Below are 55,678 nucleotides of genomic sequence, written 5' to 3' on the forward strand. Positions count from 1 at the left end.
CTCCGAGTTCGTCCACCACGCCTGGCGCAAGGACCACCCGGACCTGACCGACCTGCCGTTCCCGATGATGGCGGACTCCAAGCACGAGCTGATGCGCGAGCTCGGCATCGAGGGCGAAGACGGCTTCGCGCAGCGCGCCGTCTTCGTCGTCGACCCGAACCACGAGATCCAGTTCACGATGGTCACCGCCGGCTCCGTGGGCCGCAACCCCAAGGAGGTCCTGCGGGTGCTGGACGCCCTGCAGACCGACGAGCTGTGCCCGTGCAACTGGACCAAGGGCGAGCAGACCCTCGACCCGGTCGCGCTGCTGGCTGGTGAGTGACCCGTGTCCCTCGACTCCCTGAAGTCCCGCATCCCGGACTACGCCAAGGACCTGAAGCTCAACCTGGGCTCGGTCATCGGCAACTCCGACCTGCCGGCGCAGCAGCTGTGGGGCACGGTGCTGGCGACCGCCATCGCCTCCCGCTCCCCGATCGTGCTGCGTGAGCTGGAGCCGGAGGCGAAGGCGAACCTGTCGCCGGAGGCGTACCAGGCCGCCAAGTCGGCCGCCGCCATCATGGCGATGAACAACGTCTTCTACCGCACCCGGCACCTGCTGTCCGACCACGAGTACGGCACCCTGCGCGCGGGCCTGCGGATGAACGTCATCGGCAACCCGGGCGTGGACAAGGTCGACTTCGAGCTGTGGTCGTTCGCGGTCTCCGCGATCAACGGCTGTGGCATGTGCCTGGACTCGCACGAGCAGGTGCTGCGCAAGGCCGGCGTGGAGCGCGACACCATCCAGGAGGCGTTCAAGATCGCCTCCGTGGTGCAGGCGATCGGCGTCACCGTGGACGCCGAGGCCGTCCTGGCCGAGTAGAGCCGGACCCGGCCGAGAGCGGCCGGACCCCGAGGACCCCGCTCACCCCTGGTGGGCGGGGTCTTCCGCGTGCGGCTCCGGAGGCTGCGGCGCCGCACCGGCCGCGGCCGGCTCGGCGGACGGAGCGGGGCCGGCGGGCTCGGCCGACTGGGCGGGTACGGCCGGCTCGCCCGGCTCGCCGCCCGGCGCCGCGGGACCGGCGGCATCGGCCGGGCCGTCCGCCTGGGCCTCCTCGGCCTCCTCGGCCCCCTGCGAATACTGCCGCAGATACCCGACCACCGTGTTCGTCACCGCCACCAGCGGTACGGCCACCACCGCGCCGCCGATGCCGGCCACCATGCCGCCGGCGGCCACGGTCAGGACGACCGCCAGCGGATGCACCCGCACCGCGCGGCCGAGGATGAACGGCTGCAGGACGTGTCCCTCGATCTGCTGCACCGCGAGGACCACCAGCAGGGTCATCAGGGCCGCGAACACACCCTGGGTGACCAGCGCGACGATCACCGCGAGCGCGCCGGAGGCGACCGCGCCGACCAGCGGGATGAACGAGAACAGGAAGATGAACACGGCCAGCGGGACGGCCATCGGCACGTCCAGGAAGTAGATGCCGATGCCGATGAAGATCGCGTCGATCAGGGCGACGAGCACCGTGCCGCGGACGTAGGCGGTCAGGGTGCGCCAGGCGCGCGGACCGGCGCCGGCCACGCCCGGCCGGGCGGCGGCGGGGACCAGCCGCAGGAACCACTGCCAGATGCGCTTGCCGTCGTAGAGCAGGAACAGCGTCGAGAAGAACACCAGCAGGATGCCGGTCAGCGCCTCCACGATGACCTGCACGCCCTCCAGGCCCGCGGAGGTGATCTGGTCGGCGTTGGCGCCGATCGCCTCGCGGAGGTTCTGCGCGATCTGGTTGATCTGCTTGTCGGTGACGTGGAAGGGGCTCTTCAGCAGCCAGTTGCGCAGGTCGTCGATGCCGGACTGGATCTGGGTGGAGAGCGTGTCGATGTTCTCCATGACCTGCCAGGTCACGAACCAGCCCATCAGGCCGATGACCACGAACCCGCTGATGGCGGTGAGCGCGGTGGCCGGGCCGCGCGGCACCCCGCGGCGGGTGAGCCGGGCGACCGTCGGCTGGAGCAGGGCGGTGACCAGGAGCGCTATCACGAAGGCGAAGACCACCAGCTGGATGGCGCTGATCATCCGCATCAGCACCCAGAGGGTGCCGGCCAGCACCAGCAGCCGCCAGCCCGCCTCGGCGGCGACCCGGACACCCCAGGGCACGGCCTCGGCCGGGTCGGGACGGCGGACGGCCGGGGGCGCGGTCCGGCGGACGGACGGCACGGCCTCGCGGCCGGACCCGGCCGCGCCGGCGCGGGGAGCGCCGGCCGGTTCGGCACCGGCGGGCTCGTCGTGGTCCTTCTCCACCTCGGCGCGGCGCTCGTCCAGGCGCTCGCTCATCTCGGTGAGCCGGGCTCCGACCCGGCCCAGCCACCCTGGCACTCGCGACATGGTCCGTCCTCTTCCCCCGCGTCCCCGGGTGCTCGCCACCACTCCCCCCTGGAGTCTTCCGGATACGACCGTACAGGGCGAAAGCCCCTCCCCGGAGGACGGGGAGGGGCTTTCGTGTGGCTCGGTGACGGCCGGACGGGCCGGGCGGAGGCCTAATACCAGTGGTTGGCCGACCAGAACGACCAGGCCTGGCAGGGGCTGCCGTACCGCTCGTTCATGTAGTTGAGGCCCCACTTGATCTGGGTCGCCGGGTTGGTCCGCCAGTCCGCGCCGGCGGAGGCGTACTTGCCGGCGGGCAGGGCCTGGAAGAGACCGTAGGCACCGGAGGAGGCGTTGACCGCCTGGTAGTTCCAGCTCGACTCGTGGTCGACGATGTTGCTGAAGCACTGGAACTGACCGCCGGCCACCATCTGGCGTGCCATGGCCTGGATCTGCGCCACGCTGTAGCTGCCCTGGGCCGGGAAGCTGGAGGGGTCGCGGACGTCGTCGCGGCTGGCCGCGGCGGCCTTGGCCTCGGCGCGCTCCTTGGCCTCCTGCTTCGCCTTGGCGGCTGCCTGCTCGGCGGCCTCCTTCTTGGCGATCGCGGTGTCGGCGGCGGCCTTGCGGGCCGCTTCTTCGGCGTCCTTCTTGGCGCTCGCGTCCGCGGCGATGGCCTGGGCGTCGGCCTGCTGCGTCAGGGACGCGGTCTGCACCTGCGCCTGCTGACCCGCGGGGATCTCGGCCAGGAATGTGGTGTCGGCTGCTGTCGCCTCGGCGTCGTTCGTCTGCGCGGTGCTGCCCGAGGCAACTCCGACGACGCTTCCGACAGCGGTGACCGCGGTGGCCGAGGCCACTGCGAATCCCCGGACCGAAATCCGGCTCACACGGTTTCCTTCCAGCATCGCCCGCTTCGGTGACCCTGGCGGACGCAATCGTGCCCCTGAACACTGGCCTCCCAACTGCGGGGTCACGGGAGGCACGGGCCCGGTGGGCAACTCCCCGAGGGGGAGCGCCGCGTGGTGCTCGGGCGGCATACGACGGACTCTATGGAGTTGGGTGACTTCAGTGGAGCCGTACGGCTGGGGGTACAAGTGTGTCGTATGCGGGGCCTGACAGGAGTGAGACTCTGCCGTAACCGGACGCCGCGTGGCAATTCTGTGTTGCGTGTGAAAGCTCACATCCCGTTTGGCCCTGGGTATTTCAGGAAAGCCCCACACATGACGGCGCCGCCCGGCTAGGCTCTTGGCCTTTGCCGGACGGCGCCAACTGCGTTGTTTCAGCTCAGATGTGACCGTCTTCGAGCATTTCGGTCACCAGTGCCGCGATCTGGGATCTCTCCGACCGGTTCAGCGTGACATGGGCGAAAAGCGGATGACCCTTCAGTTTCTCCACCACGGCGACCACTCCGTCGTAGCGGCCCACGCGCAGATTGTCCCGCTGTGCCACGTCATGGGTGAGGACCACCCGTGAGTTGGCGCCGATCCGGGACAGCACGGTCAGCAGGACGTTGCGCTCCAGCGACTGCGCCTCGTCGACGATGACGAACGCGTCGTGCAGCGAGCGCCCGCGGATGTGGGTCAGCGGGAGCACCTCCAGCATCCCGCGCGCGGTGACCTCCTCGATGACCTCGCGGCTGGTGACCGCCGAGAGGGTGTCGAAGACGGCCTGCGCCCAGGGGCTCATCTTCTCCGCCTCGGTGCCCGGCAGATAGCCCAGTTCCTGGCCGCCGACCGCGTACAGCGGACGGAAGACCATCACCTTCTGGTGCTGGCGGCGCTCCAGGACCGCCTCCAGGCCCGCGCACAGCGCCAGCGCCGACTTGCCGGTGCCGGCCCGGCCGCCCATGGAGACGATCCCGATGTCCGGGTCCAGCAGCAGGTCGAGCGCGATGCGCTGCTCGGCGCTGCGGCCCTTGATGCCGAACACCTCCCGGTCGCCGCGCACCAGGCGGACGCCGCCCTCGGCGGTGACCCGGCCGAGCGCCTTGCCGCGCTCGGACTGGATGGTCAGGCCGGTGTGCACGGGGAGGCCGGCCGCCTCCGGGACAGAGACGTGTCCTTCCTCGTAGAGGATGTCGACCTGCTCGCCCGGCAGGGTGAGTTCCGACATGCCCGTCCAGCCGGAGTTCTCCGTGATGGCGAGTTCGGCCCGGTACTCCTCGGCGAGGAGGCCGACCGAGGACGCCTTGATCCTCAGCGGCAGGTCCTTCGACACGACGGTGACGTCGAACCCCTCGGCCTGCAGATTGCGGGCCACCGCGAGGATGCGGGAGTCGTTGTCCCCCAGGCGGTAGCCCGAGGGCAGCACGCTGGGGTCCGAGTGGTTCAGTTCCACCCGGAGCGTCCCGCCGAGTTCGCCGGTCGGGACGGGCGCGTCGAGGCGGCCGTACCGCACCCGGTAGTCGTCCAGCAGGCGCAGCGCCTGGCGGGCGAAGTAGCCGAGTTCGGGATGGTGCCGCTTGGCCTCCAGCTCCGTGACCACCACGACGGGCAGCACGACCTCGTGCTCGTCGAAGCGGGTCAGGGCGTTCGGGTCGGCCAGCAGGACGCTGGTGTCGAGAACATACGTGCGCCGGTCGGGCTTGGAGCGCTTTGTGCTGGTCACCACGGAAGGACGTACCCCCTCGGATGAGGTCGGGGAGCGACGAAGAGATGCTGGACCGGTGTCGGGCCCCCGCGGACGGCGAGCCGTGAACCGGCCCTCCGCGGCTGCTTCCGTGCCGTGACCGCATGGTCGGGCTGGTGCAAAGGGCCTCCCGGGCGGACGGCCCCGAGCCGCCCGCTGAGAACCGACGCCCGTGGTTCGGGTGTCGACCTGTTGGGGTTATGCCCTCGAACACGCGCGGCCATGCGAATGCGGCCATCGGCGCGCCGGTGAACTCCTCGTGACATCCCCGCCGGCCGGGCGGCACGACGACGCCCCGTCACCGGGCGGTGACGGGGCGGGGACGGGCGGTCAGCCGCCGAAGCGGCGGTGACGTGCGGCGTAGTCGCGCAGGGCGCGCAGGAAGTCGACCTTGCGGAAGGCCGGCCAGAAGACGTCGCAGAAGTGGTACTCGGAGTGAGCGGTCTGCCAGAGCATGAATCCGGACAGCCGCTGTTCCCCGCTGGTGCGGATCACCAGGTCCGGGTCGGGCTGGTCGCCGGTGTAGAGGTGACGGCCGATCATGTCGATGTCCACGGACTCGGCGAGGTCCTCCAGCGACACGCCCTTGCCGTGCGCGTCGTGCAGCATGGAGCGCACGGCGTCGGCGATCTCCTGCCGGCCGCCGTAGCCGATGGCCACGTTGACCACTATGCCGTCGACGTGGGCGGTGGCCTCCTCGGCCTCCTTCAGCGTGTGCTGCATGCCGGTGGGCAGCAGGTCCATCGTGCCGACGTGGTGCACCCGCCAGCGGCCGTCGGCGGCGAGGGTGCGCACGACGCCCTCGATGATGCCGAGCAGCGGGACGAGTTCCTCCTGCGGCCGGTCGAAGTTGTCGGTGGACAGCAGCCACAGCGTGACGACCTCGACATCGGTCTCGGTGCACCAGCCGAGGAACTCCTCGATCTTGTCGGCACCGGCCCGGTGCCCGTGGACGGCGCTGGAGCCGGACGCCTTCGCCCAGCGGCGGTTGCCGTCCATGATGACGCCGATGTGCTTGGGCACCTGAGCGTGGTCCAGGTGGCCTTCCACCCGGCGTGCGTAGAGCCTGACGAGCAGACCGCGCAGCTTGTCGCGCAGGTTCACGTGACCCTCCGGGGGTTGGGCGCGGGGTACGGGATGCCGGAGCCGTTGAGCCTACCGCTGTTCGGGGCCTGGTCCCGGCCGGGGGCTTGCCCGGGGCCGGGGCGCTCCGGGCGCTGCCGGCGGGGCGGCCCGGCGCCCGGACAAAAAACGGGCCGGTCCGTGGGGGGGAGACGGACCGGCCCGAGGGGGGGGTTTCCACCATAACCCTTCGTAAGGGATGGTGGGTGCATCGGCGTGCCACAACTACTCTCCGGAATCGCCCGGCGACGCCCCGCTGGCCGGAGCGGGCAGGATTCCATGGCCTCTCCCGCCCGATTCACCGTGGAATCACAGGAAATTCCCGGCGAGTGGACAGGGAATCACAAGGATTAGGCCGTCTTGCGTCACTTCGGCGAGTCGTCCCCGGGTCCCCCCGACGGGCTACGCCACCGGTGTACGGCGGACTTGACCCCTCCGCTACGGCGCGGGGAGCACCGGCGTGCTCCGCACGGCCGACGCCCCGGGGGAAAAAGCGCGGGGCTCCCGGCTCATTTCCGTCACCTGGCCGGTTTGCGCACGTCGAACAGGTGCCGCGCGCTGTGCGCGACGAACGGTCCCTCCCGCTCGATCCGCTCGTGCAGCGCGCGCAGTCGCCCCTCGTACGCCTCCACCGTGAACCCCGGGACCATCCAGACGACCTTGCGCAGGAAGTGCACGACGGCGGCGATGTCGTGGAACTCCATCCGCAGCCGCTCCGCCCGCAGCCCGGCCACCTCCAGGCCCGCCGCCTCGGCCTCGGCCCGCTCCCGCCGCGGGTCACGGGCCCGGCGCACCTGCGGCGGCTGCGGTCCGAGGAAGTACTCGACCAGCTCGAAGACGCTGGCGGGCCCCACGTGCTGGGCGAAGTAGGTGCCGCCGGGCCGCAGCACCCGGGCGATCTCGGTCCAGTGCGGGCGCACCGGGTGCCGGCTGAGCACGAGGTCGAACGCCTCGTCCGCGAACGGCAGCGGCGCCTCGTCCGGTGCGGCGACCACGACGGCGCCGCGGGGCCGCAGCAGGGCGGTGGCCTTCGCCACGTTCGGCGGCCAGCCCTCGGTCGCCGCCACCAGCAGCGGCCGGGCCGGCTCCGCCCGCCCCAGCGCGAAGTCCAGCACCTCCCCGCCGCCGGTCTGGATGTCGAGCACGGCCCCGGCCCCGGCCAGCCGCTCCCCCGCCGACCGGGCGTACCCCCACGAGGGCCGCGCCTCACTGGCCCGGCCCTCGAACCACGAGAAGTCCCAGCCCTCGGTGGGCACGGCGGCGCCCTCGGCCACGAGGTCCTCGAAGGAACGGTGCGTCGTCATCTGTCCATGCTCCCAGGCGGGCGGGGCCCGGCCCCCGCGGGCTGCAGTGCGGCCGCCCGGTACGGCAGTCCGGTCCGGCTGCCGGTACGGCAGCCGGTGGCGGGCCGGCCGCGTCTCCGTCCCGGGCGGGTGGGCGGCGCCGCTGTCGGTCTCACGGGACCAGGGGGCGGACCTCCTGCGCGGCGAAGCGTACGAAGCCCTCCGGGTCGGGTTCGTCCGCGGTCGGCTGGAGGACGACGGTGTCCGCGCCGGCCTCGGCCAGCCGCCGTACCGCCGCCGCCACCGCGCCCGCGTCCCCGGCGACCCCCACGCCCGGCACCGACTCCAGTTTCTCCGCGGCGAGCTCGGCGCGCAGCCGGGCCCCGGCGCCGGGGCCCGTGGCGGTCAGGAGGTAGACGACGATCCGGTGCGGGCCGCCGCGTCCGGCCGCCCGCCGCCCCTCCTCGGCGAGCTGCCGGGCCCGCCGTACGCCGTCCGCCGGTGTGGCGCAGGTCAGGAGCGTGCCGTCGGCCTTCTCGCCGGCGAGGCGGAGCGTCCGGGGTCCGGTGGCGCCCGCGAGGACCTCGACCGGGCGCTGCGGCGGCCAGTCCAGGGCGACGTCGTCCAGCCGGACGTACCGCCCCTGCACGCTGAGCCGTTCCCCGCGCAGCAGGGCGCGCAGGGCGTCGAGGTGCTCGCCGAGCAGACCGAGCGGCGAGGCGGCGCGGGCGCCGACCTGGCCCATCCAGTCCTGCACGCCGTGGCCCACGGTCAGGATGGCCCGGCCGGGGAACATGCGGTCCAGCGAGGCGGCCTCCATCGCGGTGACGGCGACGTTCCGGAGCGGCACGGGCAGCAGCCCGATGCCGACCCGTACCCGCTCGGTCCAGGCGAGCGCGGCGGCGGCCGTGGAGATCCCGCCTTCCAGGAAGCAGTCCTCCCACAGCCACAGTTCGTCCAGGCCGGTGTCGTCCGCGAGGCGGGCGACGGACCGGAGCCGTTCGGGCGGGAGCTGGGGGCGGAATACGGCGCCGAGTTGGGTCATAGCGCTCCTTCCTAGTGGGGAGGACGGGAAAGGACAACGCATTTACGGGCGCGGGCGCGGGCGGGGCGGGGTGCCGGCCGCGGAAGGGGAGGGCGGGGCATGGGGCGCTGGCGGGACGGACGCGGGCGGCTGACGGTGCGGACGGCCACCGGGGAGGCGCTCACCGCGCCGGTCCCGCTGGAGATCGCGGCCTCCTACCGGGCCCGGACCAAGGGGCTGCTGGGCCGGGACTCGGTCGACGGGGCGCTGCTGCTGTCGCCGGCGAGCGGGGTGCACACGTTCGGGATGCGGATGCCGATCGACGTGGCCTACCTGGACCGCCGGCTGCGGGTCGTCGCCGTCCGCACGATGCCGCCGGGCCGGCTGGGGCGGCCCCGCCTGCGGGCGCGGCACGTGCTGGAGGCGGCGGCCGGGGCGATGGCGGGGTGGGGGGTGCGGGCGGGAGCGCGGGTGGAGGTCGCGGAGATGACGGAGGGCGCGGCGGGCTGACGTCCGGCGGGCGGCCCGGTCGCCCGCGCGGTCACGGCCGGGTGCGCGGGAAGGAGACCTCCACCCGGCGGTTCTTGCGCCGGCCCTCTTCGGTGGCGTTGTCGGCGATCGGGTACTGCTCGCCGTAGCCGCGGACGTCGAAGGTGACGGACGGGCTGTTCAGGTCCTGGTCCAGGACCGCCTGTACGGCGTTGGCGCGCTGCCGGGAGAGGGTGTCGCCGTGGGCGGAGGAGCCGAGGTCGTCGGTGAAGCCGAAGACGCGGACGCGGGCCGCCCGCTGCTTCGCGATCTCCTCGGCGATGGTCGCGATACGGGTCTTCGCGTCGGCGCCGACGCGGGCGCTGTCCTTGCCGAACAGCACCTCGGCCTGGAGGGCGAAGGTCACATCGGCGTTGGTGTCCTCGCGCCGCTCGTCCCCGCTCTGGTCCTCCACGACCGACTTGATGTCCAGCACCTTGGCCTGGGCGAGCGTGGCGCCTTCCGGCAGCTTGAGGTCGGGGTCGGCGGGGTCGACCGCCACGGGCGCGGTGGCGGAGGGCTCGGTGCCGGGCGGTTCACTGGGCCCGGCGCCGCCGGCGACGGCGGTGGCGGGCATCGACGTGACGATCAGAAGCACGGCTCCGAAGAGAGCGAGACGGGGCACGGTGGTCACTGGGCCCTCACCCGGAGATCTCGATGCCGGCGGAGGAGAACGTCGGCAGTTGGAAGTCCACCTCGGTCACGCTCGCCGGAGGTGCCGGGAACTGCATGAAGACGGCCAGGGTGGCGCCGGATCTGAGGGTCGAGAAGCCGGTGGTCGTCAGCGGCCGTCCCTCGGTGTCCCGCAGTACGTAGTACCGCTTCTTGCCCTGTGTGTCGACCAGCGTGGCCCCGCCCAGGGATCTGCCGTTCTTGATGATCTCGGTCTCGTTCCCGCTCAGCGCGGAGGGGATGACGGCGGTCCGTGCCCCGTCGTTCTTCAGCGTGCCGTCGACCGTGACGAAGCCGCCCGTGTCGCGTCGCGCGGAGGTGATCTGGAGCAGCAGGCCGTCCGATCCCCGCAACTCCGCCAGCGGTCGGTCCGACTGCCCTTCCTGCGCGCTGGGGCCGGAGTCGTCCGTCCCGGTGGCGGACGCGGAGGTGTCCGGCTTCCCGTCGTCGCCGCCGCCTCCGCAACCGGCCGCACCGACGGCCAGTCCGGCCGCAACGCCGAAGGCGACCATCCCCCTGCGGACCTTCGCAGTGAACCGCATGCTCATCGCTCCGCTTCCTTCGTCATCGGTCGTTCGCTGGTGAGTCGGCCAGGTGGACGTCGAAGAGGTCCTCGGGACCCGGCAGCCCGGTGGTGTCGCCCGGCTTCGGATGCCAGACCTTGTCCGCGCAGGTGAGCTGGGGCAGCGCGTCCCCTTCGCCCTTCCCGTCCTTGTCGTCCTTGTCGCCCTTGTCGTCCTTGTCGTCCGCCCGGGTCCGCGCGTCGGACGGCGGGAGGCAGAGGGGTTCGATGACGGCGGTCGCGTGCGCCGTGGCGTGCACGTTCTCCGTGCCCGGCATGACGGAGTCACCCACGGACTTGTTCGTCCGGGCGTCGACCGCGTAGCGCAGCGGCGGCTGGAACGAGCACCGCACCGTCGCGTCGTTCTGGGCGGCGAGCTGGTCGGCACGCCAGCAGAAGTCGTCGGCTCCCGCGCCCTCGAAGATGGCCTGCCACTTGGCCGGGTCGCGTAAGTCCTCCAGCCACAGGGCCGCGAGCTGGTCACGGGTCTGCTGGGCTGCCGCCAGCGCCGCCGCGTCCGCCGCCGTCTGGGCGCCGCTCCGGTTCACCGCCGCCTGGCCCACGGCCAGGTAGGCCAATGCGAGAAAGAGCAGGCCCGCCACCACCGTGAGGTAGATGGGGAAGGCCTGCCCTGTGTCCCGGTGGGGAGGAATCAGCCGCCGGTGACCTCGGCGATCTTGTTCGTGATCGCGTCGTAGATCGACTGGCCGATGCTCGTGCCGGTGATCGCCAGGACGATCGCCACGACCACCGCGATGATGCCGAGGTACTCCACCGCGGTCTGCCCCTTGTCGCCGCGAGCGGCACGGGATTGCAGGTACGCGACGGTGGTGTTGAACCATTTGCTCACGGTCTTCCCCTCCAGCTTCGCCTCCGGTCCGGGCACCGTACGGCCCGACCCTCCCGCCCCCTGAGGGCCCCAGGGCCCAACCCCGGGCCCATTCGGTGTTCCGGGACGGCATGTCAGGCCACCCCCAGCCACTTCGCCGTCGCCTGGGACCGGGTGGTGGTGTGCAGCTTGGCGAAGATGCGGTTGATGTGGTTCTTGACCGTCTTCTCGCTGATGAAGCAGGCGGCGGCGATCTGCTGGTTGCTCATGCCGGACGCGATGAGGTCCATGATCTCCGCCTCCCTGGTACTCAGCCGGAACCGCGACCGGAACGACTGTCCCATAGGAGATTGCAATTGCGAAAGAGGCGAGGGGGTTGAATTTCCCGCCGAGTCAAGGGCGTTCGGGGTTTCGTGTGCAGGTGCATCGGACCGTAACGTGGTCAGCAACGCCTTCGCCGCACCCGGTGTGACATGCGGCCGGCCCTCCCGCACGTCCCGTACCGCCCGCACCAGCTGCTCCGTCGTGAACTCGCCGTGCACCAGATATCCCCCCGCCCCCAGTCGCAGCGCCTCCCGCACGGTCTCCGTCTCGTGGCTGTAGGTGAGCATCATGACGGGAGCCAGCCGCACCAGGTGGGGCAACGCCGAGATTCCGTCGACCCCGGGCATGCGGACGTCGAGCAGGATGACGTCCGGCCGGTGCCGCAGCGCCGCCTCGTACGCCTCGCGGCCGTCCCCGGCCTCCGCCACCACCGTGGTGCCGGGACAGGCCGTGAGCAGCGCCGTCAGACCGGCGCGGACCACGGGGTTGTCGTCGGCGACCAGCAGCCGCAGCGGCGGGTCCGCCGGGGCCGGCGGCGGGAAGTCCGGCCGGGAAGAGCCGGGTGAGGGCCGCATGGTGCCTCCTCTCGTGAGTGGGTCGGACGTCAGGGCCGGGGAGCGGGGCGGGGCAGCGGGAGGTCCAGGCGCACTTCCGTGCCCCGCTCCCGCGTCCCCTTGCCGACGCGTATCCGGGCGCCCGCCTGCGCGGCCCGCTCCACCATGCCGAGCAGGCCGAAGTGGCCCGAATCGCGCAGGTTCTCCAGAATGGTGCCGGGCGGCAGGCCGGTGCCGTCGTCGCGGATCGTGAGGCACAGCAGCCGGCCCTCGACCGCCGCCCCTACGTCGACGCGGGTCGCGGAGGCGTGCCGGTGGGCGTTCTCCAGCGCCTCCGTGGCGATGGCGAGCACATGCCGGGCGACGGGTGCCGGCAGGGCCGGGAGCACGGCGGGGCCGTCCGCCGGCCAGTGGCAGGTGACCGGCAGGCCCGTGCGGCGGGTGAAGTCCCGCGCCTGTTCGGCGAGTTCCTGCCAGAGCGGGGGCCGCTCCGGCTCCTCCGGGCGGTCCCGGCGCAGGTCCGTCAGCAGTTCCCGGGACTCCGCCGCCGCGGTGCGCGCCGAGCGGGACACCAGTTCCGCCTGCTGCCGGATCCGGGCGGGATCCGGGGCGTCGGCCGAGGCGGTCAGCGCCAGGCCGTCCGCCGCCAGGGCCACGCCGTACAGGGTCTTGGCCAGCGAGTCGTGCATCTCCCGGGCCAGCCGGGCGCGTTCCGCGCTCACCGCCTCCGCCGCCGCGAGGCGTGCCTCGGTCGCCGTCAGCGCCTGGGTCGCGGCGCCGAAGCGGAGCATCAGGTTGCGCAGGGTGGAGCCCAGGGCCCCGGCGACGACGCACAGGCCGGGCAGGAGCAGCGCCTCGGCGACGGACGCCTGCCGGCCGGCCTTCAGGGTGGTGTGCACCAGGAGCAGGATCAGGGCCTGGAGGGAGGCGAAGCAGGCCGCGCCGCGCCAGCTGTAGACCAGGCCGGCCAGGAGCGGGGTGCAGACGCTGACGTAGGCGAGGGTGGTGTCCGGGCCGGCCGAGACGAGGAGGAACGAGCCGAAGAGGGTGTCGGCGGCCAGCAGGCTGGGGTGGCGCAGGAGGAGGGGGCCGAAGCGTTCCCAGTCGCGGAAGAGGACGTAGGACACCATGACGGTGACGACCACGGCCGCGCCGATCAGGCGGACACCCAGGCCGGGAGCCGCGTTGAGGAGGGCGGCGGGGGCCGAGACGACGATCATCGCCAGCCGGAAGCCGAGGACCTGGCGGCACATCGCTTGCAAGGCGCGGACCTGGAGCTTCTCGGAAGGCCCGGCCGGCAGGACGACCCGTCCCACCGCCCGCACCACGGCCGACGGCCGCAGCGCGGCCAGCCGCACGGCCCCCCGGAGCGCGCCCACCAGCCGAACGGCCACCCGGCGCACGGCCGACAAGCCCACGGCCCGCCAAGGCGCGGCCACCAGCCGACGTACGGCCCACCCGGGCGCGGCCACCAGCCGACACACGGCCGGCAGACCCGCGGTCCGCCGAAGCAACGCCGGCAGACGCGCGGCCGGCAGACGTGCCGCCCACCGGTGCCCGCCCATCAGCCCTACCACCGCCCCGCACACCGCCGTCAGCCGTAAGGCGACCCGGCGTGCAACCGCCCGTCCCGTCGCCGCGAGGCCACTGGCGGCAGCGGGGCCCGTGGTCGGCCGGCCGGGCGTTTCGCGGACTCGCTGTGCCGGGTGGCCGCTCGGTGTCGGGTGCCGTCTCCGGCGGGCTTTTCCCTCCCCTCGGCCCGTCAGCCCCGTCGTCGTCACCTCGTCCTCACTTCCCCGTCAGGGAGCCGAAGTCCACGCCCGAGCCGAGGAGCAGGCCCGCGCCCAGCAGGAGCATCGTCGCCGGGACCATGAACGTGGTGATCATCAGCGTGGCCTTGGGCACCGCCCGCGCGGCCTTGCGGCGGGCGTTCTGGGCGTCGGTGCGGCGCATGTCCTTGGCCAGGGAGACCAGCGTGTCCACGATGGGCGCGCCCAGTTCCTCGCCCTGCTGCAAGGCCGTCACGAACATGGCGACCTGCTCGGAGTCGTTGCGCCGGCGCAGTTCGGCGAAGGCCTGGCGGCGGCTCATGCCGAGGTCCATCTGGCGCAGGGTGATGCGCAGTTCGTCGGCCCACGGGCCCTCGTAGCGGGACGCGACGCGGTCCAGGGCCTGCCGGAAGCCGAGGCCCGCGCTGACCACCACGGCCAGCACGTCCAGGAAGTCGGGCAGGGTGCGCTCGATGACGTCCTTGCGGACCCGGATCGCCGACCAGAGGCCGACCTCCGTCCAGAACGCGCCGAACAGGAGCAGCAGCAGGGCGACGAACCACTGGCCGCGCAGCAGGAAGACCAGGAAGCCGACGCCGCCGAGGGCGCCGTAGACGGCGCGGCGGGCCGCGTAGCGGTCGAGGGTCAGGCCGCCGGGGTTGCCGGCGAGGTCGATCCGGCGGCGGCAGCGGGCCACGAGCCGGGGGCCCATCAGGCGCAGGACCAGCGGCGCGTAGCGCATGCCCAGGCGGTCCACGACCGAACCGACCGCGCCGGTGCGGGTGGCGCCGACCTCCAGGGCGACGGCGAGGTCGCCGGGGAGTTTCGCGTCCGCGCGGTACAGGCGGAGGCCGGCGAAGACGCCCCAGACGCCGGCGCCCGTCAGCAGGGCGAGCAGGAATGCCACCGGGTCACCTCCCTCAGACGTCGATCCGGCTGAGCCGGCGGATGAGGACGAACCCGACGGCGTACAGGGCGAACGCGACGACCACGCTGGCCTGGCCGGCCGGTGAGCCGGTCATGCGGTCGAGCGCGCCGTCCTTCACCCCGTTCATCAGGAACAACGCGCCGACCCCGAGAACGGGCACGGCGTACGAGGTCATGGTCACCTGGGAGAGCTGGGTGCGGATCTCGCGCCGGGTCTCCTTGCGTTCCTCCAGCGTCTCGGTGAGGTTGCGCAGCGCGGAGACCACCTGGCCGCCCGCCCGGTTGGACAGGACCAGGGTGGTGACCAGGACGACGAGTTCGCGGGAGGGCAGGCGGTCGGCCAGCTCGCCGAGCGCGTCGTCCAGGGAGTGGCCGACGGCCAGTTGGTCGGCGACCTTGGACAGTTCCTCGCCGGCCGGGGCCTCCAGCTCCTCCGCCGCCATGCCGATCGCGGTGCGCAGGGCGAGGCCGGCCTGGGTGGCGTTGGCCAGGATGCGGGCGAGTTCGGGGAGCTGGCCGATGAAGCGTTCGATGCGTTTGTGCCGCTGCCAGTTGAGGAACTGCACGGCCGCCCAGACGCCGAGGAGTCCGGCGAGCGGGCCGAAGAACGGGGCCAGGGTGGCCTGGCCGATCAGCCAGAGCGCGGCGACCGTGGCGAGCAGGGCGGCGAAGAACTCGCCCGGTGTGACGTCCAGGCCGGTCGCCGCGAGGCGCAGCTCCAGCCGGCGGCCGAGGCGGGTGCGGCGCAGCCGCCGGTCCAGGCCGGGGAAGCGGCGTCTGCGGCCGGCGGCCGGCGGCGGTCCGGCGAGCGCGAGCCGGTCCACGAGGGCGGCGCGCCGGGCCCGGCCCGAGGCGTAGGCGTGTACGCCGGCCACCGCCAGGACGCAGGCCAGCAGGGTGGCGCCGGTGGTGAGCTGGACGAGGGTGCGGAGTTCCATGGGCCTGGGTCCTACCTGGCTTCTCGGGTGGCGAGCTGGTCGGCGGTGCGGGCGACGCCGAACGCCTGTGGGACGGGCTGGCTCGCCATGTAGAGGCGGTCGGCACTGCGGCGGGGCAGCGGGAAGTAGCGGAAGGCGCCGTGGACGCGGCCGTCCGGGGTCATCGGCCGGGCCTCGAAGCGGGCGGCGGTGGCCAGCCGGTAGGGCTCGCCGCCGTGGCTGTCGAGCAGGGCGATCTCGGTGATGCGGCGGGCGCCGTCGGCGAACCGGGTGAGCTGGACGAGGACGTCGACGGCGCTGTTGATCTGGTCGTGCAGGGCGACGAAGGGCACCTCGACGTCGGACATCGAGGCGAGGGTCTGGAGCCGGGTGAGGGCGTCCTCGGCGCTGTTGGCGTGCACGGTGGCGAGGGAGCCGTCGTGGCCGGTGGACATCGCCTGGAGCATGTCCAGGGACTCGCCGCCGCGCACCTCGCCGACGACGATCCGGTCGGGGCGCATGCGCAGCGAGTTGCGGACCAGGTCGCGGATGGTGACCTGGCCCTTGCCCTCCACGTTCGGCGGGCGGGACTCCAGGCGGACCACATGGGTCTGCTGGAGCTGGAGTTCGGCGGAGTCCTCGATGGTGATGATGCGCTCGTGCGGCGGGATCAGCCCGGACAGGGCGTTCAGCAGGGTCGTCTTGCCGGTGCCGGTGGCGCCCGAGACGATGATGTTGAACTTGGCCTGCACCAGGCCGGCCAGCAGGTACACCATGTGCTCGTCCAGCGAGCCGAAGCCGACCAGCTCCTGGAGGGTGAAGGAGCGCGGGAAGCGGCGGATGGTGAGGACCGGGCCGGTCAGGGACAGCGGCGGGATGATGACGTTGACCCGCTCGCCGGAGGGCAGGCGGGCGTCCACCATCGGGTTGGACTCGTCCACGCGGCGGTTGACCGTCGACACGATCCGTTCGATGGTCTGCATGAGCTGGTCCGCGGAGACGAACCGCAGGGGGAGCTGTTCGACCCGGCCGCCGCGTTCCACGAAGATCGCGTCGGGGCCGTTGACCATGATCTCGGTGATGGAGGCGTCCTCCAGCAGCGGTTCCAGGATGCCGAGACCGAGGGCCTCGTCCACCACGCGGCGGATCAGCCGGGAGCGCTCGGCGGTGGACAGCACCGGGCCCTCGCGGCTGATGATGTGCCCGAGGACCCGCTCCAGGCGTGCCCGGCGCTCGGCGGCGGCCAGCGCGCTCATCTCCGCGAGGTCGATCTCCTGGAGCAGCTTGGCCCGGTAGGAGGCGACCAGGTGCCCCTCCTCGCCCCGGGCGCCGTTCTCCTCCGGAGTGCTGATGCGTGCCCGCAGGCTCATGGGTTCGCTTCTCCTCGGTCAGTGGTCGAGGGGCATGGTGGCGGACTTGGTGGCGTCGCCGAGGTCCCAGACGATGGTGGGGATGGGGACGGTGGCGGTGACGGTCACCGAGTCGCCGTTCTCCGCGGACGCGCAGGTCACGGTGAGTCCGCCGCCGACGGCGCCGGCGCAGGCCTGGGCGGGGGACTGCCGCAGGGACGCCGCCCGCGCCCCGGCCCGGGCCGCCGTGCCGGCCTGCTCGGCGGCGTAGGCGACGGCCCCGAGCTGGATGCCGGCCAGGCCGACGATCAGCAGGACGGGGACGAAGCCCAGGTATTCGATGGCGACCTGGCCGCGGTCGCGGGTCCGGCGGTACGGCATCTCAGCGTTTCGCCTCCTCGACGGCACCGGCGTGGCCGGGCACGGTGACCGGGAAATCGACGAAGCCGGGGAAGAGGACCGGGACCCGCAGCCGGACGTCCGCCGTCACATAGCCGGATCCGCCGCACGGCGGCACCTCGGCGCCGGACCGCCAGGCGTCCGGCAGGTGTGCCAGCGCGGCCTCCCGGCAGGCCGCGGCCCGCTGTCCCGGACGGGCCGCCGTGCCGGCCCGCACCGCCTCGTCGGCGGCGTTCCCGGCGAGCGTGAAGGTGTATCCGACGAGCACGGCCTGCCACATCAGCACCAGCGTCAGGACGATCAGCGGTGTCATGCCGAGCAGTTCGACGCTGACCTGGCCCCGGTCCCCGTCCGGTCCGCTCATCGTCGCGCTCACTCCTTCCGCCGCCGGAAGCCGGCCGGGCCGCGCCCGGCGCCCCGGTGGGAGGCGCCCTCGTCCGCCGGTTTCGCCAGGCCCAGTTCGGTCGCGAGGGCCCACAGCGCCTGGCGCACCGTGCTCCTGGCGTCGAGTTCGTGGACCCGTCCGGCGTCGACGACGGCGTGCAGTTCCCTGAAGTTGGCGGGTACGGCGGTCCGGGCGAGCGCCGTGCCGGTGATGCGTCCCACCAGCGCGGGCTGGATCTCGGCGGTGCGGGTGTGCCGGTTGACGACCACCGTCGTCTCCTCGGCCTTGCGGATCTGGAGCCGGTCCCACATCCGTACGGTCCGTTTGGCGGCGCGTACGGCGATCACGTCCGGGGTGGTGACGAGCAGGGCCGTGTCGGCCATCTCCACGGCGGCGGCGCCCGCGCCGCTCAACTGGGCGCCGCAGTCGACGACGACGGTCTCGTAGCGGGTGCGCAGGGCGCTGACGAGCTGGCGGGCGGCCCGGTCGGTGACCTCCTCGCCGCGTTCGCCCTCGGCGGGCGCGAGGAGCAGGGCGAGGCCGGTGTCGTGGCGGAAGACGGCGTCGGCGAGGACGCGGGGCGAGATGTCGGTGATGGCGGCGAGGTCGGCGACGGACCGGCGGAACTGGACGTCCAGGTAGGAGGCGATGTCGCCGGTCTGGAGGTCGAGGTCGACCAGGGCGGTGGCGCGTCCGGAGGCCTGGGCGGCCAGGGCGAGCTGGACGGCGGTCAGGGTGGCGCCCACGCCTCCCTTGGCGCCGCTGACCGTGACGACGGTGCCGCCGGCCCCGGCGGGCGCCTCCGCGCCGTGCCCGAGGTGCCGTCGTACGCCCGTGGACCACTGGGCGACGGCCTGGACGCGGCCGGCGAGTTCCTCGTACGACAGCGGGAGCCCGACCAGGCCCCGCGCCCCGGAGTCCATGGCGGCGGCGAACAGGCCGGGGCTCGCGTCGGTGGTGACGAGGACGACGCCGACGGCCGGGAAGCGCAGGGCGACCTCGCGGATCAGCTCCAGGGCCGGGACGGGGCCGATGCGTTCGTGGACGACGACCACTTCCGGGAGTTCGTCGACCGATTCGGCGGCGAGCCGGGCGAGGGTGTCGACCAACTGGGTGGAGTCGGTGACCGGGGGCTGCGGCTCGGCGTCGGGGAGCTGGCTGAGCAGGGTGGTGAGGGAGCGGACGGCGTCCGGGTCCGTGCCGGCCGGGAGGATCCTGGTGGGCATGCGGGCCGCCTCTCACTTGTCCGTCGCGAGTTCGTAGGTGCGGTCCTCGTCGGGGACGCCGGTGGCGCTGCCGGGGGCCACGAGCGCGAGCCGGACGCGCTGGGCGAAGGACTCGGCGTAGGTGACGCGCTGGGCGTCGAGGGTGGACAGCGCGAAGGTGATGGGGACGGCTTCGGCGGGCTGCCGGCGGCTGTCGTCGTCGGGTTCCAGGGCGGTGATCCGGCCGACGTCGAGGACCCGGGCGTTGGTCACGATGATCTTCGACTGGTCGGGGTCGCTCTCCTTGCGGCCCTCGAAGGTGGCGTAGACGTTGACGCGCGAGCCGGGCGTGATCTTGCCGGCGACGCCGGTGGCCGCGTCGATCATGATGGCGACCTCCTGCTCGCCGGGCCGGAGGGCGGGCCGGTCGACGATCATGTCGGTCTGGAGCAGGGAGCCCGTGCGCAGGGTGGTCACGGCGATCTTGCCGCGGATCTGCCGCAGGTCGGTGACCGCGTTGCCGGACAGCCACCGCTCGGGCATCTCTATCTTCTCGAACTGGTCCGCGCCGAGCGTGGTGTACGGCTTCACCTCGGACCTGACCCGGTAGGCGGTGACCTCGGGCCCGACCTTGGAGTTCGCGTCGTGGACGACGGAGAGCACGCCGGCGAACGCGCCCAGGGCGCACAGGGCCGACAGGATCAGGAGCAGCACGCCGCGGCGCTGACGGGAGTTCATGGACCGTGCTACCTCGTGGGGATCGGGCGGGCGGGCTTCGGGGCCGGGTCCGTGCGGGCCGGTCAGGCGGGTGCGCGCTGCTCCGGCGCGTGCGGCGCGGGCGGTTCGGGGGCGGGCGGGGCGGCCGAGCAGAAGACGCAGCGGTCGCCGATGACGTCGATGCCGCACCAGTGGCAGGTGGTCTGCCGTACGGAGGTGACCAGTTGGTAGAGGACCGAGAGGTCGGCGAGGTAGCCGCAGAACTCGACCAGGCGGTGGGTGCCCCACCACACCGGGGACTCGGCGGGCAGCGGGACCTCGCGCAGCCCGTGCACGCCCCACCGGGTGCCGAGCCCGGTGACCCACTCGCCCGGCGTCTGCCCCTTGGCGACCAGCATCCAGGTGCTGAACTCGGGGCCCTTGAGGGTGGCGTCGGGCGCGACCCTGACGAGCTGGGGTTCGGGGTGGGCGAGGACCGCGAACTGGCTGCCGGGCACCCAGGACCTGGCGTGCGCCTTCAGTCCGACCGGTACCCGGTCGAGCCGGGCGACGGAGCCGAGGACGGCGCCGGCGTGCAGGTAGTGGGTGAGCAGCCGGCCGGCGCAGGCGAGCACGCCCGGGCCGAGGTCGCAGGAGGCGAGCTGGCGTAACTGCCGGGCGAGGACGGCGACGCCGAGCGGCGGCAGGGCGGGCCGGAACACGGCGACGCGGTCGCTCTCCAGCAGCGCGCGCAGGGTGTAAAGCCGCCGGACGACCGGTTCCGGGGTGGCCGGTGAACAGACGACGACGACATGGCCGTACTGCTCGGTGAGGGTGTGGAGCCCGGTGAGCGCCTCGTCGAGGGTCCCGCCGTCGAGGCCGGTCAGCACGACGGCGGGCATGGTCCGTTCGTCCTGCGCCGGCAGCGCCATGTCGGCGCTGGTCACGGCAATGGCAGTTGGCACGCGCAGCTCCCCGCTCCTCACACCCGCCCCGGCCCGCCGGTGTCACTCCCGTGCGCCAGGGCGACTTCATTGCGTGACTACCCGAGCACTGTATCCACGGCCGTATGGCCGGAGAACAGCGTTGGTGAAGCCGGTGTGGAACTCTCCCGTGGCAAGTCCCGTCAAACCTGGACAGGTTGAGCGGCCCGTCGGGAACGGCTTTGGTCTGGACCTCTTGACACACCGATTGGTCTGGACCAACTTGGAGGCGAGCGGTGGCCACCGTCCCCAGCTCCCCTCCCCGCCCACTCCCCCTCCGGAGGCTCCAGTGGACCGCGCAGCAGGCATACCCAGACCCCGCGGACGACGACTGGCGACATGGTCCGCCGCCACCGCCCTGGCCCTCTCGGTCGCCGGCCTCGCCACGGCCGGCCCCGCGTCCGCCGCGGACGTCAACAACGTGCGCAACGCGGGCTTCGAGTCCGGCCTGACCGACTGGACCTGTTCGGCCGGCAGCGGCGCGGCGGTCTCCTCCCCGGTGCACGGCGGCACCAGCGCGCTGAAGGCCACCCCGGCCGGCCAGGACAACGCCACGTGCACCCAGAAGGTGGCGGTCAAGCCCAACTCCACCTACACGCTGAGCGCATGGGTGCAGGGCGGCTACACCTACCTCGGCGTGACGGGCACCGGCACCACCGACGTCTCCACCTGGTCGCCCGACGCACCGTCGTGGAAGCAGCTCACGACGACGTTCACCACCGGCTCCGCCACCACCTCGGTCTCGGTCTACACCCACGGCTGGTACGGCCAGGCGGCCTACTACGCCGACGACGTCTCCCTCTACGGCCCCGACGGCGGCGGTTCGGGCGGCGGCAATCCGGCCCCGACGGTCCCGGCCGCCCCCGCCGGCCTCTCCGTCGCCGGCACGACGTCCTCGTCCGTCTCCCTGTCCTGGTCGGCGGTGTCCGGCGCGACGGGCTACAACGTCTACCGCGACGGCAGCAAGGTCACCGCGGTCACCGGCACCTCGGCCACGGTGAGCGGCCTCACGGCGTCCACGGCGTACTCCTTCCAGGTGACGGCGACCAACGCGGCGGGCGAGTCGGCGAAGTCGGCGACCGTGACCGGCACGACGACCTCCGGCACGGGCGGTGGCGGCGGGGGCAACGGCTCCCTGCCCAAGCACGCGGTGACCGGCTACTGGCAGAACTTCAACAACGGCGCCACGGTCCAGAAGCTGTCCGACGTGCCCGCGTCCTACGACATCATCGCGGTGGCCTTCGCGGACGCCACGTCCACCCCGGGCGCCGTCTCCTTCACCCTGGACTCCGCCGGCCTGGGCGGCTACACCGCCGACCAGTTCAAGGCCGACATCAAGGCCAAGCAGGCGGCGGGCAAGAAGGTCATCATCTCCGTCGGCGGCGAGAAGGGCTCGGTGTCGGTCAGCGACGCCACGTCGGCCGCGAACTTCGCGAACTCCGTCTACTCGCTGATGCAGACGTACGGCTTCGACGGCGTCGACATCGACCTGGAGAACGGCCTGAACGCGACCTACATGACGCAGGCGCTGCGTGCCCTGTCCGCCAAGGCCGGCCCGTCGCTGATCATCACGATGGCCCCGCAGACGATCGACATGCAGTCCACGTCGGGCGCCTACTTCCAGACGGCCCTGAACGTCAAGGACATCCTCACGGTCGTCAACATGCAGTACTACAACAGCGGTTCCATGCTGGGCTGCGACGGCAAGGTCTACAGCCAGGGCACGGTCGACTTCCTCACCGCGCTGGCCTGCATCCAGCTGGAGGGCGGGCTGGCCCCGTCCCAGGTCGGCCTCGGCCTGCCGGCGTCCACCAGGGCGGCGGGCGGCGGCTACGTCTCCCCCACGGTCGTGAACAACGCCCTGGACTGCCTGACGAAGGCCGTGAACTGCGGCACCTTCAAGCCGTCCAAGACCTACCCCGACCTGCGCGGCGCGATGACCTGGTCCACGAACTGGGACGCGGCCTCGGGCAACGCGTGGTCGAACGCGGTCGGCGCGCACGTGCACGCCCTGCCGTAACACCCGTCCGTACGGCAATTCCCGGCGCCCGGAGCCTCGTGCTCCGGGCGCCGTCGTGCGCGCGGCCGGACTCGATCGGTCGGCCGGGTACCGCGTTGCCCCGCCGACAGCCGGATGTGATGATCCGGCGCATGGCCGAACACGGGGGAGACGCCGGCGCGCAGAAGCGCGCCCGCAGGTCACGCCTGTACGACTACGCGGACCCGGCCGGGTCCGGCGGGCCGGAGGCGTCCGCCGGTGACATCCGCGGGCGCCGCGGGTTCGCCGCCGTGCTGGGCGAGTTCCGGCGTACGCCGGTGCTGGTGCCGGTGGACGGGGACGGCGCCCCGCTGACCGCCGACTTCGGCGGCGTGCGCTGGTTCTACGCCTTCTCGGACGAAGGGGCCCTGGCCCGTTTTGCGCTCGCGCGCGGCGAGGGCGGCCGGGAGTGGCCGTACCAAAGGTGGCTGGGCGCCCGCCTGCTGGACGCGGCGGTGCCCGCGACGGGGGTGCCGAGCGGAGTGGCGCTGGACTGCGCGGACGACGGGCGGGGCGTGGTCTTCCCGCCGGTGCGCGGGATCGTGCCGGACGCGGTGGCCGCGGACGGCGGGACGGGCGCGCGCGGTGGCCCGGGGCAGGACGGGGAGCGAGCGGTGACCGACGGCAGGACGGGGGACGAGCGGTGAGCGGGAACGGCGAGGATCTGCGGACCGAGGGCCTGGAACTCATCGCGAAGGGGCTGACCGACGCGCTCGGCGAGCTGAAGGAGCTGGGCATGATCGGCGCGGCCGGTGCCGGGCGCGGCTTCTCCGAGATCGCGCTGTCGGGGCTGGAGCTGGGTCACGAGGGTCTGACGGAAGAATTCACGTCGTTCTGCGAGCGCTGGGAGTGGGGCGTGCGCGCGCTGGTCGACGAGGGCAACGGGTTCGCCTCGAAGACGGGTCTGGCGGCCGGCACCTACTACGAGACCGACCAGTACATCGGGGGCACCTTCAAGATCGTGACGAACGCGGTGATCGGCAATCCGTACGCCTCCGAGGAGGAGGTGCAGAAGGAGAGCTGGGGACGGATCGCCGGCTCCGGGGCGTTCGGCGGTGACGTGGACTACAGCGGCGAGTCCTTCGAGCAGGCGTGGGCCACGGGCAAGGAGGGCTGGGAGACCGCCGGGCACGATGTGATGACGTCGGACACGATCGGGCCGATGCCGGGGGTGGGCGTGGCCGAGCTGCGCGAGACGGCCGAGGGGCCGGACGAACGGCCGGACGAGCGGCAGCCGGGCGGTGCGGGCTGATGGGTCTGGGGGACATCACCAACGCGGTGCTCAGCGGGGGCGAGCACGCTCTCGACCGCGGCAAGAAGCTCCTCGGCGAGGGGGTCGACTACACCACCGGCAAGATCGGTGACGGCCTGGACCACCTCGGGGCGCACCGGTGGGCCGACGTGGTCGAGGGCTGGGGCGACGGGGTCGCCTCCGACCTGGGGGCGACCCCGGGCGAGCAGCGGCTCGGCCGGACGGAGCAGGGGGACGAACTCGTCCACGGCAGCCCGGCGCGGATCCGGGCGAGCGCCCAGCACCTGCGGGACTTCCACGGGGCGTTCGACAAGGTCGGCCAGGGGCTGAAGAAGGTCGACTCCTCGGGGTGGCGGGGCGAGGGCGGTGACGCCTTCCGGGAGAAGTTCGGGGTGCACCCGGCCAAGTGGGCCGCGGCGGCCGCGGCGTGCGAGACGGCGGCGGAGGCCCTGGAGGCGTACGCCGACACGGTGACGTGGGCGCAGGGGCAGGCGAAGGAAGCCGTCGAGCTGTACCGGAAGGGCGTGCAGGCGTCCAAGGACGCGCTGGCGGCCCACACCCGGAAGGCCGAGTCGTACCACGCGAAGGTGAAGGCGGGCGAGGACCCCGGTCCGGAGCCGGGAACCTTCCACGATCCGGGCAAGGCGGCGGTCCAGGCCGCGCAGCACACACTCGCCGAGGCCCGCAGACAGCGCAACACCGCGGCCTCCGCGGCACAGGGCAAGGTGCGGGAAGCCCTGGCCCACGCCCCGGCCGAGCCGCCGCCCCTGGACCGCGTCCGCGACGACCTCCGCGACAACGCCCAGGCGACGGCCACCGAACTCACCCACGTGGTCGGCGGCGCCCTCAAGGGCACCGCCGGCCTGGTCACCTTCGTCCGCGGTCTCGACCCCGCCGACCCCTACAACCTCACCCACCCGGCCGCGTACCTGCAGAACGTCAGCCTGACGCTGTCGGGTCTGGTCTCCACCGCCGCCCACCCCGAGCGGAACGCGAAGACCCTGTGGGAGGACTTCCGCAGGGACCCGTCCGAGTTCGGCGGGCGGTCGCTGCCCGAGGCGTTCGGCACCAAGGGCCTCGGCGCGGAGGCGGCCCTGGCCAGGGAGGCCGCGGAGGCGGGACTCGCCCGGCGGGCCGCCGGGACCGCGGCGGGCCGGGAAGCGCGGGCGGGAGCCGAGGGCGCGGCCGGGAAGACGGCCCGGGACACCGTCGACCGGGAACCGCCGCGGTACTCGCACGACGAGGACAGCATCACGAAGTGCGGCGACCCGGTCGACGTGGCCACCGGCGCGATGTACCTGCCGCAGACGGACGTCGCCCTCCCGGGCGTCCTGCCGCTGCTGCTGACCCGCCGGGTGGAGTCCGGCTACCGCCTGGGCCGCTGGTTCGGCCCGTCCTGGTCCTCGACGCTGGACCAGCGCCTGGAGATCGACGCGGAGGGAGTCGTCCACGTCACGGAGGACGGCCGGCTCCTGTCGTACCCGCACCCGGCCCCCGGCCTGCCCACCCTGGCGAGCCACGGCCCCCGCCTCCCGCTGGACCGGGTCGACGGCGGCTACACCCTCACCGACCCGCGGACCCGCGTCACCCGGCACTTCGCCGACCGGGGCCCCGGACTGGCCGTCCTGGAACAGATCGACGACCGCAACGGCAACTGGATCACCTTCGAGTACGACGCCGACGGCACCCCGCTGGGCGTGCACACGAGCGCCGGGCAGGGCGTCCGCGTCCGCACCGAGGCGGGCCGCGTCACGGCGTACCACCTGGCGGCGACCGGCGAGGAACTGAAGCGCTTCGCCTACACGGACGGCGACCTGACCGAGGTCGTCGGCTCCTCGGGCCTGCCGCTGCGCTTCACCTACGACGAGGCGGGCCGCGTCACCTCCTGGACGGACACGAACGACCGCGGCTACACCTACGCGTACGACGACCGCGACCGGTGCGTCGCGCAGGGCGGCACGGCCGGCCACATGACCCTCCGTCTGACCTACGAGGACCCCGACCCGGCCACGGGCCTGCGGACGACGACGGCCACGACGGCCGAGGGCCACACCCGCCGCTACCTGGTCAACGACACCTTCCAGGTCGTCGCGGAGACGGACCCGCTGGGCGCGACGACCCGTCACGTCCGCGACCGCCACCACCAGCTCCTGGCCACGACGGACCCGCTGGGCCACACGACGACGTTCGCCTACGACGAGGCGGGCAACCTCGTGCGGGTGGTCCGCCCGGACGGCCGCGCGTCGACGGCCGAGTACGACGCCCTCGGGCTCCCGGTGAAGGTCGTCGGCCCGGACGGCACGGTGATCCGCCAGACCTACGACGACCGGGGCAACCGCACGTCGGTCACGGACCCGGCGGGCCTGACCACCCGCTTCACCTACACCGACGCCGGCCACCCGGCGTCGGTGACGGACCCGCTGGGCCACACCACGCGGGTGGTCTGCGACCGCGCGGGCCTCCCCGTGGAGATCACCGACCCGCTCGGCGCCGTCACCCGCTGCGAACGGGACGCCCTCGGCCGTCCGACGGCCGTCACGGACCCCACCGGCGCCACCACCCGCCTGGAGTGGTCGGTCGAAGGGCGGCTGACCCGCCGTACGGCCCCCGACGGCACGACGGAGACGTGGACGTACGACGGCGAGGGCAACTGCACGAGCCACACGGACCCGCTCGGCGGTGTGTCCCGCTTCGCGTACACGGACTTCGACCTGCTGACCGCCCGCACCGGCCCGGACGGCGTCCGCTACGAGTTCGGCCACGACAGCGAACTGCGCCTGACGAAGGTCACGAACCCGCAGGGCCTGACGTGGACGTACGAGTACGACGCGGCGGGCCGCCTGGTGCGGGAGAAGGACTTCGACGACCGCGCGCTCACCTACGCCTACGACGCGGCGGGCCGGCTCACCGCCCGGCGGAACGCCCGCGGCGAGGTGACGGCCTTCGAACGCGACGCCCTCGGCCGGGTGCTCCGCAAGACCACGGCGGACGGGACCACGGCCTACGCCTACGACCTGACCGGCCGGCTCGCCCGGGCGACGACCCCGGACGGCACGACCCTGACCCTCCTCCGCGACCGGCACGGCCGCCTGCGTGCGGAGACGGTGGACGGCCGCACGGTGACGTACGCGTACGACGCCCTGGGCCGCCGCGTGGGCCGCGTGACGCCGGCCGGGGCGGTGACGACGTGGTCGTACGACGCGGCGGGCCGCCGCACGGGCATGGTGGCGTCGGGCCGGACGATCGACTTCACGTACGACGACGCGGGCCGCGAGCTGACCCGCCGCGTCGGCGGGACGGTGGCCCTGGAACACGCCTTCGACCCCGTGGGCCGGCTGACCCTCCAGTCGGTGACCGGCGCCGGGGGCCGCAGGATCCGGCACCGGGCGTACACCTACCGCGCCGACGGCAACCTGACCGGCATCGAGGACCACCTGTCCGGCTCCCGCCGCTTCGACCTGGACGCGACGGGCCGGGTGACGGCGGTCCACGCGGCCGGCTGGACGGAGCGGTACGCCTACGACGAGGCGGGCAACCAGACCGAGGCGTCCTGGCCGCCGGACCACCCGGGCGGCGAGGCCACGGGGTCCCGGGCCTACGCCGGCACCCGCATCACCCGGGCGGGCGGCGTCCGTTACGAGCACGACGCCCTGGGCCGTGTCACGCTCCGCCGGAAGACCCGCCTGTCCCGCGGGCCGGACGTCTGGCGCTACACCTGGGACGCCGAGGACCGCCTGACCGCGGTGACCACCCCGGACGGCACCCGCTGGCGCTACACGTACGACGCCCTGGGCCGCCGCACGGCGAAGCTCCGGCTGGCGGAGGACGGCGAGACGGTGGCGGAGCGGGTGGAGTTCACCTGGGACGGCACGACACTGTGCGAGCAGACCACGACGTCCCCGGACCTCCCCCGCCCGGTCACCCTCACCTGGGACCACCAGGGCCTGCGGCCCCTCGCCCAGACGGAACGCCTCACCACGGCCCACGACCCCCGCCAGGAGATCGACTCCCGTTTCTTCGCGATCGTCACGGACCTGGTGGGCACCCCGAGCGAACTGGTCGACGAACAAGGAGACATCGCCTGGCACACCCGCAGCACCCTGTGGGGCACGACGGCATGGTCGACGACGAGCACGACGTACACCCCGCTGCGCTTCCCAGGCCAGTACTACGACCCGGAAACGGGCCTGCACTACAACTACTACCGCCACTACGACCCACAAACAGCCCGCTACCTCACCCCAGACCCCCTGGGTCTTGCGCCAGCCTTCAATCCGTCTGCCTACGTCCTCAATCCGCATGGCTGGACCGACGTCCTCGGTCTGGCTCCCGATGGCTGCCCTGACGAGGAACACCTGTTCCGGGGCACCACCAGGGGATTCAACGCGAGCGAGGGAACGCAAGGCTCAGGCTTCACTCCCACATCGACAGATCCAGGCGTGGCGACGGCGTTCGCCAGGCATTCGGAACAATTCGGGGACGCGGTAGTCCACGTTATCCCTCGAAGCGCTCTCGAAGGAGTCGAGACCCTTCCGGGGTACATCCGCGCCGAGGCGGAAGTCGCCGTGAACCTTCCCGCACACGAACTCACCAAGAGAGCCGCCGTCGAACTACCGGCGAATACCGCACACCAGATCCTCAAGGACATGGGAATTCATGTACCGAAAATCACGGCATATGAAGGAATCACCGATGCCCTAGAATGGGACATTCCAAAACTGTCGACCAGTCAGATCAGGCAATTCGTAGCAGAGGCTTACAGACATGGATGAGGACTTCACCGCACGGCTACAGATCTACTCGGTGGAAGAGAAGGGTACGACGACTGCCGTATGCATCGTACGGTGCGTAGGAGGCGTCGCGCGTACCGGCCAACACTTCGCATATCCGGAGGACGTCGGCGGAAGCGGGAGCCGCTCACCCATGACGCTTGACTGGATCCTGCGCTACGAGGAACCCGCCGACTGTCTGGAACCGCCGCACAACGCGAAAGTCCAGCTATCGGGTGACGGTATCGACGAGTTGAGAAGGGGAGTCATCATCACGGCCTGAAAAAGGTGTGGGTGACTGGGCCGGCTCCTTCGGGGGGGTGACTCACGGGTTGTCGGCAGTCTCTGGCTTGCCACCCGTTCCGGTGAGTGGAGGGGGCGTCGGGTGTGGGGCGTCCAGCCGGATTCGGTCGGTTTCTCTGGGGGCTGTTGACCTGATCATGTCAGGCGCGCAGCATGAGGCCCGACCCGCACAGCCGGCTCACAGGGAGCCCCACCGACGGCCCCCGGTGGGTCCGTGTCCAGCACGTCGCAACGGGAATGATCCCGTCTCCACCCACCCCCACGAGGAGAGTTCATGCGACTTCGCATCCGCGGCAGACGTACCGCCGCTCTCGGCGCCCTCCTGGCCCTCGCCCTCGCCGCCCCCGTCTCGGCCGGTGCCGGCCAGGCCGGTGCCGACAGCGTGCGCAGGGCGGCGCCCTCGGCCGAGGACGTCCGGCAGTACGAGATCCAGCAGCGGACGACCCCCGTGTCCCGTACGGCCATCCAGGCCGCCGGGGTGAGCGTGGACGAGGCCGACGAGGAGAGCGTCGTCGTCTCGGGACGGGCGGAGCAGATCGGCGAGCTGCGCCGGATGGGGTACGACGTGCGGCCGTTGGGCGCGGCGCCGCAGCGCTCGGAGATCCGGCTGCACGACTTCCCCAGCGCCGACGCGAAGTACCACAACTACGCCGAGGCCAACGCCGAGATCGACCAGCGGCTCGCCGCCTACCCGGGCATCATGAGCAAGCGGGTGATCGGAAAGTCGTACCAGGGCCGGGACATCATCGCCGTCAAGGTCAGCGACAACGTGGGCACCGACGAGAACGAGCCCGAGGTGCTGTTCACCGCCCACCAGCACGCGCGCGAGCACCTGACCGTGGAGATGGCGCTGTATCTGCTGCGCGAACTCGGCGCCGGCTACGGCACCGACCCCCGGATCACGGACATCGTCAACAGCCGGGAGATCTGGATCGTGCCCGATCTGAACCCGGACGGGGGCGAGTACGACATCGCCAGCGGGTCGTACCGGTCGTGGCGGAAGAACCGGCAGCCCAACTCCGGCTCCTCCTACGTCGGGACCGACCTGAACCGGAACTGGAACTACAAGTGGGGCTGCTGCGGCGGGTCCTCCGGATCGGCGTCCTCCGAGACCTACCGCGGGTCCGCCGCCGAGTCCGCGCCCGAGGTGAAGGTCGTCGCCGACTTCGTGCGCGGCCGGGTCGTCGGCGGCAGGCAGCAGATCAAGGCCGGGATCGACTTCCACACCTACAGCGAGCTGGTGCTGTGGCCGTTCGGGTACACGTCCGCGGACACGGCCACCGGGATGACCGCGGACGACGCCGCCGCCTTCCAGGCCGTGGGGCGGAAGATGGCCGCCAGCAACGGCTACACGCCCGAGCAGTCCAGCGACCTGTACATCACCGACGGCTCGATCGACGACTATCTGTGGGGTACGCAGAAGATCTTCGACTACACCTTCGAGATGTACCCGACCTCGTCCTCCGGCGGCGGCTTCTACCCGCCCGACGAAGTCATCGAGCGGGAGACCTCCCGGAACAAGGACGCCGTGCTGCAGCTCCTGGAGAACGCCGACTGCATGTACCGGTCGATCGGCAAGGCCGCCCAGTACTGCGGCTGACGGCTACGCCTCCTCGAAGTAGGCGTCGAGCACCGCGTCCAGCCGCTCGTCCCACTCCTTGAAGCGCGCCCGGGCCGTCGCCTCGATCTCGATCGGGAACCAGCGGCGGTCCGGGGTGTGCACGGTGATCGTGAAGCGCTTGCCGAACCGGGACGCCTCCGTCTCCACCGCGGCGATCTCGTCCCAGCGGAAGTCGCAGGCCTCCTCGTCCAGGCTGAGGCGGACGCCCCGGCGGTCGGCCACGATCCGGGCCCGCCGGTCGGCCGCCTCGAAGACCGGACCGTCCTCGGCGGCCTCGTCGGCGTCCACGGGATCCTCGGCCGCTTCCCCGGGCTCCGGTTCCCCGGCCGTCTCCTGCCGCCCGGGTTCCGCCGGCTCCTCCGCCGCGGTGTCGTCCGCCGGCCCCGCGGTCACCGCCGCGGCCGGCGCCGGACTCGTGATGCCCGGGATGAACGCCGGGTCCAAGACGGCGCCCGGCACGGGCTCGGCCTTCACCAGGTCGACCTTCAACGGCGCGGCCTTCGACGGCGCGGCCTTCGACGGCTGGGCCTTCGAGGGTCCGGCCTTCGGCGTTTCGGCCTCGGGCGTTTCGGCCTCGGACGGCTCGGCCTCGGACGGCTTGCTGCTCGCTCCTATGCGCTGCTCCACGGCGGCAGTATGGACGACTTCCCTGTGCCGGAACCAGTCAGCTCACGAACACGCCGGTCACCGCGGCCACCGCGAACCCCGCCAGTGACAGCACCGATTCCAGGACCGTCCAGGTCCGCAGCGTGTCCCGCTCGCCGATGCCGAAGTACTTGGCCACCATCCAGAAGCCGCCGTCGTTGACGTGCGAGGCGAAGATGGAGCCCGCCGAGATGGCCATGATGACCAGCGCGCCGTACGCCTGCGAGTGGTGACCTTCCGTCAGCAGCGGGGCCACGATGCCCGCCGTCGTCACGATCGCCACCGTCGCCGACCCCTGGGCGACCCGCAGCACGAGCGCGATCAGATAGGCGAGGACGATCACCGGCAGGCCGACGCCGTGGAAGGTGTCCGACAGCGCCTGCGCGACCCCGCAGGCCTTCAGCACGGCACCGAAGACACCGCCCGCGCCGACCACCAGCAGGATGTTGCCGACCGGCTTGAGGGAGGAGGTCGACACCTTCTCCAGGGAGGCGCGGGACCAGCCGCGGCGGATGCCGAGGAGGTAGTAGGCGAGGAACAGGGCCAGGGTCAGGGCGACGAACGGGTTGCCGAGGAATTCCAGCACCGAGCGGCCCCCGGACGGGTCCAGGGCGATCGAGGAGAAGGTGGCGGCGAGGATCAGCAGCAGCGGCGTACCGATGATGGCGAGGACCGTGCCGAGCGGCACCGGCCGCTCCTCCGGCGCCACGCCCTGGGCGCGCTGCTCCGCCAGCACCGCGCGCCTGGCCTCCTGGGCCGCCTCGGCCATGTCCTGCGGTACGGCGACGAAGATCCGCCGGCCGATCCAGGCGGCGTAGGCCCAGGCGGCCAGTACGGCGGGCAGCCCGCAGACGGCGCCCATGAGGATGACCCAGCCGAGCTGGACGTGCAGCAGTCCGGCGGCGGCGACCGGGCCGGGGTGCGGCGGCAGGAAGGCGTGGGTCATGGACAGGCCGGCGAGGAGCGGGAGGCAGTAGAGCAGCACCGACTTGCCGGATCGTTTCGCCGCCGCGTAGACGAGCGGGGCCAGGACGAAGATGCCCACGTCGAAGAAGACCGGGATACCGAACAGCAGTCCGGTCAGGCCCATGGCGAGCGGGGCGCGGCGCTCGCCGAACAGGGCCAGCAGGCGCGCGGCCAGCACCTCGGCGCCGCCGCTGACCTCCAGGATCGCGCCGAGCATCGTACCGAGGCCGATGATGATCGCGACGTGCCCGAGGATGCCGCCCATGCCGGACTCGATGGTGGAGACGGCGTCGGAGCGCTGGACGGTGCCGAAGAGTTCGGTCACCGACAGCCCGGCCAGCAGGCCGACGGCCACCGAGACGGCGAGCAGGGCGACGAACGGCTGGAGCCGGACCTTGATGATCAGGAAGAGCAGCAGGGCTATGCCGAGGCCGGCGACCGTGAGCAGGCCGGGCGTGCCGTCGAGCAGGAGGAGCAGGCCCCCGGTGTGCGGTGGGGCCGCGGGGGCGGGGGCGGAGAGCGGGAGGGACATGACGGGGTCCTCTTCGGGGCTCGCATACTGCTTTCGGGCAGGGCGGATCGCGGCACGGCGCCCCGGAGGGTGCCGTGCCGTGCGGGAGGCGCGGGTGCGGTGCGGACGCCGGCCGGCAGGAGCGGCCGGGGTGCGGCGCGGACGTCAGCCGAGGACGGCGAGCGCGTCGATCTCGATGAGGAGGCCGGCCGGCAGGCCGACGTAGACCGTGGTGCGGGCGGCGGGGGGCTGGGTGAGGCCCTGCTCCTCGAAGTAGGCGTTGTAGATCTGGTTCAGCTCGGCGAAGTGGTCCACGTCCGTGAGGTAGACGCGGATCATCATCACGTCGTCCCAGGTGGCGCCGCCCTCCTCCAGGATCGCCTGGACGTTGGCGAGGGTCTGGAGGGTCTGCTCGCGCAGGCCCGGGCCGGCGGGCGTCGGGGGCTTGCCCTCCTCGGCGGGCAGGAAGCCGACCTGGCCGGCGACCTGGAGGATGTTGCCCTTCTTCACGCCGTGCGAGAACTGCGCGGGCGGGGTGGTGTGGGTCTTCGGGGTGAGCGCGGTCTTCTCGGTCATGCGGGGGTGCCCTTCACTGGCGTTCTTCCGGAGTACTCGCCGCTGATGGCGTCCGCGGTGCGGCGGACCAGCGGGAGCAGGGTGAGGAGTTCCTCGGCGGTGACGACCACGTTCGGCGCGGAGACCGACATCGCGGCGACCACCCGGCCGTCGGCGCCGCGGACGGGGGCCGCGACGCAGTTGATGGACTCCTCGTGGCCGCCGAGGTCGGTGGCCCAGCCCTGTTCGCGCACCGTGGCCAGCTCCTTCAGGAACGCTTCGGCGTGGGGTGTCGAACGGGACGTGTACAGGGGGTAGTCGAGCCGCTCGGCGAGGGCGCGGCGCTCGGGCGCGGGCAGGTCGGCCAGGAGCAGCTTGGCGACGGCCGCGACCGTGATGGCCACCGGCTTGCCGATCCGGGAGTACATGCGGACCGGGTAGCGGCTCTCCACCTTGTCGATGTAGAGCACCTCGTTCTCCTCGTAGACGGCGAGGTGGACGGTGTGTCCGCAGCTCTCGTTGAGGCGTACGAGGTGGGGGTGGGCGATCTCGCGGATGTCGAGGTTCTCCATCGCCTCCTGGGCGAGGGCGAAGAGGCGGGCGCCGAGGCGGTAGCGCTGGTCGGACTGGCGGTAGACCAGGCCGTGTTCGTGCAGGGTGCGCAGGAGGCGCAGGGCCGTGGACTTGTGCACGCCGAGCCGGTCGGCGACCTGTCCGAGGTCGGCTGGGCCCTCGGCGAGCAGCGGCAGGATGCTCAGGGCGCGGTCGACGGTCTGACTCATGGGATGTTCGCCTCCTTGGGGGCCCGCTCGGCCTGCGTCCAGCCGGGGCCGAGTCGAAGTCTCTCCCATGCGCCGTCGTCCAGGTCGGCGAGCCGGTCGGCGTGGTCGCGGGCGGGGGGCGGCGCGAGGTCGCCGGGCGCGGTGAGGGCGGCGGCGGCGAAGAGGTGGCCGTGCCGCAGCCGGGCCGCGAGGGGCAGGCCGCGGAGGGTGGCGGAGAGGAAGCCGGCGGCGAAGGCGTCCCCGGCGCCGGTGGCGGCCACCACGGCGGTGTCCAGGGCGGGCCGGAAGACGCCGCCGGGGTGTCCGGGCGCGAAGGCCGTGGCGCCGCGCGCTCCCTGTTTCACCACCAGCAGGCGGGGCTGGGGCAGCAGCCGCCGGACGGCGGCGGGGCCGCCGGTGACCCCCCAGGCCTGCGCGGCCTCGTCCGCGCCCACGAACACGATGTCGGCGCGCCGGGCCAGTTCCAGCAGGATCGCGCCGCCGTCGGTGTCCCGCCACAGGCCGGGGCGGTGGTTGACGTCGAAGGAGACCAGGGGGCGCCCGGCGCGGGGTGCGGTCAGCGCGCGCGCCAGCTCCCGGCACGGCTCGGACAGCGCGGCCGTGATCCCGGTCAGGTGCAGCACCCGGGCCGCGTCCGCCGCCGCCAGGTCCACGGTGTCCGCCGACATCGCGGACGCCGCCGATCCGGCCCGGTAGTACGCCACCTCGTGGGCGCCGGTGCCGCGTTCGCCGGCCGTGCGGAAGTAGACGCCGGTCGGGCGGCGCGGGTCGCGGCCGACCGCGGACACGTCGACCCCGTGTCCGGCGATCCGTTCCACCAGGTGGTCGCCGAAGCCGTCCGCGCCGACCCGGCTGATCCAGCGGACCGGGTGCCCGAAGGCGGCCAGGGCGCAGACCACGTTGGACTCGGCGCCGCCGATGGCCCGGTCGAAGGAGGGCACGTCGGCGAGGCGGCCGGGGCGGCCGGGCAGGAAGGTGACCATGGACTCGCCGAGCGCGGCCACGTCCACGACGTCCGGTGGGCGCGCGGCGGGCGAGGCGTGAGCAGCGTCGTCGATGATGACTCCTGTCGATGTCCGGGAGGACGGCCGCCGGGGTCCGGGGGTGGCGGCCCGTGCGGGTGATGGCGCCGAGGTCCGGTTGACGGTCGTCGTTGACCCGGTGTTCGGCGAGATGCTAGACACCACTCAGCACCACATGCAATGGCCGTTGCACATCGCGCAACAGTCCAGAGAGGGGCTCCATGAGCACCGAAGCGCTCGCCCAGCAGGCCGCGGACCGCCTCGCCCGTCTGGCCGGGGAACGGGTCGACCACCGCTTCAAGGGCCTCCCGCCGGACGCCGACGGGCTGACCGTCGCCGAACTGGCCGCCCAGCGCCGCAACCTCTTCCGGGAGTCCGACGGCTTCACCACGCCGCTCCTCGCCCTGTCCGCCGAGCGCCTGGAGCACAACCTCGCGCTGATGGAGACGTACACCGCCCGGCACGGCCTGGCCTTCGCCCCGCACGGCAAGACCTCCATGGCCCCGCAGCTCTTCCACCGCCAGCTCCGGCGCGGCGCCTGGGGCATCACGCTGGCGGTGCCCCACCAGGTGCGGGTGGCACGGGCGTTCGGCGTCCGGCGGATCTTCCTCGCCAACGAGCTGGTGGACGCCGCCGCGCTGCGCTGGATCGCCGCCGAACTGGCCGCCGACCCCGAGTTCCGCTTCGTCTGCTACGTCGACTCCGTGTCCGGGGTGGAGCGGATGGACGCGGCCCTGCGCGGCGCCGTCCGCCCGGTGGACGTGGTGGTGGAGCTGGGCGCGGGCGAGGGCGCGCGGACCGGGGTGCGCGACGAGGCGGAGGGCGCGGCCGTCGCGGCGGCGGTGGCGGGCGCGGCGACGCTGCGGCTGGCCGGGGTGGCGGGCTACGAGGGCGAGGTGCCGGGGGCCGATCCGGAGCGCGTACGGGCCTATCTGCGGCGGCTGGTGGCGCTGGCCGCCGCCCTGGACGGCGCCGGACGGTTCGCCGGGGCCGAGGAGATCGTGGTGAGCGCGGGCGGCAGCGCCTGGTTCGACGCGGTGGCCGAGGTCTTCGCCGAGCTGCCCGCGCTGTCCCGGCCGGTGCTGAGGCTGCTGCGCTCGGGCGCGTACGTCTCGCACGACGACGGGCACTACCGCAGGCTCACGCCGTTCACCCGGGTCCCGGAGGAGGGCGCCCTGGAACCCGCCTTCCGGCTGTGGGCGCAGGTCGTCTCCCGGCCCACCCGCGAGCAGGCGTTCGCCAACGCGGGCAAGCGGGACGCCGCCCACGACCTGGACCTGCCGGCCGCCCAGGTGGTACGCCGGGACGGTGTCGAACGCCCGGCCGCCGGCGTCACCGTCACCGGCCTGTCCGACCAGCACACCTGGCTGCGCACGGACCCGGAGGCGGACGTCGAGGTCGGCGACTGGATCGGGTTCGGCCTGTCCCATCCATGCACGTCTTTCGACAAATGGCAGCTCATCCCGGTCGCCGAGGCCGACGGCACGGTGGTCGACTACATCCGTACGTTCTTCTAGGAGGCCCGCGTGGAGGACCTGGTCATCCGGGACGCCGAGGTCGTCGACGGCAGCGGGGCGGACTCCTACCGCGCCGACGTGGTCCTCGACGGTGGCCGGATCGTCTCGATCGTCAAGGAGGCCGCCGCCGCGGGCTGCCAGCGGCCCGGCGCGACACGGGAGCTGGACGCGGAGGGCCTGGTCCTCTCCCCGGGCTTCATCGACATGCACGCCCACTCCGACCTGGCCCTGCTGCGCGACCCCGACCACAGTGCGAAGGCCGCGCAGGGGGTCACGCTGGAGGTGCTCGGGCAGGACGGGCTGTCGTACGCGCCGGTGGACGACCGCACGCTCCAGGAGGTGCGGCGGGCGATCACCGGCTGGAACGGGTACGGCGACGACGTCGACTTCGACTGGCGGGACGTCGGCGGGTACCTGGACCGGCTGGACCGCGGGATCGCCGTGAACGCGGCCTACCTCGTCCCGCAGGGCACGGTCCGGGCGCTGGTGGTCGGCTGGGAGGACCGCGAAGCCACCCCGGCGGAGCTGGACCGGATGCGGCGGCTGGTCGCCCAGGGGCTGGAGCAGGGCGCGGTGGGCATGTCGTCGGGGCTGACGTACACGCCCGGCATGTACGCCGAGGAGTCCGAACTGACCGAGCTGTGCCGGGTGGTGGCGTCCTACGGCGGCTACTACTGCCCGCACCACCGCTCCTACGGCGCCGGCGCGCTGGAGGCGTACGCCGAGATGGTCGCCCTCGCCCGGGAGGCGGACTGCCCGCTGCACCTCGCGCACGCGACGATGAACTTCGGCGTGAACGAGGGCCGGGCGCCCGACCTGCTGGCGCTGCTCGACGGGGCCCTGGCGGCGGGCGCGGACATCACGCTGGACACCTATCCGTACACGCCCGGCTGCACCACCCTGGCGGCGCTGCTGCCGAGCTGGGCGAGCGAGGGCGGCCCGGAGGAGGTTTTGGCCCGGCTCGCCGACCCGGCGACGGCCGCGCGCATCCGGCACGACCTGGAGGTCACCGGCTCCGACGGCTGCCACGGCGTGCCCGTGGACTGGGACACCGTCGAGATCTCCGGGGTGGCCGATCCGGCGCTCGGCGACTTCGTGGGCCGCACCGTGCGGGAGGCGGCCGGCCTGCGCGGCGAGTCCTGCTGGGCCACGGCCCGGCACCTGCTGGTGCGGGACCGGCTCGGCACGACGGTCCTCCAGCACGTCGGGCACGAGGAGAACGTCCGCGCCATCATGCGCCACCGCGCGCACACCGGCGGCTCCGACGGCATCCTGCGCGGCAGCAAGCCGCACCCGCGGGCCTACGGCACCTTCCCGCGCTACCTCGGGCACTACGTACGGGAGCTGGGGGTGCTGACGCTGGAGGAGTGCGTCGCCCACCTCACCTCCCGGCCCGCGGCGCGGCTGCGGCTGCCGGACCGCGGGCTGGTGCGCGAGGGGTACCGGGCCGACCTGGTCCTGTTCGACCCGGAGACGGTCGCGCCCGGTGCCACCTTCGCGGAGCCCCGGGCGCTGCCGTCCGGCATCCCGTACGTGCTGGTCGACGGCCGGTTCGTCATCGAGGACGGCCGGCGCACGGACGTCCTGGCCGGGCGGGCGGTCCGCCGTACCCCGGTGTGACCGCCCGCCGGCGGCGGTTACGGCTTGGGCAGGGTGCAGCCGGCCGCGCTCAGGTTGAGCTTGTTGCCGGTGGTGAAGCAGGCCGGGATGTTGTATATCTCCTGGGCGTAGTTGATGCCCTGGCGGACGGTGACGTTGCCGCTCGCGTCGACCTCGCACGGGTTGTTCACCGTGCAGCGCTCGCCGTCCTCGTTGCCGGTGTTGTTGACGGCGACGACCTTGCCGGTGGCGGTGTCGATCACCGGCGAGCCCGAGGTGCCGCCGATGGTGTCGCAGGCGGAGGTGTAGCGGACCGAGTCCTTGAAGGTCCAGTCGCCTTCCTTCAGCCGGTACACGAACCCGTCTATGTTGCAGCTGTAGATCCGCTTCCAGTAGCCGGACACCACCTTGATGCCGGTGCCGGCCACCGGGTGGGTGTTCTGCACGGTGAGCGGGCTGATGCCGTAGGAGCTCTTGATGGCCGCGTACGTCGTGGTGGTGCGGTAGATCGTGACGTCCGTGTCCGTCATGGTCGAGTAGACGACCTGGTTGGCGCGGAGAGTGGCGATCTTGGTGCCGGCGGAGTTCAGCAGGCCGAAGGTCCGGCTGGAGGACTGACCGGTGATCACCTGGCCGGCGCCCGGCATGCCCGTCTCCAGGCAGTGGCCGTTGGTCAGCACGAGGGCCGGGTCGGTGTCGGCGGAGTTGGGAAAGCGGATGACCGAGCCGGAACAGTTGCTGAGCGAGACGGTGCCGGCGAAGTCGACGGTGACGGCGGCGGCCTTGGCGGCGTGCGGGGCGGCGGCCTGGACGGCGGTGGCCTGGGCGGCGCTGTGCGGGGCTGCGCTGTGCGGCGCGGCGAGCGCCGGCGTGGCGCCCAGTCCGGCTGTCGCCAGGACGGTGAGGACGGCAAGGAGAGGCTTCTTCACGTGGGGGTCCCCTTACGACGGGGGCGACCGGAGGTCTTCCGGCCGCCCCACTCGGTTGTCATGCGCATTCTCAGCAGCACGAGGGGGCGGGGACAAGAAGCAGCGTCAGGTCATAGGGGTTTCCCTGTGCGGCGCGGCAGCCGGGCGGCGGCTCCGGCGGGACGCGGTGTCTCACGTGGCGGGAAACACCGTCCATGACGGGTAACCGGGCCGTAAGCTCGCGGACATGCAGGTGATCCAGTCGACCAAGCTCGCCAACGTCTGTTACGAGATCCGGGGCCCGGTTCTCGAAGAGGCCATGCGGCTTGAGGCGGCGGGCCACCGCATCCTCAAGCTGAACACCGGCAACCCGGCCGCCTTCGGTTTCGAGTGCCCCCCGGAGATCCTGGAGGACATCCTCCGCAACGTCTCCACCGCGCACGGCTACGGTGACGCCAAGGGCCTGCTGGCCGCCCGCCGCGCGGTCGTGATGCACAACCAGACCCTCGGCATCGAGACGGACGTCGAGCACGTCTTCATCGGCAACGGCGTCTCCGAGCTGATCGTGATGGCGATGCAGGGCCTGCTGGACGACGGCGACGAGGTGCTGGTCCCGGCCCCGGACTACCCGCTGTGGACGGCGGCTGTCTCGCTGTCCGGCGGCACCGCCGTGCACTACCGCTGCGACGAGCAGTCCGACTGGATGCCCGACCTCGCCGACGTCGAGCGCAAGGTCACCGACCGCACCAAGGCGATCGTCGTCATCAACCCGAACAACCCCACGGGCGCGGTATACGACGAGACGGTGCTGCGCGGGCTGACGGACATCGCCCGCCGGCACAACCTGCTGGTTTGCTCCGACGAGATCTACGACAAGATCCTCTACGACGGCGCCACGCACACCCCGACCGCGAAGGTCGCGCCCGATCTGCTGACCCTCACCTTCAACGGCATGTCGAAGGCGTACCGGGTGGCCGGCTACCGCGTCGGCTGGATGGCGGTCTCCGGCCCGCGCGCCCACGCCGACTCCTACATCGAGGGCCTGACGATCCTGGCGAACATGCGGCTGTGCGCCAACATGCCGGGCCAGCACGGCGTGGTCGCCGCGCTCGGCGGACGCCAGTCGATCAACGACCTGGTGCTGCCGGGCGGCCGGCTGAAGGAGCAACTGGACGTCGCCTACGACCTGCTCACCCAGATCCCGGGCGTCACCTGCGTACGGCCCAAGGGGGCGCTGTACCTCTTCCCGCGGCTGGATCCGGGCGTCTACAAGGTCAAGGACGACCGGCAGCTCGTACTGGACCTGCTGCGCCAGGAGAAGATCATGGTCGTCCAGGGCACGGGCTTCAACTGGCCGGAACCGGATCACTTCCGGGTGGTGACCCTGCCCACGGTCGGCGACCTGAAGGACGCGATCACCCGGATCGGCGCGTTCCTGGACCGGTACGGCCGGGCGTAACCGCCGGACCGCCTTCCATGACCCGACTCAACTTTAGACGAAATCTAAGCTAAGATGGTTTCCTGTCAGCGCACAGGAGGCCATCCCCATGTACGAACCGATCCGCACCAAGTCGGTGCACAGCACGATGGCCGGCACCTCCTCGGACTTCCCCCACCGGTCGCGCGAGGAGGAGCTGGACATCCAGCTCGCCGGGCACCTCGCCGCGCTGCTCACGGTCACCGACGAGCTGCGCGCCCTGACCCCGTCCGCCGACCTGGACACGGCCGCGGAGCGGCTGGCGGCCCAGGTGGCCCGGCTGCGCGCGGGACGTGCACCGCTGCGCGCGGCGCCGGCCGCGGCGGGCGATCCGGACGCGCTGCACCGGCGGGCGCACGCGCTCGCGGGCCGGGCGCTCGTGGTCGCCGCCTCGCGTGCGGACACGGCGGCGGCCATCCTCGCGGCCGAGCGGATGGACGCCCACGACGCCGCCCTGACCCCGGCCGGACCCGCCGCCCCGACGGCACTCACGCCGACCGGCCCCGCCGCCCCAAAGACGCTCAGCCCGGCCGGTCCCGCCGGCCCGAAGACCCTCACCCCGGCCGGCTGACCCCGCCCGAAGGCGCCTGGTCAGCCCCGGCCCGCCGACCCCTCCCGGGGTCCCCCGACGGCCCCGGTCCGCGTGCACCCGCAGCGACGCGCGGACCGGGCGCCACACATCAAGAACCCGGGGCCCCGCACGCCGTTGTGCGGGGCCCCGGGCGGGTGTTCACCGCGGCCGGCCGTGACGATCGCTGGTCAGGGCACATCCGGGCCGGCCGCGGAGTCTCGCGGGCGCGGGCTCAGCCCAGGCGCTCCACCAGCGCGTGGTACTGGTCCCACAGCTCCTTCGGGGTGTGGTCGCCGAAGGTGTTCAGGTGCCCGGGGATCAGGGCGGCCTCCTCGCGCCAGACCTCCTTGTCGACGGTGAGCAGGAAGTCCAGGTCGGACGCGGACAGTTCGAGCCCGTCGGTGTCCAGCGCCTCCTTGGCCGGCAGGATGCCGATCGGGGTCTCGACGCCTTCGGCCCGGCCCTCCAGCCGCTCCACGATCCACTTCAGGACGCGGGAGTTCTCGCCGAAGCCCGGCCAGACGAACGCGCCCTCGTCGTTCTTCCGGAACCAGTTGACGTAGTAGATCTTCGGCAGCTTCGACCGGTCACGGTCCTTGGCCACCTCGATCCAGTGGGCCATGTAGTCGCCCATGTTGTAGCCGCAGAACGGCAGCATCGCGAACGGGTCGCGGCGCAGCTCGCCGACCTTGCCCTCGGCCGCGGCGGTCTTCTCGGAGGCCACGTTGGCGCCGAGGAAGACGCCGTGGTTCCAGTCGAAGGACTCCGTCACCAGCGGCACCGCCGTGGCCCGCCGGCCGCCGAAGAGGATCGCCGAGATCGGCACGCCCCTGGGGTCCTCCCACTCGGGCGCGATGGTCGGGCACTGCGCGGCCGGCACGGTGAAGCGGGCGTTGGGGTGGGCGGCCGGGGTCACGGAGGCCGGCGTCCAGTCGTTGCCCTTCCAGTCGGTCAGCCGGGCCGGGGGCTCCTCGGTCATGCCCTCCCACCACACGTCGCCGTCGTCGGTGAGCGCGACGTTGGTGAAGACCGCGTTGCCCCACAGGGTCTTCATCGCGTTGGCGTTGGTGTGCTCGCCGGTGCCGGGCGCGACGCCGAAGAAGCCGGCCTCGGGGTTGATGGCGTAGAGCCGGCCGTCCTCGCCGAAGCGCATCCAGGCGATGTCGTCACCGACGGTCTCCACGGTCCAGCCGGAGATCGTGGGCTCCAGCATGGCGAGGTTGGTCTTGCCGCAGGCGGAGGGGAAGGCGGCGGCCACGTACTTGGCCTCGCCCTGCGGCGGGGTGAGCTTCAGGATGAGCATGTGCTCGGCCAGCCAGCCCTCGTCGCGGGCCATGACGGAGGCGATGCGCAGGGCGTAGCACTTCTTGCCGAGCAGGGCGTTGCCGCCGTAGCCGGAGCCGAAGGACCAGATCTCACGGGCCTCCGGGAAGTGCGAGATGTACTTGGTCCGGTTGCAGGGCCAGGGCACGTCCTCCTGGCCGGGCTCCAGCGGGGCGCCGAGGGTGTGCACGGCCTTGACGAACTCGCCGTCCTCGCCCAGCTCTTCGAGCACGGCGCTGCCCATGCGGGTCATGGTGCGCATGGAGACGGCCACGTACGCGGAGTCGGTGATCTCCACGCCGAGCGCGGACAGCGGGGAGCCGAGCGGGCCCATGCAGAACGGCACGACGTACATCGTGCGGCCCCGCATCGAGCCCCGGAACAGGCCGTTGTCGCCGGTGAAGATCTCCCGCATCTCGGCGGGCGCCTTCCAGTGGTTGGTCGGGCCCGCGTCCTCCTCCCGCTCGGAGCAGATGAAGGTGCGGTCCTCGACGCGCGCGACGTCGGTCGGGTCGGAGGCGGCGTAGTAGGAGTGCGGGCGCTTGACCGGGTCCAGCTTCTTGAACGTTCCCCTGGCGACCAGTTCCTCGCACAGCCGCTCGTACTCGGCCTCGGAGCCGTCGCACCAGACCACGCTGTCCGGCTGCGTCAGTTCGGCGATCTCGTTGACCCACGAGACCAGTTCCCGGTGGTGGGTGGGGACGACGGTGGGAGCCGCGTTGTCGCGCGCCACGATTGCTCCTAAGTGAGGGTTTTTTGTTGGTTCGCCCCGTGGGGGCCGCGACCCGGATGCTTCGTAGCCGCTCATCCGGTGCCGACCGCACTCATTTGATCATCCGAGGTTAGCGCCCATATGTCCAGAGGGCATCACAGGTGAGCGGAGTGACGAATCCCACGATGTCCACGGGCTTTTACGACCACTTCCACGGTTCTTTGCGTTCTCGTGGAGTACATCTGAAGGATTTTTTGCCCGACGGGGCACGGTGGCCCGGATGCCGGTGCACTGACGGTCGCTTCACGACGGCCTCGGTACGATGCGGCACATGACTGCGTCCGTTCCCGACGTGCCCACGGACCCGCCGGCCGCCGGCCGCGGTCCCGTCCCGCTCTCGTTGCCGCACCCGGTGAAGCCCCGTCTGCGCGGCTGGCTCCATCTCGGCATGTTCCCGGCCGTACTCATCGCGGGCCTCGTGCTCACCGCCCTCGCCGACTCCCCCAGAGGCCGCATCGCCTGCGGTGTCTACGCCCTGACGGCCTGTCTCCTCTTCGGCGTCAGCGCGCTCTACCACCGGGGCGACTGGAGCCCCCGGATGGACGGCGTGCTGCGCCGCCTGGATCACGCCAACATCTTCCTGATCATCGCGGGCACCTACACCCCGCTGACCCTGCTCCTCCTGCCCGGCTCGAAGGGCCGCTGGCTGCTGTGGAGCATCTGGGCCGCCGCGGTGGCCGGCATAGTCTTCCGCGTCTTCTGGGTCGGCGCCCCGCGCTGGCTCTACACGCCCTGCTACATCGCGATGGGCTGGGCGGCCGTCTTCTTCCTGCCGGACTTCCTGCACACCGGCGGCGTCGCCGTCCTGCTCCTGGTGGTCGTCGGCGGCCTGCTGTACAGCGCCGGCGGGGTGATCTACGGCATCAAGCGCCCGAACCCGTCACCGCGCTGGTTCGGCTTCCACGAGGTCTTCCACTCCTTCACCCTCGCCGCGTTCGTCGTCCACTACGTCGGCATCTCGCTGGTGGCGTACCAGCACGCGTAGTCCCGGTCCGCCCGCACGCACGGCCACGGCTCCCCGCGAGCCGTGGCCGTTCGCCGTCCGCCCGGCGCACGGCTCGGGAGAGGGGTTCCGGCCGTGACCGCCGGCACGGCGGACGGCGGATGCCGGACAATGACCGGCATGACGGCCGTACACTCCCCCACCTCCTCCGCCACCCCCGCCGCCCCCGCCGCTCCGCCCGGCGGGCCCCGTCCCGGCCTGCGGGAACGCAAGAAGGCCAAGACCCGGGAGGCGATCCGCGCGGCGATGTACGCGCTGGTCGAGGAGCAGGGCTACGACGCCACGACGATCGACCGGATCGCCGAGCGGGCCGAGGTGTCGCCGTCGACCGTCTTCCGGTACTTCCCCACCAAGGAGGACATCGTCCTCACCCACGAGTACGACCCGCTGATCCTGGAGGAGATCCGGCGGCGGCCCGCGGACGAGCCCTGGCCGCGGACCCTGCGGTACGCGCTGCGGCGGGCCGTCCGGCTGAGCATGGCACAGGACACCCGGACCGTCCGGCTGCGCACCCGCCTCATGGTGCGGGTGCCCGCGGTGCGCTCGCGGATGACCGAGAGCATGTCGGTCACCGGCCGGACGCTCTGCCAGGCCGTCGCCGAGCGCACCGGCCGCGACCCGGACGGCCTGGAGGTGCGGGTCTACGCCATGTCGCTGATCGGAGGTCTGCTGGAGACCTTCCTGTACTGGGCCGAGCGGGACCACCAGGACGATCTGCCGGCCCTCGTCGACCGCACCCTGGACGTCCTGGAGCACGGGCTGCCCCGGGAGAACCGCTGAGGCCCGCGCCGCGCGCCGTGCGATCCTGACGGAGTGAACGGTCCCGAGATCCACGTCGAAGTCGCCCCCGAACTGAGTCTGTTCGTGCCGGCCGCCCGCCGCGGCGCGGCCACCGCGCTGGCCACCGACGGGGTCTCGACCCTCGGCCACGTCGTCGAGTCCCTCGGCGTCCCGCTCACCGAGGTCGGCGCCCTCGTCGTGAACGGCCGTACCGTCCCGCCCTCGCACGTGCCCGGACCGGCCGAGCGGGTCGCCGTCCGGCCGGTGGAACGGCCCCAGCGGGTGCCCGGCGCGCCGCTGCGCTTCCTCCTCGACGTCCACCTCGGCACGCTGGCCCGCCGGCTGCGGCTGCTCGGCGTGGACACGGCGTACGAGTCGACGGACATCGGCGACCCGGCGCTCGCCGCCCGCTCCGCCGCCGAGAAGCGGGTCATGCTCAGCCGGGACCGCGGTCTGCTGCGCCGCCGGGAGCTGTGGGCCGGCGCGTTCGTCTACAGCACCCGGCCCGACGACCAGCTCCAGGACGTCCTGGACCGCTTCGCTCCCGAGCTGCGCCCCTGGTCGCGCTGCACCGCCTGCAACGGTCCGCTGAGGGACGCCACCAAGGAGGAGGTGGCCGACCGCATCGAGGGCGGCACCCTGCGCTCCTACGACGTCTTCGCCCAGTGCGCGGACTGCGGGCGCGCGTACTGGAAGGGCGCGCACCACGATCAGCTCCAGGCCATCGTGGAACGCGCCCTCAAAAAGCGCTGAGCCGCCCGGCCCGCCCGGCGGGCCGGGACCGGTCAGGGCGCCGTCAGTCTCGCCCGCAGCGCCTCGGGGTCCGTCACCGGCAGGTCGCAGACGAAGCCGCGGCAGACGTAGGCGGCCGGTGCGCCGTCGATGAGGGTGCGGCCGGCCAGCAGCGGGAACTCCTCGCCGTCCGGGACGCCACAGGCGACGACCGCGCCCGGGGCGGTGCCGAGCAGGGCCGTACGGTGCAGGGCGGCCGTCCGCTCGTCGGCCCCCGCGGGGCCCACGACGGCCACCTCGCGCGGCCCGTCGAGCAGCGCCTCGGCGACGGCCAGCCCCCACCCGACGAACCGGGGCACGCGCGGGCCGAGCGTCTTCACGATCCCGAGCGCCCGCTCGGCGGCGGCCCGGTGCGGCTCGGAACCGGTCTGCGCGGCGTAGCCGAGCAGCGCGCCGGCCGCGGCGGTCCAGCCAGAGGGCGCGGCGTTGTCGGTGGGGTCCTGCGGCCGGCGGATGAGCTGCTCGGCGTCGGAGGCGGTGTCGTACAGGGCGCCGGTCGCCGGGTCGGTGAACCGGGCCAGGACGTGGTCGAGCAGCAGTCCGGCGAAGTCGAGCCAGACGCCCTCCCCGGTGACGGCGGCGAGCGCGAGGAAGCCCTCGGCGACATCGCCGTAGTCCTCCAGCACGCCGGCGTTGGGGCCGACCCGGCCGTCCTTGCTGGTGCGGGCGAGCCGGGCGTGTTCGTCCAGGTGGACGCGGACGAGCAGATCGGCGGCGCCGAGCGCGGCCTCGACCAGGTCGGGCCGGTCGAAGTAGGCGCCGGTCTCGGCGAGCGCGGCGACGGCCAGGCCGTTCCAGGCGGCGACCACCTTGTCGTCGCGGCCGGGTGCGGGCCGCCGCGCCCGGGCGTCGAGCAGCCGGCGCCGGACGGAGGCGACCTTGTCGGCGTCGAACACGCCCTCGGTCTGCGGGAGCTGCAGGACGGACTGCCCGTGCTCGAAGGTGCCCTCCGCGGTCACGCCGAAGTACTGGGCGGCGAGTGCGGCGTCGTCGCCGAGGACGTCGGCGAGCTGCCCGGGCGTCCAGACGTAGTACGCCCCTTCCACGTGCCGTCCGGTGCCGTCGTCGCTGTCGGCGTCGAGGGCGGAGGCGAACCCGCCCTGCTCGGTGCGCAGTTCGCGGACGAGGAAGTCGGCGGTCTCCAGCGCGACCCGCCGGGCCAGATCCGATCCGGTGGCCCGCCACAGATGCGCGTACACCCGGCACAGCAGGGCGTTGTCGTACAGCATCTTCTCGAAGTGGGGCACGGTCCAGTCGCGGTCCACGGAGTAGCGGGCGAAGCCGCCGCCGAGCTGGTCGTAGATCCCGCCCCGCGCCATCCGCTCACAGGTGTCCCGGGCCATCTCGAGCGCGCCCTCGGCGCCCGTGCGCGCGTGGTGGCGCAGCAAAAACTCCAGCACCATGGACGGCGGGAACTTGGGCGCGCCGCCGAATCCGCCGCGCTGCGGGTCGTACTCGCGGGTGAGCCCGAGGAGTGCCTGGGCGAGTTCCTGCTCGCCGGGCGCCTCGGCGGCCTGCCGGACCATCTCGCGCTGGGCGAGATCGCGGACGATCTTCCCGGCGACCTCGCCGACCTCGTCGCGCCGGGTGGTCCACGCCTGCCGGACGCCCTCCAGCACCTGCCGGAAGGAGGGCGAGCCGTGCCGCGGGACGGGCGGGAAGTAGGTGCCGAAGTAGAACGGCTCGGCGTCGGGCGTGAGGAAGACGGTCATGGGCCAGCCGCCGTGCCCGGTGGCCGCCTGCACGGCCTCCATGTAGACGGCGTCCACGTCCGGCCGCTCCTCGCGGTCGACCTTGACGCTGACGAAATGCTCGTTCAGGTAGTCCGCGGTGGCCTGGTCCTCGAAGGACTCGTGCGCCATGACGTGGCACCAGTGACAACTGCTGTACCCGACGCTCAGCAGTACGGGTCTGCCCGTCCTGCGGGCCTCGTCGAAGGCCTCGGCCGACCACGGCCACCAGTCGACGGGGTTGTCGGCGTGCTGGAGCAGGTACGGGGACGTCTCATGGGCCAGTCGGTTCACCGTTCCACTCTCCCACGGGCCCCGGCACCGCGGAGAAACGAATGCGCACCGGGCGCGCCCCGCCCCGCGGCCCCCCGCGCGGGCGGCCGCGGCGCTCCGGCGGCACCGGCGGCCGCGCACGGCTGCGGACCGCCACGCCCGTGCGGTGACGGGCGTGGCGGTGCCGGCGGGGCGCCGGCCCCCGGGTCAGCCCCGCTGCGGTGCGGAGCCGGCCGGCTCCGCACCGGCCTCCGGGGTCTCCTTGAAGTCGACCTTCCGCATGTGCTTGCTCATGGACTTCATCAGCCCCCACACGGCCAGGGCCATCACCGCGAAGACGATGAAGCCGAGGATGCCGGGGGTGACCTTGTTCTGGTCGACCTCCTTGGCGAGGGGGACCAGGTGCGTCACTGCCAGGCTCACGCTTGCGCTCATGTCAGGCATTGTCCCGGATGCCCGCGAAGAGGTCGTCCTCGGGGAGGGAGGTATCGACGAGAGACTTCGCCAGCTCGTACTCCTCGGTCGGCCAGACCTCCTTCTGGATCTCCATCGGCACCTTGAACCAGCCGCCGTCCGGGTCGATCTGCGTGGCGTGGGCGATCAGCGCCTTGTCACGGATCTCGAAGAACTCCGCGCACGGGACGTGCGTGGTCAGCGTGCGCTCGGTGCGCTGCACCTCGTCCCAGCGCTTGAGCCAGTCCCCGTACGGCGACTCCAGGCCGCGGTCGACCAGGGCCTGGTGCAGTGCCTCGGTGCGCGGCCGGTTGAAGCCCTGGTTGTAGTAGAGCTTCAGCGGCTGCCAGGCGGGCCCGAACTCCTCCTCCGGGTACTTCAAGGTGTCCGCCGCGCCCTCGAACGCCACCATGGAGATCTTGTGGGTCATGATGTGGTCGGGGTGCGGGTAGCCGCCGTTCTCGTCGTAGGTGGTGATCACCTGCGGGCGGAAGGCACGGATCCTGCGCACCAGCTCGCCGGCCGCGTGGTCGACGTCCTCCAGGGCGAAGCAGCCCTCGGGCAGCGGCGGCAGCGGGTCGCCCTCGGGCAGCCCGGAGTCGACGAAGCCGAGCCAGTCCTGCTTGACGCCGAGGATCTCGCGCGCCTCGTCCATCTCCTTCTTGCGTACCTCGTGGATGTGCTCCTCGATGTACCTGTCGCCCTGCAGCTTGGGATTGAGGATGGACCCGCGCTCGCCGCCGGTGCAGGTCACCACCAGCACGTCCACCCCCTCGGACACGTACTTCGCCATGGTGGCCGCGCCCTTGCTCGACTCGTCGTCGGGGTGCGCGTGAACGGCCATCAGTCGCAACTGGTCAGTCAAGACTCAATCCTCGGTAACTCGGCGCCCCCGTGGCTTCGGGCGCGATCAAACTGGTGTCGTCCCGAAGGGACATCCCTGAGGGGTGGCGGTCGGGTCGCGGTCGGGAGGCTTCTATAGTGACCCAATCGGGGGGCTAATAATTCCGCGGAGAGGACGATCATGAGTACCGCGAGCACGCGGCTGCCCGAGGGCCGCTACGGCCGCTCCTCGGACGAGCGCGCCGACCGCAAGCTCAAGATCGCCGGTACGGTGCTGGGCGCGGCGCTGCTCGCACTGGTCGGCTACTTCGCCTACCACTACGTCGCGCAGAACGAGATCAGCGGCGAGGTCATCACCTTCCAGGCGTCCGACGACGCGGTCGCGATCCATCTGGAGGTCCGCAAGGACGCCGGCACCGCCGGCTACTGCACGGTGCGGTCCCAGTCGGGCGACGGCGCCGAGGTCGGCCGGGCCGACTTCCGCTTCTCCGGGCCGGCCACCCGGATCGACAAGGTGGTCACGCTCCGTACGACCGCGCGGGGCACCACGGCCCAGTTGCTGGGCTGTCACGCCGGCTGACGACTGCCGGACACTCCCCGGTTTCACCCGGAATACGTACATCCTCACCTGCGTTGATGTAACTTTGACGGCTTATGTCCTCCCCCTTTCGCCCATGAATTGTTAGGCTCGTGGTTTCGCCCATCCATGAGGGAACATTCTTCTGGGTAGGGCGATGCTTTGTATTCCCAGTACCGACGAGGAGCACCCTGTGACCCAGACCAGCGAGAACGTCACCTGGCTGACCCAGGAGGCGTACAACAAGCTCAAGGACGAGCTTGAGTACCTTACTGGTCCTGCGCGCACGGAGATCGCCGCCAAGATCGCGGCCGCGCGCGAGGAGGGCGACCTGCGCGAGAACGGCGGGTACCACGCGGCCAAGGAGGAGCAGGGCAAGCAGGAGCTGCGTGTGCGCCAGCTGACCCAGCTCCTCGAGAACGCCAAGGTCGGCGAGGCGCCGGCCGCGGACGGCGTGGTCGCGCCCGGCATGGTCGTCACGATCGCCTTCGACGGTGACGAGGACGACACCCTGACGTTCCTGCTCGCCTCCCGCGAGTACGCGAGCTCCGACATCGAGACGTACTCCCCGCAGTCCCCGCTGGGCTCGGGCGTCCTCGGCCACAAGGTCGGCGACGACGCGCAGTACGAACTGCCGAACGGCAAGAAGGCCTCCGTACGGATCCTGAAGGCCGAGCCCTACACGAGCTGAGCCGGCCTCCCGGCCCGCTTCGAAGCCCCCGGCGCCCTCAGGGCGGCCGGGGGCTTCGTCACAGGCCCCCGGCACCCCGCCCGGAAGGCGGCCGGCCGGACGGGGTCAGGCGATGACCGGGTAGCCGGCGTCCCGCAGCGCCCGGCCGACCTCCGCGCAGTGCTCCGGCCCCTCGGTCTCCAGGTGCAGCTCCACCTCGGCCTCCGTGAGCCCGAGCCGCGGATCGGTGCGGACGTGGCTCACGTCGAGCACGTTGGCGTCGACCGCCGACAGCACCCCGAGCAGCGTGGCCAGCGCGCCCGGCCGGTCGGTCAGCCGCAGCCGCACCGCCAGATACCGGCCCTGCGCGGCCATGCCGTGCCGCAGCACGCGCTGCATCAGCACCGGGTCGACATTGCCGCCGGACAGCACCGCGACGACCGGGCCGTCGAAACGTTCCGGCGCGGCCAGCAGCGCGGCGACCGGACTCGCCCCGGCCGGCTCCACCACCAGCTTGGCCCGCTCCAGGCACAGCAGCAGCGCCGCGGACAACTGGTCCTCGCTCACCGTCCGCACCTCGTCCACCAGCTCGCCGACGATCCCGAACGGCACCGCGCCCGGCCGGCCCACCCGGATGCCGTCGGCCATCGTCGCCGGGCTCTCCAGCGACACCGGATGCCCGGCGGCCAGCGAGGGCGGGTAACAGGCGGCGCCCTCCGCCTGCACACCGACGATCCGCACGTCCGGCCGCAGCGCCTTCACCGCCACCGCGATCCCGGCCGCGAGCCCGCCGCCGCCCATGCCGACGACGATCGTGCGCACCTCCGGGCACTGCTCCAGGATCTCCAGCCCGACCGTGCCCTGGCCGGCGATCACGTCCGGGTGGTCGAAGGGGTGGATGAACACCGCGCCGGTCGCCGCCGCGTACTCCTGCGCCGCGGCCAGCGTCTCGTCGACCACCTGACCGTGCAGGCGCACCTCCGCGCCGTACTCCCGGGTCGCGCTGACCTTCGGCAGCGGCGCGCCCCGCGGCATGAACACGGTGGCGTGCACGCCCAGCAGCGAGGAGGCCAGCGCCACGCCCTGCGCGTGGTTGCCCGCGCTCGCGGCCACCACTCCGGCCGCCCGCTCCTCCGGCAGCAGCCCGGCGATCCGCACATAGGCGCCGCGCAGCTTGAACGAGCCGGTCCGCTGGAGGTTCTCGCACTTCAGGTGCACCGGCGCGCCGACCGTCCGGGACAGGTACCGGCTGCTCTCCAGCGCGGTCTCGCGAGCCACGCCCGAGAGCATCTTCCGGGCGCCGCGCACGTCGTCGAGGGTGACGGAGGACAGGAAGGCCGTGCGGTAGCTCATGACTCCAGCATCGCAGTTCGCCCGTGCGCGCGACGGGTGTGCCCAAGCTGCGAGACCGGGTTTGCGCAGCGCCGGTACGGCCCGCCGCCGGGCCGCGTACCCTGTCCCCCAACCCAGCAGCCCTCATGAAGTGAGCCTCCGGCCATGCCCACAACACCAGAAATGTCGATGGACATGACGACCGTCGGTGACACCGGTCTTCTCGATACCCTCCAGCACGAGGTGGCGGTGTTCGCCCGCCGCGCCGAACAGACCCGGCTCGGCGGTGTGGGGCAGGTGCGCAACTCCATGGACCGTGCCGCCTACCTGCTGCTCAACCGCCTGGACAAGGAAGGCCCGATGGGGGTCAAGGCACTCGCGGCCAGCATGGGCATCGACTCCTCCACGGTGACCCGGCAGGTGGCGCCGCTGGTCGACAGCGGGCTGGTGAAGCGCACCTCGCACCCGGAGGACGGGCGCGCGGTGGTGCTCCAGTTGTCGCCGCGCGGCACCGCCCGGCTGGAGGAGGTGCGCTCGTCCAGGCGCCGGCTCATGGACGAGCTGACGCACGACTGGGCGCCGGCGGAGCGCGAGCAGTTCTGCGCGCTCCTGACCCGCTTCAACGACGCGCTCTCCGCGCGGATGACGGTGCAGGCCGTTCCGGCGGCGGAGCAGCCTCCGGCCTCCTGAGCGCGTATCCGGGCATGTCCGACGTCTTGACCCCGGGGCCGCCACCGGCCTGATGATGAGACCGGGTCCGGACAGGACCCCGTCGGGGGGAGGCGCGGTGCGTGAGCGGCAGCGGGCCCGCGGTGACCGCCGGGCCCGGGAGTTCGAGGCGTTCGTCGCGGGCGCGGCCGGTCGGCTGCTGCACACGGCCACGCTGCTCACCGCGGAGCCGCCGGACGCCAACCCGCGCGCACGGCGCCTGCTGACCCTCGCGCTCGCCCACACCTACGCCGACTGGGACCGGCTGCGCGGCGAGGACCCGTACGACCGCGCCCGCCAGCACCTCGCCACCCGCTTCGCGCGCACCGTCTGGCACCGCCGCGCCGTCCCCGGCCGCGCCCGGCCGGACCCGCGCGGCCCGCTCGCCGCGCTCACCCCGCGCGAGCGGCTGGTACTCGTCCTGCGGCTGTACGAGGGGGTGGCCGAGGAACAGACGGCGGCGCTGCTCGGGCTGCCCGGGGAACGCGTGCGCACCCTCTGCGACCGGGCGACGGCCACCGTGCTGCATCCGGCCCGGCGGACACCGCCCCACCCGGCGGCCCCAACGGCGGCACCGTCATGACCCGGTCACGGCCGTCCCGCGGCGCACCCCGCGGCCGCTTCGCGCGGGACGGCGGGACGGGTGGGGCGGCAGTCCCCGCGCCCGGCCGGAACCGGAGCGCGCGGTGAAGCGGAGGGAACGGGAGGCCGCGGTACGGCGGGTCATGGAGCGGGCGGCCGTGCCGGTGCCGCCGGAGCTGCACGCGGACGCGGTGCGCCACGGCGACCGGCTGCTGCGCCGCCGCCGGCTCGTCCGCCGGGTGCTGGGGCTGCTGGCGTGCGCGGCGGCCGTGGCGTTCGCCGTGTGGACGGCCGGCGCCCGCCCGTGGGCGGAGCCGCCCTCGGGGACGACCCCACCGGTCACCGGCTGGCAGCCCTAGACCCCGGCCGGCCGACCGCGCCGTCCCCCGGAGGCGGACGGGAACGGCCGGACGGGAAACGGCCGGACGGGAACGGCCGGACGGGAAACGGCCGGACGGGAACGGCCGGACGGGAAACGGCAGGCCGGGCTTTAGCCGAGGGCCTGCTTGAGGTCCTCGATCAGGTCGTCGACGTTCTCGATGCCGACGGACAGACGCACCAGATCGTCCGGGACCTCAAGCTGCGAGCCGGCCACGGAGGCGTGCGTCATCCGGCCGGGGTGCTCGATGAGGGACTCGACACCGCCGAGGGACTCGCCCAGGGTGAACACCTCGGTACGGCCGCACACCTGGAGCGCGGCCTCCTCGCCGCCCGCGACGCGGAACGACACCATGCCGCCGAACGCCCTCATCTGCTTGACGGCGACGTCGTGGCCGGGGTGGTCGGGCAGCCCCGGGTAGGCCACGGAGGTCACGCGCGGGTGCCGGGTCAGCATGTCGGCGATCTTCGTGGCGTTCTCGCTGTGCCGGTCCATGCGCACCGCGAGGGTCTTCGTGCCGCGCAGCACCAGCCAGGAGTCGAAGGGGCCGGCGACGGCGCCCATCGCGTTCTGGTGGTAGGCCAGCTCCTCGCCCAGCGCCTGGTCGGCGACGATCAGCGCACCGCCGACCACGTCCGAGTGGCCGCCCATGTACTTCGTCAGGGAGTGCACGACGACGTCCGCGCCGAGCGACAGCGGCTGCTGGAGGTAGGGAGTGGCGAAGGTGTTGTCGACGACCAGCCTGGCACCCGCGTCGTGGGCGACCTGGGCGACGGCGGCGATGTCGGTGATGCCGAGGAGCGGGTTGGACGGGGTCTCCACCCAGACGGCCTTCGTCTTCGGCGTGATCGCGGCGCGGACCGCGGCCGGGTCGCTGGTGTCGGCGACCGACCACTGCACGCCCCAGCGGGTGACCACCTTGGCGAACAGCCGGAAGGTGCCGCCGTAGGCGTCGTCCGGGATCACCACGTGGTCGCCGGGGCTGAGCAGCGTGCGCAGCAGTGTGTCCTCGGCGGCCAGGCCGGAGGCGAAGGCCAGGCCGCGGCGACCGCCCTCCAGCGCGGCGAGGTTCTCCTCCAGCGCGGTCCGGGTCGGATTGGCGCTGCGGCTGTACTCGTAGCCGCCGCGCAGCCCGCCGACGCCGTCCTGCTTGTAGGTGGAGACCTGGTAGATCGGCGGGACGACCGCGCCGGTAAGGGGATCCGCGGTGTTGCCCGCGTGGATCGCCAGGGTCTCGAAGTGGTCACTGATATGCCTGTCGCTCATGTGCATCGAGCCTAATGCGCCCGGCCGGATCGTGACGCACGCCAAGAGGGGGCTCGCCGGGTTCCGCCCGCTTGCCGTCAAGCTCTGATCGGGAGTTATCCACAGGCGGGCGGCGGGGTTCGCCATTTGTCCGCGGGGTCTGGTTCGCTTGAGGCATGGCGACTCTCTGGCTGCTGACGGCACTGCTCATGCTGGGCTTCGTCCTGCTCCCGCTCCTGCGGCGCAGGCGCGGCGTGATCGAGCGCGTCCACCCCGGACACCCGGACGCCGCCGACCCCGCGGCCTACGGCTTCGTGCGCCAGGAAGACCTGGACGTGCGCCTGCCCGGCCCGGACGAGGACCTGCTCCAGGCCCTCGACCTGGTGCAGCGCACCCAGGACTACCGGACGGCGGCCCAGTTGCTGGCCGGCACCGAGACCGCGGGCGAACTGCGCTGGCAGCGGGTGCAGGCGTTCGCCGGCGCCGCCGCGCTGGAGCTGCGGCAGCGGCCCGGCGGGGTGCACGAGACGCCGGGCGGCCAGTGGCTGCGGGTGTGGCGGGCCGAGCGGCCCAAGGACGCGGGCGGCGCCGCCGTGCACGCGGAGTTCCTGGTCCAGCAGGCGTGGCGGACGGCGACGCCGGGCACGGACGAGTTCCGGATCATCATGGAGGAGGCCCGGACGCTGTGCGCGGAGGCCGCCCTGCTGGCCCCCGGCGACCCGGTGCCGTACGTCATAGAACTGTCCGTCGCGCGCGGGCTGGCCTATCCGCCGGACGAGTTCGAGCGGCTGTGGCGGAAGATCCTCGACCGCGCCCCGCATCACATGGGCGCGCATCTGGCGGCGCTGCACCACTGGTGCGAGAAGTGGCACGGCTCGCGCGAGCAGGCGTACGCCTTCGCCGAGACCGCCGCCGCCCGCGCTCCTGAGGGTTCGCTGCTGGCCGCGCTGCCGCTGTTCGCGGTGTTCGAGCACCTCCCGGAGGTGAACCTGGTCAGGAGCTTCTACCAGAGCGAGGTCGTCACCAAGGCGATCCACGGCGCCCTGCACGCGACGCACGCGGCCCTCCCCGACGACCCGACGCTCCCGCACGTGCGGCACCTGCTGGTCTACTTCCTGGTCAGCGCCGAGCGCTGGGCGGAGGCCATGGACCAGCTCCTCCACGTGGACGGGCATGTCGGTGC

The 55,678-nt window shown here is 72.7% G+C and carries 53 protein-coding genes and 1 pseudogene (2 of these 54 cut by a window edge); 22 read left to right on the forward strand and 32 right to left on the reverse strand.

What is annotated here, in order from left to right; genetic code table 11:
* Both ACZ4SV_RS02195 and ACZ4SV_RS02200 read left to right on the forward strand, forming a co-directional pair.
* On the forward strand, window positions 1–322 hold the 3' portion of the coding sequence (locus tag ACZ4SV_RS02195; protein WP_365883839.1) for a peroxiredoxin. 233 nt of this gene lie to the left of the window's left edge; the window shows 322 of its 555 coding nt (coding positions 234–555); its start codon lies beyond the left edge, outside the window; its stop codon occupies window positions 320–322.
* 3 nt (window positions 323–325) lie between these two features.
* Entirely contained in the window at window positions 326–859 is a 534-nt protein-coding gene (locus tag ACZ4SV_RS02200; protein WP_365883838.1) for an alkyl hydroperoxide reductase, read from the forward strand.
* A 42-nt stretch (window positions 860–901) separates the two neighbouring features.
* Here ACZ4SV_RS02200 and ACZ4SV_RS02205 read toward each other — a convergent pair whose 3' ends face one another.
* The 6 genes from ACZ4SV_RS02205 to ACZ4SV_RS02230 all read right to left on the reverse strand — a co-directional run bounded on the left by ACZ4SV_RS02205 (window position 902) and on the right by ACZ4SV_RS02230 (window position 8,419).
* Window positions 902–2,365 (reverse strand): AI-2E family transporter, encoded by a 1,464-nt coding sequence (locus ACZ4SV_RS02205; RefSeq protein ID WP_468000746.1) that lies wholly within the window; start codon window positions 2,363–2,365, stop codon window positions 902–904.
* Between the two features lie 152 nt (window positions 2,366–2,517).
* Complete coding sequence (locus ACZ4SV_RS02210) at window positions 2,518–3,228, reverse strand: aggregation-promoting factor C-terminal-like domain-containing protein (protein ID WP_468000748.1); 711 nt, start codon at window positions 3,226–3,228, stop codon at window positions 2,518–2,520.
* Between the two features lie 397 nt (window positions 3,229–3,625).
* Window positions 3,626–4,951 carry a PhoH family protein gene (locus ACZ4SV_RS02215; RefSeq protein ID WP_397941656.1) on the reverse strand — a complete coding sequence of 442 codons (1,326 nt, stop codon included), beginning with the start codon at window positions 4,949–4,951 and terminating at the stop codon, window positions 3,626–3,628.
* Between the two features lie 348 nt (window positions 4,952–5,299).
* Window positions 5,300–6,073: an isoprenyl transferase gene (locus tag ACZ4SV_RS02220; protein ID WP_365873357.1), complete on the reverse strand. Its 774-nt coding sequence runs from the start codon at window positions 6,071–6,073 to the stop codon at window positions 5,300–5,302.
* A 536-nt stretch (window positions 6,074–6,609) separates the two neighbouring features.
* Entirely contained in the window at window positions 6,610–7,395 is a 786-nt protein-coding gene (locus tag ACZ4SV_RS02225) for a class I SAM-dependent methyltransferase (protein ID WP_468000751.1), read from the reverse strand.
* 151 nt (window positions 7,396–7,546) lie between these two features.
* On the reverse strand, window positions 7,547–8,419 hold the full coding sequence (locus ACZ4SV_RS02230; RefSeq protein WP_365873361.1) for an LLM class flavin-dependent oxidoreductase: 873 nt from the start codon (window positions 8,417–8,419) through the stop codon (window positions 7,547–7,549).
* Window positions 8,420–8,518: 99 nt separating this feature from the next.
* Here ACZ4SV_RS02230 and ACZ4SV_RS02235 point away from each other — a divergent pair, with 99 nt between their 5' ends.
* Window positions 8,519–8,908, forward strand: a complete 390-nt coding sequence (locus ACZ4SV_RS02235; RefSeq protein ID WP_468000753.1) for a DUF192 domain-containing protein — start codon at window positions 8,519–8,521, stop codon at window positions 8,906–8,908.
* A 31-nt stretch (window positions 8,909–8,939) separates the two neighbouring features.
* On the opposite strand, the gene ACZ4SV_RS02240 is transcribed toward ACZ4SV_RS02235, so the two are convergent.
* The 14 genes from ACZ4SV_RS02240 to ACZ4SV_RS02305 all read right to left on the reverse strand — a co-directional run bounded on the left by ACZ4SV_RS02240 (window position 8,940) and on the right by ACZ4SV_RS02305 (window position 20,446).
* Complete coding sequence (locus tag ACZ4SV_RS02240; protein ID WP_468001290.1) at window positions 8,940–9,503, reverse strand: OmpA family protein; 564 nt, start codon at window positions 9,501–9,503, stop codon at window positions 8,940–8,942.
* A 64-nt stretch (window positions 9,504–9,567) separates the two neighbouring features.
* On the reverse strand, window positions 9,568–10,146 hold the full coding sequence (locus tag ACZ4SV_RS02245) for a hypothetical protein (RefSeq protein ID WP_468000755.1): 579 nt from the start codon (window positions 10,144–10,146) through the stop codon (window positions 9,568–9,570).
* A gap of 16 nt (window positions 10,147–10,162) precedes the next feature.
* On the reverse strand, window positions 10,163–10,813 hold the full coding sequence (locus tag ACZ4SV_RS02250; protein WP_468001292.1) for a pilus assembly protein TadG-related protein: 651 nt from the start codon (window positions 10,811–10,813) through the stop codon (window positions 10,163–10,165).
* Window positions 10,813–11,010 (reverse strand): Flp family type IVb pilin, encoded by a 198-nt coding sequence (locus ACZ4SV_RS02255; RefSeq protein WP_365873414.1) that lies wholly within the window; start codon window positions 11,008–11,010, stop codon window positions 10,813–10,815. Before ACZ4SV_RS02255 ends, ACZ4SV_RS02250 begins: the two co-directional genes overlap by 1 nt.
* Before the next feature lie 113 nt (window positions 11,011–11,123).
* Complete coding sequence (locus ACZ4SV_RS02260; RefSeq protein WP_468000757.1) at window positions 11,124–11,888, reverse strand: response regulator; 765 nt, start codon at window positions 11,886–11,888, stop codon at window positions 11,124–11,126.
* A gap of 29 nt (window positions 11,889–11,917) precedes the next feature.
* Window positions 11,918–13,261, reverse strand: coding sequence for a sensor histidine kinase (locus ACZ4SV_RS02265; protein ID WP_468000759.1), 1,344 nt, complete (start codon window positions 13,259–13,261; stop codon window positions 11,918–11,920).
* 394 nt (window positions 13,262–13,655) lie between these two features.
* Window positions 13,656–14,543: a DUF5936 domain-containing protein gene (locus tag ACZ4SV_RS02270; protein WP_365873371.1), complete on the reverse strand. Its 888-nt coding sequence runs from the start codon at window positions 14,541–14,543 to the stop codon at window positions 13,656–13,658.
* 13 nt (window positions 14,544–14,556) lie between these two features.
* Complete coding sequence (locus ACZ4SV_RS02275; RefSeq protein ID WP_397970986.1) at window positions 14,557–15,501, reverse strand: type II secretion system F family protein; 945 nt, start codon at window positions 15,499–15,501, stop codon at window positions 14,557–14,559.
* Window positions 15,502–15,512: 11 nt separating this feature from the next.
* Window positions 15,513–16,850: a CpaF family protein gene (locus ACZ4SV_RS02280; protein ID WP_397941639.1), complete on the reverse strand. Its 1,338-nt coding sequence runs from the start codon at window positions 16,848–16,850 to the stop codon at window positions 15,513–15,515.
* Between the two features lie 18 nt (window positions 16,851–16,868).
* Window positions 16,869–17,210: a TadE/TadG family type IV pilus assembly protein gene (locus ACZ4SV_RS02285; RefSeq protein ID WP_365873377.1), complete on the reverse strand. Its 342-nt coding sequence runs from the start codon at window positions 17,208–17,210 to the stop codon at window positions 16,869–16,871.
* Window position 17,211: 1 nt separating this feature from the next.
* Window positions 17,212–17,592: a pilus assembly protein gene (locus ACZ4SV_RS02290; protein WP_365873379.1), complete on the reverse strand. Its 381-nt coding sequence runs from the start codon at window positions 17,590–17,592 to the stop codon at window positions 17,212–17,214.
* An 8-nt stretch (window positions 17,593–17,600) separates the two neighbouring features.
* Window positions 17,601–18,839 carry an AAA family ATPase gene (locus tag ACZ4SV_RS02295; protein ID WP_468000763.1) on the reverse strand — a complete coding sequence of 413 codons (1,239 nt, stop codon included), beginning with the start codon at window positions 18,837–18,839 and terminating at the stop codon, window positions 17,601–17,603.
* A 12-nt stretch (window positions 18,840–18,851) separates the two neighbouring features.
* A complete protein-coding gene (gene cpaB / locus ACZ4SV_RS02300) occupies window positions 18,852–19,556 on the reverse strand; it encodes a Flp pilus assembly protein CpaB (protein ID WP_468000765.1) in 705 nt (234 codons plus the stop codon).
* Between the two features lie 62 nt (window positions 19,557–19,618).
* Window positions 19,619–20,446 carry a hypothetical protein gene (locus tag ACZ4SV_RS02305; RefSeq protein ID WP_468001294.1) on the reverse strand — a complete coding sequence of 276 codons (828 nt, stop codon included), beginning with the start codon at window positions 20,444–20,446 and terminating at the stop codon, window positions 19,619–19,621.
* Window positions 20,447–20,786: 340 nt separating this feature from the next.
* Here ACZ4SV_RS02305 and ACZ4SV_RS02310 point away from each other — a divergent pair, with 340 nt between their 5' ends.
* The 6 genes from ACZ4SV_RS02310 to ACZ4SV_RS02335 all read left to right on the forward strand — a co-directional run bounded on the left by ACZ4SV_RS02310 (window position 20,787) and on the right by ACZ4SV_RS02335 (window position 30,459).
* A complete protein-coding gene (locus tag ACZ4SV_RS02310) occupies window positions 20,787–22,517 on the forward strand; it encodes a chitinase (protein WP_468000767.1) in 1,731 nt (576 codons plus the stop codon).
* Window positions 22,518–22,648: 131 nt separating this feature from the next.
* On the forward strand, window positions 22,649–23,182 hold the full coding sequence (locus ACZ4SV_RS02315) for a hypothetical protein (protein ID WP_468000768.1): 534 nt from the start codon (window positions 22,649–22,651) through the stop codon (window positions 23,180–23,182).
* Window positions 23,179–23,787, forward strand: coding sequence for a hypothetical protein (locus ACZ4SV_RS02320; protein WP_468000769.1), 609 nt, complete (start codon window positions 23,179–23,181; stop codon window positions 23,785–23,787). The genes ACZ4SV_RS02315 and ACZ4SV_RS02320 overlap by 4 nt, the downstream gene beginning before the upstream one ends.
* The gene (locus ACZ4SV_RS02325) at window positions 23,787–28,559 is read left to right on the forward strand and encodes a putative T7SS-secreted protein (RefSeq protein WP_468000771.1); all 4,773 of its coding nucleotides are present in this window, start codon (window positions 23,787–23,789) and stop codon (window positions 28,557–28,559) included. Before ACZ4SV_RS02320 ends, ACZ4SV_RS02325 begins: the two co-directional genes overlap by 1 nt.
* Window positions 28,552–28,839 (forward strand): hypothetical protein, encoded by a 288-nt coding sequence (locus ACZ4SV_RS02330; RefSeq protein WP_468000773.1) that lies wholly within the window; start codon window positions 28,552–28,554, stop codon window positions 28,837–28,839. The genes ACZ4SV_RS02325 and ACZ4SV_RS02330 overlap by 8 nt, the downstream gene beginning before the upstream one ends.
* 294 nt (window positions 28,840–29,133) lie before the next feature.
* The gene (locus ACZ4SV_RS02335; RefSeq protein WP_468000775.1) at window positions 29,134–30,459 is read left to right on the forward strand and encodes a M14 family metallopeptidase; all 1,326 of its coding nucleotides are present in this window, start codon (window positions 29,134–29,136) and stop codon (window positions 30,457–30,459) included.
* A gap of 3 nt (window positions 30,460–30,462) precedes the next feature.
* Here the strand turns inward: ACZ4SV_RS02335 and ACZ4SV_RS02340 are convergent, their stop codons facing one another.
* From ACZ4SV_RS02340 to ACZ4SV_RS02360, 5 genes are all read right to left on the reverse strand, one after another.
* A complete protein-coding gene (locus ACZ4SV_RS02340) occupies window positions 30,463–31,107 on the reverse strand; it encodes a hypothetical protein (protein ID WP_468000777.1) in 645 nt (214 codons plus the stop codon).
* Between the two features lie 37 nt (window positions 31,108–31,144).
* On the reverse strand, window positions 31,145–32,623 hold the full coding sequence (locus tag ACZ4SV_RS02345) for a GntP family permease (protein WP_397941624.1): 1,479 nt from the start codon (window positions 32,621–32,623) through the stop codon (window positions 31,145–31,147).
* Between the two features lie 144 nt (window positions 32,624–32,767).
* The gene (locus ACZ4SV_RS02350) at window positions 32,768–33,178 is read right to left on the reverse strand and encodes a RidA family protein (RefSeq protein ID WP_365873401.1); all 411 of its coding nucleotides are present in this window, start codon (window positions 33,176–33,178) and stop codon (window positions 32,768–32,770) included.
* Window positions 33,175–33,939, reverse strand: coding sequence for an IclR family transcriptional regulator (locus ACZ4SV_RS02355; RefSeq protein ID WP_365873402.1), 765 nt, complete (start codon window positions 33,937–33,939; stop codon window positions 33,175–33,177). The genes ACZ4SV_RS02350 and ACZ4SV_RS02355 overlap by 4 nt, the downstream gene beginning before the upstream one ends.
* A complete protein-coding gene (locus ACZ4SV_RS02360) occupies window positions 33,936–34,922 on the reverse strand; it encodes a sugar kinase (RefSeq protein ID WP_468001296.1) in 987 nt (328 codons plus the stop codon). Before ACZ4SV_RS02360 ends, ACZ4SV_RS02355 begins: the two co-directional genes overlap by 4 nt.
* Window positions 34,923–35,182: 260 nt before the next feature.
* On the opposite strand from ACZ4SV_RS02360, the gene ACZ4SV_RS02365 reads away from it, so the two are divergent.
* Window positions 35,183–36,478 (forward strand): alanine racemase, encoded by a 1,296-nt coding sequence (locus ACZ4SV_RS02365; RefSeq protein WP_468000780.1) that lies wholly within the window; start codon window positions 35,183–35,185, stop codon window positions 36,476–36,478.
* A 9-nt stretch (window positions 36,479–36,487) separates the two neighbouring features.
* Complete coding sequence (locus ACZ4SV_RS02370; RefSeq protein WP_468000781.1) at window positions 36,488–38,098, forward strand: N-acyl-D-amino-acid deacylase family protein; 1,611 nt, start codon at window positions 36,488–36,490, stop codon at window positions 38,096–38,098.
* A gap of 17 nt (window positions 38,099–38,115) precedes the next feature.
* On the opposite strand, the gene ACZ4SV_RS02375 is transcribed toward ACZ4SV_RS02370, so the two are convergent.
* Window positions 38,116–39,006, reverse strand: a complete 891-nt coding sequence (locus tag ACZ4SV_RS02375) for a S1 family peptidase (RefSeq protein ID WP_468000783.1) — start codon at window positions 39,004–39,006, stop codon at window positions 38,116–38,118.
* Between the two features lie 226 nt (window positions 39,007–39,232).
* Here ACZ4SV_RS02375 and ACZ4SV_RS02380 point away from each other — a divergent pair, with 226 nt between their 5' ends.
* Together ACZ4SV_RS02380 and ACZ4SV_RS02385 are read left to right on the forward strand one after the other, a co-directional pair.
* On the forward strand, window positions 39,233–40,444 hold the full coding sequence (locus ACZ4SV_RS02380) for a pyridoxal phosphate-dependent aminotransferase (RefSeq protein WP_468000785.1): 1,212 nt from the start codon (window positions 39,233–39,235) through the stop codon (window positions 40,442–40,444).
* Between the two features lie 88 nt (window positions 40,445–40,532).
* Window positions 40,533–40,925, forward strand: a pseudogene (locus tag ACZ4SV_RS02385) (SCO4983 family protein); the annotation flags it as partial.
* Window positions 40,926–41,265: 340 nt separating this feature from the next.
* Here the strand turns inward: ACZ4SV_RS02385 and ACZ4SV_RS02390 are convergent.
* Complete coding sequence (locus ACZ4SV_RS02390; RefSeq protein ID WP_468000787.1) at window positions 41,266–43,089, reverse strand: phosphoenolpyruvate carboxykinase (GTP); 1,824 nt, start codon at window positions 43,087–43,089, stop codon at window positions 41,266–41,268.
* Between the two features lie 310 nt (window positions 43,090–43,399).
* Here ACZ4SV_RS02390 and trhA point away from each other — a divergent pair, with 310 nt between their 5' ends.
* The 3 genes from trhA to ACZ4SV_RS02405 all read left to right on the forward strand — a co-directional run bounded on the left by trhA (window position 43,400) and on the right by ACZ4SV_RS02405 (window position 45,664).
* Window positions 43,400–44,113: a PAQR family membrane homeostasis protein TrhA gene (gene trhA / locus ACZ4SV_RS02395; RefSeq protein WP_365882890.1), complete on the forward strand. Its 714-nt coding sequence runs from the start codon at window positions 43,400–43,402 to the stop codon at window positions 44,111–44,113.
* A gap of 138 nt (window positions 44,114–44,251) precedes the next feature.
* Window positions 44,252–44,911 carry a TetR/AcrR family transcriptional regulator gene (locus ACZ4SV_RS02400; protein ID WP_365882888.1) on the forward strand — a complete coding sequence of 220 codons (660 nt, stop codon included), beginning with the start codon at window positions 44,252–44,254 and terminating at the stop codon, window positions 44,909–44,911.
* A gap of 33 nt (window positions 44,912–44,944) precedes the next feature.
* Complete coding sequence (locus tag ACZ4SV_RS02405) at window positions 44,945–45,664, forward strand: Mut7-C RNAse domain-containing protein (protein WP_468000790.1); 720 nt, start codon at window positions 44,945–44,947, stop codon at window positions 45,662–45,664.
* Between the two features lie 32 nt (window positions 45,665–45,696).
* Here the strand turns inward: ACZ4SV_RS02405 and ACZ4SV_RS02410 are convergent, their stop codons facing one another.
* The 3 genes from ACZ4SV_RS02410 to mca form a co-directional block, all read right to left on the reverse strand.
* The gene (locus ACZ4SV_RS02410; protein WP_365882884.1) at window positions 45,697–47,727 is read right to left on the reverse strand and encodes a thioredoxin domain-containing protein; all 2,031 of its coding nucleotides are present in this window, start codon (window positions 47,725–47,727) and stop codon (window positions 45,697–45,699) included.
* Window positions 47,728–47,913: 186 nt separating this feature from the next.
* Window positions 47,914–48,150: a hypothetical protein gene (locus ACZ4SV_RS02415; protein ID WP_468000792.1), complete on the reverse strand. Its 237-nt coding sequence runs from the start codon at window positions 48,148–48,150 to the stop codon at window positions 47,914–47,916.
* Window positions 48,143–49,024, reverse strand: coding sequence for a mycothiol conjugate amidase Mca (mca, locus tag ACZ4SV_RS02420; protein WP_468000794.1), 882 nt, complete (start codon window positions 49,022–49,024; stop codon window positions 48,143–48,145). Before mca ends, ACZ4SV_RS02415 begins: the two co-directional genes overlap by 8 nt.
* Window positions 49,025–49,183: 159 nt before the next feature.
* Here mca and ACZ4SV_RS02425 point away from each other — a divergent pair, with 159 nt between their 5' ends.
* Complete coding sequence (locus ACZ4SV_RS02425) at window positions 49,184–49,582, forward strand: DUF4307 domain-containing protein (protein WP_365878134.1); 399 nt, start codon at window positions 49,184–49,186, stop codon at window positions 49,580–49,582.
* A gap of 190 nt (window positions 49,583–49,772) precedes the next feature.
* Window positions 49,773–50,270, forward strand: a complete 498-nt coding sequence (greA, locus tag ACZ4SV_RS02430; RefSeq protein WP_365878132.1) for a transcription elongation factor GreA — start codon at window positions 49,773–49,775, stop codon at window positions 50,268–50,270.
* Window positions 50,271–50,375: 105 nt separating this feature from the next.
* On the opposite strand, the gene ilvA is transcribed toward greA, so the two are convergent.
* Window positions 50,376–51,602 (reverse strand): threonine ammonia-lyase, encoded by a 1,227-nt coding sequence (gene ilvA / locus ACZ4SV_RS02435; protein ID WP_365878130.1) that lies wholly within the window; start codon window positions 51,600–51,602, stop codon window positions 50,376–50,378.
* 162 nt (window positions 51,603–51,764) lie between these two features.
* Between ilvA and ACZ4SV_RS02440 the strand changes: the two genes are divergently transcribed.
* The 3 genes from ACZ4SV_RS02440 (at window position 51,765) to ACZ4SV_RS02450 (ending at window position 53,230) form a co-directional block, all read left to right on the forward strand.
* Window positions 51,765–52,271: a MarR family winged helix-turn-helix transcriptional regulator gene (locus ACZ4SV_RS02440; protein ID WP_365878144.1), complete on the forward strand. Its 507-nt coding sequence runs from the start codon at window positions 51,765–51,767 to the stop codon at window positions 52,269–52,271.
* Window positions 52,272–52,368: 97 nt separating this feature from the next.
* Complete coding sequence (locus ACZ4SV_RS02445) at window positions 52,369–52,872, forward strand: sigma factor-like helix-turn-helix DNA-binding protein (RefSeq protein WP_468000797.1); 504 nt, start codon at window positions 52,369–52,371, stop codon at window positions 52,870–52,872.
* 103 nt (window positions 52,873–52,975) lie between these two features.
* Window positions 52,976–53,230 (forward strand): hypothetical protein, encoded by a 255-nt coding sequence (locus ACZ4SV_RS02450; RefSeq protein ID WP_468000799.1) that lies wholly within the window; start codon window positions 52,976–52,978, stop codon window positions 53,228–53,230.
* A 131-nt stretch (window positions 53,231–53,361) separates the two neighbouring features.
* Here the strand turns inward: ACZ4SV_RS02450 and ACZ4SV_RS02455 are convergent, their stop codons facing one another.
* On the reverse strand, window positions 53,362–54,516 hold the full coding sequence (locus ACZ4SV_RS02455; protein WP_468000801.1) for a cystathionine gamma-synthase: 1,155 nt from the start codon (window positions 54,514–54,516) through the stop codon (window positions 53,362–53,364).
* A 155-nt stretch (window positions 54,517–54,671) separates the two neighbouring features.
* On the opposite strand from ACZ4SV_RS02455, the gene ACZ4SV_RS02460 reads away from it, so the two are divergent.
* A protein-coding gene (locus tag ACZ4SV_RS02460; RefSeq protein WP_468000803.1) for a hypothetical protein crosses the window boundary here: on the forward strand, window positions 54,672–55,678 show its 5' portion. It continues 112 nt past the right edge of the window; the window shows 1,007 of its 1,119 coding nt (coding positions 1–1,007); it begins with the start codon at window positions 54,672–54,674; its stop codon lies off the right edge, out of view.

It is taken from the genome of Streptomyces sp. NPDC027672 (genome assembly GCF_055566335.1).

What these genes read in the sequence shown, in the direction of transcription:
- ACZ4SV_RS02415 (WP_468000792.1), bottom strand. Translation starts at nt 48,150, where the DNA reads ATGCCTGACATGAGCGCAAGCGTGAGCCTGGCAGTGACGCACCTGGTC.
- ACZ4SV_RS02305 (WP_468001294.1), bottom strand. Translation starts at nt 20,446, where the DNA reads ATGGCGCTGCCGGCGCAGGACGAACGGACCATGCCCGCCGTCGTGCTG.
- ACZ4SV_RS02205 (WP_468000746.1), bottom strand. Translation starts at nt 2,365, where the DNA reads ATGTCGCGAGTGCCAGGGTGGCTGGGCCGGGTCGGAGCCCGGCTCACC.
- ACZ4SV_RS02240 (WP_468001290.1), bottom strand. Translation starts at nt 9,503, where the DNA reads ATGCCCGCCACCGCCGTCGCCGGCGGCGCCGGGCCCAGTGAACCGCCC.
- ilvA (WP_365878130.1), bottom strand. Translation starts at nt 51,602, where the DNA reads ATGAGCTACCGCACGGCCTTCCTGTCCTCCGTCACCCTCGACGACGTG.
- ACZ4SV_RS02425 (WP_365878134.1), top strand. Translation starts at nt 49,184, where the DNA reads ATGAGTACCGCGAGCACGCGGCTGCCCGAGGGCCGCTACGGCCGCTCC.
- ACZ4SV_RS02330 (WP_468000773.1), top strand. Translation starts at nt 28,552, where the DNA reads ATGGATGAGGACTTCACCGCACGGCTACAGATCTACTCGGTGGAAGAG.
- ACZ4SV_RS02260 (WP_468000757.1), bottom strand. Translation starts at nt 11,888, where the DNA reads ATGCGGCCCTCACCCGGCTCTTCCCGGCCGGACTTCCCGCCGCCGGCC.
- ACZ4SV_RS02360 (WP_468001296.1), bottom strand. Translation starts at nt 34,922, where the DNA reads ATGGTCACCTTCCTGCCCGGCCGCCCCGGCCGCCTCGCCGACGTGCCC.
- trhA (WP_365882890.1), top strand. Translation starts at nt 43,400, where the DNA reads ATGACTGCGTCCGTTCCCGACGTGCCCACGGACCCGCCGGCCGCCGGC.
- ACZ4SV_RS02280 (WP_397941639.1), bottom strand. Translation starts at nt 16,850, where the DNA reads ATGAGCCTGCGGGCACGCATCAGCACTCCGGAGGAGAACGGCGCCCGG.
- ACZ4SV_RS02235 (WP_468000753.1), top strand. Translation starts at nt 8,519, where the DNA reads ATGGGGCGCTGGCGGGACGGACGCGGGCGGCTGACGGTGCGGACGGCC.
- ACZ4SV_RS02245 (WP_468000755.1), bottom strand. Translation starts at nt 10,146, where the DNA reads ATGAGCATGCGGTTCACTGCGAAGGTCCGCAGGGGGATGGTCGCCTTC.
- ACZ4SV_RS02350 (WP_365873401.1), bottom strand. Translation starts at nt 33,178, where the DNA reads ATGACCGAGAAGACCGCGCTCACCCCGAAGACCCACACCACCCCGCCC.
- ACZ4SV_RS02295 (WP_468000763.1), bottom strand. Translation starts at nt 18,839, where the DNA reads ATGCCCACCAGGATCCTCCCGGCCGGCACGGACCCGGACGCCGTCCGC.
- ACZ4SV_RS02285 (WP_365873377.1), bottom strand. Translation starts at nt 17,210, where the DNA reads ATGCCGTACCGCCGGACCCGCGACCGCGGCCAGGTCGCCATCGAATAC.
- ACZ4SV_RS02345 (WP_397941624.1), bottom strand. Translation starts at nt 32,623, where the DNA reads ATGTCCCTCCCGCTCTCCGCCCCCGCCCCCGCGGCCCCACCGCACACC.
- ACZ4SV_RS02440 (WP_365878144.1), top strand. Translation starts at nt 51,765, where the DNA reads ATGTCGATGGACATGACGACCGTCGGTGACACCGGTCTTCTCGATACC.
- ACZ4SV_RS02315 (WP_468000768.1), top strand. Translation starts at nt 22,649, where the DNA reads ATGGCCGAACACGGGGGAGACGCCGGCGCGCAGAAGCGCGCCCGCAGG.
- ACZ4SV_RS02225 (WP_468000751.1), bottom strand. Translation starts at nt 7,395, where the DNA reads ATGACGACGCACCGTTCCTTCGAGGACCTCGTGGCCGAGGGCGCCGCC.
- ACZ4SV_RS02380 (WP_468000785.1), top strand. Translation starts at nt 39,233, where the DNA reads ATGCAGGTGATCCAGTCGACCAAGCTCGCCAACGTCTGTTACGAGATC.
- cpaB (WP_468000765.1), bottom strand. Translation starts at nt 19,556, where the DNA reads ATGAACTCCCGTCAGCGCCGCGGCGTGCTGCTCCTGATCCTGTCGGCC.
- ACZ4SV_RS02455 (WP_468000801.1), bottom strand. Translation starts at nt 54,516, where the DNA reads ATGAGCGACAGGCATATCAGTGACCACTTCGAGACCCTGGCGATCCAC.
- ACZ4SV_RS02355 (WP_365873402.1), bottom strand. Translation starts at nt 33,939, where the DNA reads ATGAGTCAGACCGTCGACCGCGCCCTGAGCATCCTGCCGCTGCTCGCC.
- ACZ4SV_RS02365 (WP_468000780.1), top strand. Translation starts at nt 35,183, where the DNA reads ATGAGCACCGAAGCGCTCGCCCAGCAGGCCGCGGACCGCCTCGCCCGT.
- ACZ4SV_RS02400 (WP_365882888.1), top strand. Translation starts at nt 44,252, where the DNA reads ATGACGGCCGTACACTCCCCCACCTCCTCCGCCACCCCCGCCGCCCCC.
- ACZ4SV_RS02325 (WP_468000771.1), top strand. Translation starts at nt 23,787, where the DNA reads ATGGGTCTGGGGGACATCACCAACGCGGTGCTCAGCGGGGGCGAGCAC.
- ACZ4SV_RS02335 (WP_468000775.1), top strand. Translation starts at nt 29,134, where the DNA reads ATGCGACTTCGCATCCGCGGCAGACGTACCGCCGCTCTCGGCGCCCTC.
- ACZ4SV_RS02275 (WP_397970986.1), bottom strand. Translation starts at nt 15,501, where the DNA reads ATGGAACTCCGCACCCTCGTCCAGCTCACCACCGGCGCCACCCTGCTG.
- ACZ4SV_RS02230 (WP_365873361.1), bottom strand. Translation starts at nt 8,419, where the DNA reads ATGACCCAACTCGGCGCCGTATTCCGCCCCCAGCTCCCGCCCGAACGG.
- ACZ4SV_RS02290 (WP_365873379.1), bottom strand. Translation starts at nt 17,592, where the DNA reads ATGAGCGGACCGGACGGGGACCGGGGCCAGGTCAGCGTCGAACTGCTC.